Here is a 57,671-nt window from a genome sequence, read left to right on the forward strand (position 1 = left end):
GAGCTGCAATCGATCGGACCCGGCTGCGATGTCGTCGGAACAGGAAAGCCATTGACCGTACAGGTGGGTCATGAGCTGCTGGGAAAAGTGCTGGACGGATTGGGACAGCCGCTTGACGGTACGTTCCTTCCTTCCAGGATGACTCATTATTCGACGAACAACATCCCGAGCAATCCTTTGAAAAAGCCCCGCGTGCTGGAGCCCATCAGTGTCGGCGTACGCTGTATCGATGGTTTGCTGACGATAGGCAAAGGACAACGTGTCGGTATTTTCGCGGGATCGGGCGTCGGTAAAAGTACGCTGATGGGCATGATCGCCCGAAATACATCGGCCGATGTCAACGTCATTGCGCTTATCGGCGAACGCGGACGGGAGGTGCTCGACTTCATCGAGCGCGATCTCGGTCCGGAAGGGCTGGCCCGCTCCGTCGTCATTGTTGCGACATCGGATCAGCCGGCGCTGATTCGGATCAAGGGGGCCTTGATTGCAACGAGCATCGCGGAATATTTCCGCGACCGCGGATTGAATGTCATGATGATGATGGACTCCGTCACCCGTTTCGCGATGGCGCAGAGGGAAGTCGGATTGGCGGTAGGGGAGCCGCCGGCAACCCGGGGCTACACGCCGTCGGTATTCGCTACATTGCCCAAACTGCTGGAACGATCCGGCACGGGGCCGAAGGGCTCGATTACGGCCTTTTACACCGTGCTGGTGGACGGAGACGATATGAACGAACCGATCGCCGATGCGGTCCGCGGTATTTTGGACGGACATATTGTGCTGAATCGAAACATTGCCAGCCGGGGGCATTATCCTGCGATCGATGTGCTGGCGAGTGTAAGCCGCGTCATGAATGAGATCGTCCCCCGGGACCATCGGACGGCAGCCGAGCATTTGAAGCGGATGCTATCTATTTACAAGGATTCGGAGGATCTTATTAATATTGGGGCGTACCAAAAAGGCTCGAATGCAGAAATTGACCGTTCGATCGAAAATATTGAGTCCATATGGGATTACACCAGACAGAGAACGGACGAGAAGCTCACTTTTGGTGAAGCCCAGGATCGGCTGATTCGACAATTTTTATAAAGGGTGAGGCAGACGATGCGGTTCCGGTACGCTTTTCAAAAAATCGTGGATCTCAAAGCGAACGAGAAGACGCAGGCGGAATGGATATTAACGGAAGCTATCGGCAAAATGCGTGAGGAAGAATCTTCTTTGTCCGAGCTGTATTCGGCTAAGGATGAAATGATTGAACAGCTGCAAACGGCATCCGCGCGCACGGCGACCATTTCTCAATTGATGATGATGCAGCAGTACGTAGATCATATTGATCATCAAATCATTCGGAAAAATAAGGATCTGGAGCAGGCGCAGCAGGTGGTCGATATGAAGCAGCATGATTTGGCCGGGAAAATGATGCAAGAGCAGGTATGGAACAAGGCAAAGGAAAAAGCATTGCGTCAATTTACTGCTGCAATGCTCAAGAAAGAGCAGGAGCAGCTAGACGAAATGGCAACCAACCGATTCCGGAGATTGTCATAAAAGCCAGGATAGGGAGGCGAGCTTCATGTCAGAGGTGGATGTAGAAAATACCTCCTCGTACGGGGCGATGGAACGGTTTCTTATTTGGTTTCTCATCCCATTTGTATTTACAGCAGTGCTGCTTGGCGTCCTGCTGACGATTTTTGATTATGACGTCATGAACGGCGTTCTGCGTGCAGCCAACAAGGTTCCGATCATCAAGTCGATCGTTCCGGAGCCGAAGACGACGAAAGCGGCGGATCCCGCCAAAACGCCGGCGAAGACGGCGGCGCAGGGAGAGAATGCGCAAGAGCCTCAGGAAGAGACCGTGTCGAGCTTGACGGACAAGCTGAACCAGATGCAGCAGCAGCTCAAGACTTCAGAGAACGCCTTACAGCAGCGGGATGATACGATCAAGGAGCTTCAGCTTAAGAACAGTACGCTTGAAGAACAGATGAAGAGCAAAGCCCAATCCGACGAGGAATACGCGGCGCAGATTCAGCAGCTGGCTTCCATGTACGCCAAGATGTCGCCATCCAAATCGGCGCCTATCATGGAAAATTTGACCACGGCGGAAATGGTGCTGGTTTTAAATTCGATGAAAACGGACGACCGCGTGAAAATATTGGAGAAGATGGATCCCAAGAAGGCGGCGGACGCTTCGATCCTGCTGAAGGATCAAAAGACGGCCAAGGATCAGGAAATCGCGGCTCTGCAGGAACGTCTCAAGCAGGTAGCGACACCGGATCCGAAGTCAGGACAGAAGCTGAGCAAGGATGATCTCGGCAGTACCTTCGCCAATATGACGCCGAAGAGCGCAGCGACGGTTCTGATGGAAATGCAGAGCTCCAATCCGGACAAAGTGATCTCCATCCTAAGCTCGATGGACAGTGCGGGCAGATCGAGAATCCTTACGGCGATCTCGGAGCAGTCCAAGGAGACGGCAGCGCTGATCTCCGCCCGATTGGCACAATAACGACTGGAAAGGAGGTGAAATCAATCTTATGGATATTCAATCAGCAGTAAGTACAACAGCAGCAGCCTCTGCAGGCATAGGAGCTTCAGCAACCGCCGGGAAAGCAGGCGCACAGAACGGCACTGCCGCATCCTCCGGTAACGGCAGCGGCTTCTCGACCGCACTGACTCAGCTTATGAACGCTGCTCCTGCCGGGGAAACGGCAAACAATACAGCAGCTCCGCTGCCGGTCCCTGCCGGTGCTGGTGCAGCTATTGACAGAGCTTTCTTCGCAGGAAGAAGCATCCGGCATTCCCGCTTCGGAGGATATATCCAAGCAGCTGGATGCCCTGATCGAGAAGCTGGGCTCGGACGATGAAGGCGCTAAGAAGCTGCTGGACGATCCGGATGTGCAAGCTTGGCTGGCACAAATTCAATTGCTGCTAGCGGTGCAGCCTGCAGCCAATACTGCAGCCGCCGATGCCTCAGCCGAGACGGCGGCGAAAACCGATGATTCTGTGCAGTTGATCACAGCTCCGGCAGCGAATATCAGCGATAATCGGAGTCAGACGATAGCATTAGACCCTTTGTTATTCGTGCCGCTTGAGACGGCGGGCGGACAGGACGCCGCCGTGCAGCAGACGCAGGCCGTATCCTTAAAGCCGGTAACGAAGGAAGAAGCCGTTGAGCTGTTAGCCCAGTTCAAGAAAACGCTGGAGAAGGAGCCTTCCTCACCGGCGGTCCAATCGATTCAACGTTCGCTGGCATCATTGCTGGCTTCGCCGCAGCAGCCGGTTCAGCAGCAGGTATTGAACGCGGAAATCCCGCTGCCTGTGACAGCTGCAGTCCCTGCCGTGCCGCAAGCGCTGGAACTGCTGGCCGCCAAAGTTTTGTCTCCAAGGCTGGAGTCCAAAACGGAAGCTTCTGACGAGCCTCTTTTTGAGCCGTTGGCCGATGTTCAAGCGTCTGACCACGAGAATCCGACGATGCCGATTCAAGAGTACATAAAGCAGGCTTCCACCGCAGCACATACGGCTAAAACGCCGGTGCTGGTTGCGAATGCTCCGACATTTGCGGAGGACATGACTCAATTCGTAGTCAAATCCTTTTCAATGAATGTGCTGGCTGAGGGCGTGACAGAAGCGAAGCTTTCTTTATATCCCCAGCATTTGGGGCAAGTCGATGTGAAGCTGACAATGCACAACGGGCAGCTCATAGCGCAGTTTATGGCAGACAGCACAGCCGGTAAAGAGATGCTGGAAGGTCAGCTGACTCAGCTGCGTACCAACCTGCAAAGTCAAGGCATTCATGTAGAGAAGCTCGAGGTGTCACAAAACCAAGCGTTCCAGTCCGGTTTGTTCCAGGAGCAGCGTCAGCAGCAGCAATCGCAGCAATCCTCGAAGCAGTCTAAGGGAAATGGCGCTAACCAAGCGGTTTCTATGGAGGAAGAGCTGGCACAGGCTGCATCGGCATCCGCTCAAGCCCAGCAGGCTTCTAACAACGGGGTAAGAAGGACTTCTATCGACACGACTGCTTAACAAAAAAATGGATCTAGAGCCGGGAGGTGAACAGATGTCGGATTCAGTTACAGGCACCAAAAACGTGTGGCCTTATTACGCCAAGACCAACGTGGATAGCGCATCCAAGCAGGCGGCGGCGGATAAAAGCAGCTTGGGCAAAGACGATTTTCTTAAAATTTTGATCGCCCAGCTGAAAAATCAAGACCCGTCACAACCTCTGGAGGACAAGGAGTTTATCGCTCAAATGGCTCAGTTCTCCTCCGTTGAGCAGCTGTCCAGCATTAATAGCGAGATGAAGCTGCTGCGTCAATCCCTGGGCTTCGCCTCAGGCTTAATCGGCAAGGATATCACTTGGGACGGCTTGAACGACCAGGGCGAGGTTGTCGCCAAGACTGGCGCCGTAGAATCTATCGTAGTGAAGGATGGATCGCAATTTGCCGTCGTCAAGGGCGAGCAAATCGCCATGGATCGCATAACCCAAATTGCGGATCATGCGGAAGAGGCGGCCGCAGGTGAAGCGAAATGACCGAACGTATCTCTGTCGGACAGCTATACCCCGGTAGCCTAAGAACGCCTCCGTTAAAGCGGAGCGAGACTCCTGCGGCTCAGCAGGGGAGCAGCTTTCAATCCGTGCTGCAGAACGAGCTGGTCCGTTTCAGCCATCATGCGGAGCAGCGTTTGAAGCAGCGGGGCATTGAGTTTCAACCGGAGCACCTGGCCAAAATTCAAAATGCGATCGACCGCGCCGCCTCCAAAGGGGCGAAGGATGCGCTGATGCTCATTAACGATACGGCTTTAATTGTAAATATTAAGAACAGAACGGTTGTAACGGCAATGGACGGAGAGTCCATGAAGGACAACCTGTTCACCCAGATCGATAGTGCAGTGATTATTTCTTGATAACGGGCTGGACCTGATTGGAGGCCCTCGGCTGTGGAGCGACGGAAGCAGCCTTTCCATTAAACCAGTATAAAAGTCCTTAGAGGAGGCAATTGTTCATGTTAAGATCCTTATACTCCGGTGTATCCGGTATGCGCGGATTTCAGACGAAGCTTGATGTTATCGGCAATAACATTGCAAATGTAAATACAATTGGTTTTAAAGCCGGTCGCGTGATGTTTAAGGATATTTTAAGCCAGACGGTTTCCGGCGTAACGGCTCCGGTCGAAGGGGAGAAGGGCGGCGTGAACGCCAAGCAAATCGGTCTCGGCGTTGCCATTAGCTCGATTGATACCGTACATACGCCGGGCAGCGCGATGACGACGAACGTTCCGACCGATTTGCGGATCGACGGCGACGGATTTTTTGCCGTATCGCCTGACGGCACCTCAGATAGTATGTATCTCACCCGGGCAGGGAACTTTACGGTGGATGCCAGCCGGCAGCTGGTCAATTCCGACGGATTGTTTGTTCTCAGCACGGATGGAGCTCCTATTACTTTGGATGCGGAGGTTACTGCCTTCTCGATTTCCCAGAACGGGGAAGTGCTGACGACCTTGGCTGACGGTACGACCGGTACGGCTGGGACGGTAGCGGTAGTGAAGGTGCCGAATCCTGCCGGTTTGGAAAAAGTGGGCGGTAATCTATATCACGCTACGGCCAACTCGAATGTCGATGATCTGGAGCTAACCGCTCCTAACGATACAGCACTGGGAACGGGCGCGATCGTGGCAGGCCAATTGGAGATGTCGAACGTGGATCTGACCTCCGAGTTTACCGAGATGATTGTGGCGCAGCGCGGATTCCAGGCGAATTCCCGGATTATTACCACTTCAGACGAAGTGCTTCAAGAAGTTGTCAACCTGAAACATTAATAGCTTAAGCGTCGGAGGCGGCAGCCTCCCGCCATTATTCATTGGGAGGCTGTCATGATCCGACTGACCCGTTTAAATGCAAAACAGATAACTGTGAACGCTCTGATGATAGAAAGCATGGAAGAAACACCCGATACGATCATTACATTAATAACCGGAAAGAAGCTTACCGTTTTGGAGTCCGCTGAAGAGGTCACTCGTCTTGTAACGAGCTATATGCAATCCATCGGGCTGATCGCGGGGACGATAAAGAGTTTGGATTCGGAGGGGTTGTAGTTGTTAAAGAGTAGAATTTTTCTTATGGTTGTTGCTATTCTCATAGCTATAACCTTAATTTTGACGGCGGCTTTTGTATTGTGGAATTATATGGATAAATCCAATCAGGACCCTCAGGATTTAGCTCAATCTTCAGCTAGCCAGGTAAAGGCGGCGAAGAAATTATCCCCTGACGAGTCGAAAGCCAATACTGTGATTATGAAAGATATTTTGACAAATCTCGCTGCAAGCAACCGGTTTATTAAAGCGAGCTTTGCCGTTGAAATGGAAAATCAAAAGGCGAAGGATGAATTCGAAAAGCTTGATTTTAAAATGAAAGCAATCATTGTACAGACGCTTGCGGATATGACTCCCGAGCAGGTACAGGGCAGCAAAGGCTTCGATAATCTTACTTCGGTCCGTTATGAATAAAATGAATCCTTTATTATCTGCAGGCAAAATTAAGCAAATTTGGATTACGGACAGCGTGCTTCAATAAGCCGCAGCATTGCATAAGGGAGGTGACGCAAAAATGGTTGATGTTCTATCACAAAATGAGATTGACGCCTTATTGGCTGCGTTATCCTCGGGTGAAATGGATGCCGAAGAATTAAAAAAGGAAGAGACTCAGAAGAAGGTCAGAGCCTATGATTTTAAGCGGGCCGTTCGGTTTTCCAAGGGCAGATATCCGCAGCTTGACCCGGATTCATGAGAACTTTGCCCGTTATCTCACAACCTATTTTTCCGCTCAGCTGCGGACGTTTGTGCAGATTAACGTCGTTCAGGTCGAACAGCTGCCTTATGACGAGTTTATTCGCTCGATTCCGAAGATGACGATTCTGAACATTTTCGAAGCGGAGCCCCTGGAAGGCCGAATGGTGCTCGAAGTTCATCCGAACGTAGCCTTTGCGATGCTCGATCGCCTTCTGGGAGGCGCAGGGACGTCTCCTGCCAAGATCAATGCTCTGACGGAGATTGAGACCATTGTTATGGAAAGAATCTTCAGCCGGGCGTTTGAGAGCCTTCAGGAGGCGTGGAAGAGCGTAGTCGACCTGTCCCCGAGAATGGAAGCGTTGGAAACGAACCCGCAGTTCATGCAAATCGTATCTCCCAACGAAACGATTGCTTTAATCTCGCTAAGCACGAAGATCGGCGATACGACAGGGATGATCAATCTATGTATCCCGCATGTGGTTATCGAGCCGATCATGCCGAGGCTTTCCGTGCACCACTGGTTTGTTTCGCAGAAGAAGACCAGCGCTCCGGAAGAAGTGCTGGCTCTGCAGGCAAGGCTTCATAAGGCGAAGCTGCCCATTATCGCCGAGCTGGGGGACTCTTCCATTTCGGTAAGAGAATTTCTCAACCTGTCGGTGGGCGATGTCATCTCACTGAATAAGCCTGTGGATGAGATGCTCAAAATCCGGATTGGAGAGAAGCTGAAGTTTATCGGCACCCCAGGCACCGCGCGGGGAAAGCTGGCAGTGCAAATTAGTGAGATCGTCGAAGAAGGAGCTGAAGAAAATGACGAATAGCAAAGATTATTTGTCTCAAGAGGAGATAGATGCATTATTGAGACAGGCCAGCGAACCTTCGGAGGGGCCGGCTCAGGAGCTGCACATGGAAGATTTCCTATCCTCCTTGGAGCAGGACGCGCTCGGTGAGATTGGCAACATTACGTTCGGCAGCGCGGCAACGGCGCTCTCTACATTGCTCGGCAAAAAAGTCGATATTACGACACCGAAGGTGTCCGTGATCGCAAAAGAAGAGCTGGTCGAAGAATTTCCCAAGCCGCATGTTGCGGTACACGTGAATTATGTCGACGGCTTTCATGGCATTAACCTGCTGGTCATCAAGACCCGCGACGCACAGGTCATCGCTGACTTGATGATGGGGGGAGACGGTACATCTGTAGAAGGAGAATTGACGGAAATCCATATCAGCGCCGTGCAGGAAGCGATGAACCAGATGATGGGATCCTCCGCAACGTCCATGTCGACCATCTTCAACCGGTTTGTCAATATCTCTCCTCCAGGAATCGACATATTAAATTTGTCGGATACAGAAGGAACTTCGACACTTCCTCCCGAAGATGTATTTATAAAAATATCTTTTCGTCTAAGAATAGGAGATTTGATCGATTCCACGATCATGCAATTGCTTCCGGTTCGATTTGCAAAAGATATGGTCTCAATTTTGATGGGGGGGGGAGACACCTTAGAGGAAACCGCCGCAGCTTCCGCACCCGTTGCTCCAGCTGCACCGGCTCCGACGCCGACACCTGCGCCGCCTGAGCCGGCACCGCCACAAGTACATATGGCACCGCCTATGCAGGATCCATATGCGCAGCCGATGTATCAACAGCCTATGCACGCGCCGCAGCAGCCAATGTACCAACAGCCGATGTATCAGCAGCCCATGTATCCGCCTCAGCAGCCGGCCTATCAACAACCGCCTGCAGGCTATGGAACGGCTCCGCAGCGTGATGTGAATGTACAGCCTGCGCAATTTTCCAGCTTTGCGCCGCCTCAGCTGACACCGCCGGAAGATACGAATTTAAATCTTCTGCTGGATATTCCGTTGAAGGTGACGGTAGAGCTGGGAAGAACTCACAAAGTCATTAAAGATATTCTTGAATTGTCTCAGGGGTCGATTATTGAGCTGGACAAGCTCGCAGGTGAGCCCGTGGATATTCTGGTCAATAACAAACTGATTGCCAAAGGCGAGGTAGTCGTTATTGATGAGAACTTTGGGGTTCGAGTTACGGACATTGTAAATCAGTGGGACCGTATACAGAAATTACAATACTAAACATAATTCTAGGAGGACGATTCACCCATGGCAAACCGAATTTTAATTGTAGACGACGCAGCATTTATGAGAATGATGATCCGCGATATTTTATCTAAAAACGGTTATGAGGTTTGCGGCGAAGCGAATGATGGCGCTCAAGCGATTGAGAAATATAAAGAATTGAAGCCGGACTTGACAACGATGGATATTACAATGCCGGAAATGGACGGTATTGCAGCGCTGAAAGAAATCAAAAAGATCGATCCGAACGCGAAGGTCATTATGTGTTCCGCAATGGGACAGCAGGCTATGGTTATCGATGCCATTCAAGCGGGGGCCAAAGATTTTATCGTGAAGCCATTCCAGGCGGACCGTGTTATCGAGGCTATCAAGAAAACCATGGGTTAAGCGTTTCGGGGAGAGTCTACACCGGAAGGAATGTGAATGTTGAAAAGACTCGCAACCAGGTTGACTTCACTGCTTGTCATGGGCATGCTTCAAATCGCCGGTTTCTCGATAGTTTGCTACGGGGAACCCGGCTCTCCTTTGGAGGAGAGCACGAAGGAAACGGCCGATTTGCCGTATGCTAATGCGAGCTCGGGCGATACGTTCTGGATGATATTGAAGGTTATTTTCTTCCTCTTACTTATTATCGGATTATTTCTTCTCATAATTAAGGTTCTTGCGCAAAAAAACAAATGGAGCTCCGGACGTTCCTTGCGCTCGCTGGGTGGACTGCCTCTGGGTCAGAACAAATCGATTCAGGTAGTAGAAATCGGACGGTCTCTCTATATTGTGGGAGTAGGCGAGAACATCCAGCTGTTGGAGAAGATCGATAATGAGGAAGAAGTGGCCTATCTTGCGGAAATGCTCGCATCGAATCATTCGCTCAACGGGGCAGGATTCCAAACCGTCGGCGGATGGCTGAAGCAGCTGTTGAAGAAAAAAGATGATCCTGAAGAAACAGACATTACGGATTCGTTCCAGCAAGTATTCCAACATAAGATGCAGCAATTGTCCGACCGCAAAAAAATGATGGACGAACTCCGAATGGATGAGAATAACACAGATCGGTTGAATGATAAGCCATGAAATGGAAAGTATTTGCGTATTCGTTCCTGCTGTTGGGCGCAGCTGCGGCCCTGTGTTCCGCACAGGCTTATGCGGCTGACCCCATCCCTGGCATTAATATTGATATTGGCAGCTCCGGGAGTACCGCAGGGGCGTCCAATACCATCAATATTATACTGCTGTTGACAATTTTGAGTATTGCTCCGGCCATTCTCGTCCTGATGACCAGCTTTACCAGAATTATTATCGTACTTGGCTTTGTGCGGACTTCCTTGGGAACGCAGCAAATGCCGCCGAATCAGGTTTTGGTCGGGTTGGCCTTATTTTTAACCTTTTTCATTATGGCTCCTACGCTTGGGGACATAAATCAGAATGCGCTGCAGCCTTATCTTCAAGGCCAGATGACGCAAACCGCCGCTTTGGATAAAGCGTCCGTCACAATCAAGCAATTTATGTTTCAGCATACAAGACAAAAGGACTTAAAGCTGTTCCTGGATTATTCCAAGGCCGCCCCGCCAAGCGGAGTGGAGGATACACCGCTGACCGCGCTGGTTCCGGCTTATGCTATCAGCGAATTGAAGACGGCGTTTCAGATGGGATTTATGATTTTCATTCCGTTTTTGGTCATTGATATGGTTGTATCCAGTACCCTGATGGCCATGGGGATGATGATGCTGCCGCCCGTCATGATTTCGCTGCCATTCAAAATTTTATTGTTCATTCTGGTGGATGGCTGGTATTTAGTAGTCAGATCGCTGCTGCTAAGCTATAACACGTGAATCATACTAGAGACCATGCAGGAGGAGAAAAAACGTGGGTTCGGAGTTTGTCATTCGTTTGGCCGGAGAGGCTGTCTATACGGTTCTTAAGGCCAGTGCCCCGATGCTGATCCTTGCCTTGGTGGTAGGTTTAATTATAAGCATCTTTCAAGCGACAACGCAAATTCAAGAGCAGACCTTGGCCTTTGTGCCTAAAATTGTGGTGGTGCTGCTGGCCATTCTCATTTTCGGGCCATGGATTTTAACGACACTGGTTGATTTTACGTATAACTTGTTAAATAACCTGTATAAATTTATCGGCTAGGCTGTGAGTCAATGGATGTTTTAACCCAATTTCTTCCTGGTTTTATGCTTTACTTTTGTCGTATCGCCTCGTTTTTTGTCGTGGCTCCGGTCTTTTCGGCCAAGAACGTTCCGGCGCAGTTCAAGATCGGCATTGCTTTTTTTGTTACGCTGATGGCTTTTACGATCGTGGGCAATTCGGAGCCTATTCCGATGAATGCCTTGTATCTGCTGTCTGTCATTCGTGAAATATTGGTCGGCTTGGTCTTGGGCTTCATCGCCTATTTGTTTTTCACGGCTGTCCAAATTGCGGGAGCGTTCATTGATATTCAAATGGGGTTTGGAATTGCGAACGTGATCGACCCGATGACGGGGGCTTCAAGCCCGGTGCTGGGTAACTTTAAGTATGTTATCGCTACATTGCTGTTTCTTGCTTTTAACGGCCACCATTTGTTATTGAAGGCGATCATGGAAAGCTATGAATGGATTCCGCTTTCGAACGATTTATTTGCGAGATTGTACAGCGGCCAAATCGCCCAGTTTATGGTCAAAACGTTTTCCACGGTTTTTTCCTTGGGCTTTCAGCTATCGGCCCCTTTGATTGCAGCGTTTTTCTTGACGGATGTAGGCTTGGGCCTGCTAGCGAGAGTGGCGCCGCAATTTAATATTTTTGTGATCGGGATGCCGCTGAAAGTGCTGATCGGATTTATGCTGCTGATTCTGCTGTTTCCCGGCTATGAATTTATATTCAAGGATTTGTTCGGGACCATGCTGAACTCTATGCAGCAATTTATTGGTTTGTTTACAGGTTAACCGGGAGGACTCGATGTGGACCGTTTTCGCTTAAAGCTGGATTTGCAAATGTTTTCCGGAGAAAAGACGGAACCGGCCAGCCCGAAGAAGCGGCAGGAATCCAGGCAAAAAGGGCAAGTTGCCAAAAGCATGGAGCTGCCTGCAGCGTTCATTTTATTTTTCACCTTTTTATCCTTTATGATTTTCGGCGGTTATATGAAAGAGCACTTGATGCAGCTATTCCGCTCCGTATTTTACGATTACCTGCTGTGGGATTTGACGATTGAGAATGTTACCGTGCTGCTCAAAACTTTGTTCGTGCAAAGTATGCTGCTGATGATTCCGATTTTTCTCGTGACTATGGTTGTTGCAGTTTTCAGCAATTACTTGCAGATCGGTTTCTTGTTTACGGGCGACCCGTTAATGATGAAATTCAGTAAGTTGAATCCGATTGAAGGCGCCAAAAAAATCTTTTCCATGCGGACCTTGGTGGACTTCGGTAAATCGGTACTCAAGATGTCGATGATCGGCTATGTGGTCTATTCCTCCCTCTGGGGCGAGAAAAGCCATCTGCTGGACCTGGCCAGTCTGCCGCTCGAAAATGTGTTTTTGTTCACCGCATCCGTAACGCTGAAGCTCGGAATTAAGATCGGTCTCGTGCTGATTGTACTGGCCATCTTCGATTACATGTTTCAAAAGTATGAATTTGAGAAAAGCATCCGGATGTCCAAGCAGGACATCAAGGACGAGTACAAGAAAACGGAGGGCGATCCTCTGATTAAAGGAAAAATACGCGAGAAGCAGCGCAGAATGGCGCTTCAGCGTATGATGCAGGAAGTTCCGAAGGCGGACGTCATTATAACGAACCCGACGCACTTTGCCGTAGCGATCAAGTACGATGCGAAGAACATGCAGGCGCCGACCGTCATCGCTAAAGGAACGGATTACATGGCTCTGAAGATTAAGCAAATCGCGAAGGAGCACAGTATTATTACGATGGAAAATAAGCCTTTGGCCCGTGCGCTATATGCCGAGGTGGAGATTGGCGACGCCATTCCCGCCGAAATGTTTCAAGCGGTAGCCGAAGTTTTGGCATATGTTTACAAAATGAAGGGTAAAGCCAATTAAGAAAGGAGGACATCGGCAATGAGAGTAAAAGATTTGGTTGTGCTGATAGGGATCATCGGCATTATCTTGATGATGGTGGTACCTGTTCCGATATGGTTGTTGGATGTCCTGTTAATAATTAACATTTCCATCGCTTTGATGATCATTCTGGTCGGGATGAATACGCAGGACGCTTTGCAGTTTTCGATCTTCCCTTCCTTATTATTGATTACGACCTTATTTCGTCTGGCTTTGAACGTATCCACTACCCGGAATATTCTTGCCAATGCGGAAGCCGGCAATGTGGTCAAAACCTTTGGTTCCTTCGTTGCCCAGGGGAACATTGTCGTGGGTTTCGTCGTATTTATCATCTTGGTTCTGGTGCAGTTTATCGTCATTACCAAAGGTTCTGAGCGCGTTGCCGAGGTAGCGGCCCGTTTTACATTGGATGCGATGCCTGGTAAGCAAATGAGTATCGATGCGGATTTAAACGCAGGTCTTATCAATGAGCATCAGGCGAAAGAGCGCCGTGAGAAAATTTCCAAAGAGGCCGATTTTTACGGGGCGATGGACGGTGCCAGTAAATTCGTCAAAGGGGATGCGATTGCAGGGATTATTATCCTCATCATTAACATTCTCGGCGGGTTAATCATCGGTATGACGATGAAAGGCATGTCCGTCTCCGAAGCGGGACAGATTTACTCGATCCTGACGATCGGCGACGGCTTGGTCAGCCAAATCCCGGCGCTGCTCATTTCGACGGCCGCTGGCTTAATTGTAACGAGAGCTTCCTCCGAAGGGAACTTGGCTCATGATTTGACCAGTCAAATCCTATCCTATCCGAAGCTGCTCTACATCGTGGCGGGAACCATTACGGTGCTCGGTATTTTTACGCCGATTCATTTGATGACGACGCTGCCGATTGCGGCTTTGCTAGCTTATGCGGCGATGAAGATGCAGCAAAATCTCGTCCGCAAGCAGGAGCAGGAGGATCAGCTGGAGGAGGAGCAGCAAATAGAAGAAGTGCGCAGTCCGGAAAGTGTCATCAGTTTGCTGCAGGTGGATCCTATCGAATTCGAATTCGGCTACGGACTGATTCCGCTGGCCGATACGCAGCAGGGCGGCGATTTGCTTGACCGCATCATTCTGATCCGCAGACAATGCGCATTGGAGCTGGGGCTGGTCGTGCCCGTCATTCGGATTCGCGATAACATCCAGCTGAAGCCGAATGAATATGTGATCAAAATCAAAGGCAACATGGTTGCCCGCGGTGATCTGCTGTTAAACCATTACTTGGCGATGAGTCCTGGCATCGAGGATGATTCCATTACCGGGATCGATACGCTGGAACCGGCCTTCGGGCTGCCGGCGCTGTGGATTGACGAGGCGATGAAGGAGCGCGCAGAGCTGTCGGGTTATACGGTGGTCGATCCGCCGTCCGTTGTGGCGACTCATTTGACCGAAGTCATCAAGCGCCATGCGCATGAGCTGCTGGGCCGTCAGGAAACGCGCGCGCTCGTCGAAAATGTCAAGGAAAGCTATCCGGCTCTTGTGGACGAGCTCATTCCGAGCGTACTGTCCATCGGAGATGTACAGAAGGTGCTGGTGAAGCTGCTGCGGGAGAAAATTTCGATCCGCGACCTGGTGACCATCATGGAAACGCTGGCTGATTACGGAACCTATACGAAAGATCCGGAAATATTAACGGAATATGTAAGACAAGCGTTATCCCGTCAAATTACACAGCAGTTCGCCTCCACGGGAGACTCGCTGAAGGTAATCACCGTCGGGCCGACGCTGGAGAAGAAGATTGCGGAGTCGGTGCAGCAGTCCGATCAGGGCAGCTATCTGGCGCTGGACAGCTTCTTCTACGCAAATGATCTATCAGCGGTTGTCCGACCAAGTGACGAAGCTGCTGCAATCCGGCCTGCAGCCGGTTGTGCTGACCTCGCCGACGATACGTATGTATCTGCGCCAGCTGCTGGAGCGTACGATGCAGGATATCCCTGTACTATCCTACAGCGAGCTTGAGCCTAACGTTGAAATTCAAAGCATGGGGGTCGTTAATCTATGAGGGTAAAACGCTACGTGGTAGATACCATGCCCGACGCCTTGCAAAAAATCCGCTCCGATCTGGGAAAAGACGCGGTCATTTTAAATACGAAAGAAATTCGATCCGGCGGTTTTCTCGGCATGTTCTCCAAGAAGCGGATCGAAGTAATAGCTGCGACGGATGCTTCAGCGCCTCCGCCGCCGAAGCCGTCCGCGTCGGCTGGCGCTCAGCCCGCACCAAGGCCTGGTGCGGGAACGGTACAGCCCGCTTCGCAGCAGCTGTTCAGCGCGTACACGAGGCCGCACCCGCCGTCCGAAGGACGGACAGAGCCTAAGGCTGCGGAGCAGCTTTCCTTCCCTGAGGTGCCCGATGTGCTTCCGGCGCCGCAGGCACCGAAGCCGCAGCCGGCACCCAAAGCGGCGGAAGCGGCGCCCGCTTCCCAACCGCCCGCCGAGCCGATGCGGGAGGATGCCGTTCTGGCGGAGCTGAAGCAGATGAAAACGTATATGCAGAAGCTGTCCGCTCATTCGCTTCAGCCGGCGATGCCGGACCCGGTTATCGAGCGCTTGAAGGAGCGGCTTGCCGGACAGGAGCTGAATGCTCAGCTGATCGAGGAGCTGTGCGCGAAGCTGACGGAGGAAGCGGACGGCGAGGCTTTGACGGAGGAGCAGGCACGGGGTTTGGCCAAAGACCATTTACTGGACTATTTCCCAATAAGAAGCGGTAAAGCTATTGCGGGGAACACCAAGGTCGTTCACTTCGTCGTGCTCCGACCGGCGTAGGGAAGACAACGACGATTGCGAAGCTGGCGGCGGAGCAGGTGCTGAAATATCACCGCAAGGTAGGCTTTATTACTTCGGATACCTACCGGATCGCGGCTGTTGAGCAGCTGAGAACTTATGCTACGATTCTCAACGTTCCGCTGGAGGTCGTGTTCTCTCCCCAGGACTTGCCGAAGGCCTTCGAGCAGCTGAAGGACCGGGACATTATTTTCATGGATACGGCGGGACGCAATTTCCGTAACGAGATGTACGTGTCCGAATTAAATTCCCTTCTGCATGCAGGCGGGAAGAGCGAGACCTTCCTTGTATTGAGTCTGACCACGAAATATAAGGATATGAAGGCGATTGCGGACAATTTTTCCAAGTTCAAGCTGGATAAAGTCTTGTTTACCAAAATGGACGAGACGGATTCCTACGGTGCCGTAGTCAATCTCGTACACGATTTTCAGCTGCAGCTGTCCTATGTGACGAATGGCCAAAGCGTACCCGATGATATTTCCGAGTTGTCCGAGCAGCACATCGTGGATCTCTTGTTGGGGGGATAGCGGCAATGAACGATCAGGCGCAAGGGCTGAGGAATTTAATCCTCAATCGAAAACAGAATGCCGGCCAAGAGCCGATATCGTCGGTGCCGCAGACAAGAACCACCCAAATTTTAACGGTTACGAGCGGTAAGGGTGGAGTTGGCAAATCCAACTTCACATTGAATTTTGCGTTAGCTTTGCAAAAACGGGGGTATAAGGTGCTGGTATTCGATGCCGATATCGGATTAGCGAATATCGACGTCTTAATGGGGATTACAGCCAAATACAATTTGTATCATTTGTTAAAGAAAGAAAAAAGCATTTGGGATATTATCCAGAAAGGTCCGCATGATCTGCAATTTATTGCCGGCGGCAGCGGGTTTCATGATTTAATCCGGCTGACGGACGGCCAACTGGACGATTTTGCCCATCAGGTCAAGCTGTTGAACGGTACGGTGGATTATATCATTTTTGATACCGGTGCCGGTTTGTCCAAAGAAACGTTAAAGTTCATTCTGGCGGCCGAGGAAACGATCGTAGTCACGACGCCGGAGCCGACATCGATTACCGATGCTTACGCTATTATCAAAATGATTCATGCCATGAGCGCCGACGTAAAGTTCAAGCTGGTGGTGAACCGGGTGACCGACAGCAAGGAAGGCAAACAAACTGCAGACAAAATCAGCATGGTGGCCCAGAAATTTCTCCAGCTGGATATTCCGGTACTCGGTTATGTGGCGGACGACAGCAGTGTTTCGAGGGCTGTGAAGAAGCAAGTGCCGTTTACGGTGGAATTTCCTAACAGTGCGGCATCGAAATCGATCGCGGGCCTTGCGGATCACTTTCTTGCACGGCATAGTCCGAATCCAAGGTCGGAATCGGCTGTGGAAGGGTTTATGAGCCGTATGATACGCTTACTGAAATCGTAAGCATCCTCGTACCAACAAACCTAGACAGCCTGGAGGAGAATATGATGAAATCTTACGACGTGTTGGTTGTCGACGATTCGATATTTATGCGGAAAATTATTTCTGATTTTATATCGGAAGATGCGTCATTCCGCGTTGTGGCTACAGCCAAAAACGGCAGGGAAGCGATTGAGCTTGTCAAGAAGCTGAAGCCTCATGTGGTGACGATGGATATTGAAATGCCTGAAATGAATGGTCTGGATGCTTTGAAGATCATCATGAAGGAACAGCCTACCCCGGTCATTATGCTCAGCAGCCTGACGCAGGACGGGGCAAGAGAAACGATCACAGCTTTAGAGAGAGGGGCCGTCGATTTCGTAGGGAAGCCGTCGGGCTCCATCTCGCTGGATTTACATAAAGTGAAGGCGATGCTTCTGGAGAAGCTGCATATGGCGGTAAAAACCAATATAGCCAAATTTGCGGCACGTCCTTCCGGCACGCTCTCCCCAATGAAGAACTCTCCGGCGGCAGGTTTGCCAAGCAGCGGGCTGCAGCAGCGGCGGCAGGAGGCTCCACCGTCTCCGGTCTTTCCCGCAACCGATCCGCAAACGTCCGGGAAGGTTACCCAATTGGTTGCGATAGGAACCTCAACGGGGGGCCCGCGGGCGCTGCATCAGGTGATGTCGAACATGCCGCCGAATTTTCCGGCTCCGGTCGTGATCGTGCAGCATATGCCGCCGAATTTCACCAAATCGCTCGCCCAGCGGCTGAATTCCGTATCTCCCTTGACGGTGGTCGAGGCGGAGGACGGGATGGTGCTGAAGAACGGGACGGCGTACATCGCTCCAGGCGGGTACCATATGATGGTAGCCCGCAATGGCCCCGGGGCGTATCGTATATACATAAACAAGGACGAGCCGAGAGGGGGCCATCGGCCGTCGGTGGATGTTTTGTTCGAATCGCTGCTTCCTTTAAAGGAATTGAAGCGTCATATTGTGATTATGACAGGGATGGGGGCTGATGGCGCCAAAGGCATGCGGGCGTTGAGACAAGCAGGGGCCGTTACGACGATAGCGGAATCGGAAGAAACCTGCATTGTGTACGGTATGCCGAGAGCGGCTGTAGAGCTTGATGGTGTGATGCATGTAGTGCCGCAGCAGGACATTGCCGCGAAGTTGGCGCAGGCCGTAGTCACTTAGCCTGGCTAAAGCAAGAAGAGGGATGGATTACATTGACGGAGGTGCATAGTTGTGGAACTAAATCAATATCTATCGATGTTTATTGATGAATCCAGAGAACATCTGCAGGCTATGAACGACAACTTGTTAAGCTTGGAAAGCAGCCCGGAGGACGTAAGTATCGTACATAATATTTTCCGTTCGGCACATACGCTCAAAGGGATGTCGGCTACGATGGGCTTTGAAGATCTGGCTTCCTTGACGCATGAGATGGAAAATGTGCTGGACTTGGTCCGGAATCATAAGTTGAAGATGGATTCCTTTATTTTTGACTGGATCTTCAAGAGTCTGGATGCCCTGGAAGCCATGGTGGAGGACATTATTCAGGGCGGAACCGGTAAGCTGGATGTAACGGCCATCGTTGCGGCACTGAAATCGATTGTCAGCGGCGATTATTTGAAGGGCGGGGCGGCTGCGGCCGAATCAGGATCGGCGTCCGCTAAGCAGGGGGCTGCCAAGGAACCGCTGCTGGATGAGTTTCAGCTCTCCATTATTCAACAATCGATTGAAGCGGGCATGATGGTATGTCTGATCGAGGTTTCGGTCCGGGAGGACTGTGTGTTGAAGGCCGCAAGGGCTTATATGGTATTTAATGCGCTTGAGCAGCACGGCGAGGTCATTAAATCAACGCCTTCCGTAGAGGATATCGAGCAGGAGCGGTTTGACCGTTCGTTCTCCGTATTTTTCGTTTCGGGTACGGATAAGGAAACTTTGGAGAAGCAAGTCTCCAGCGTTTCGGAGATCGAAAAAGCGACGGTTACTTTGGTCGATCAAGCCAAGCTGGACGAGCTCATGAACCCGCCGGCCGCTCCGGCGCAGCAGGAAGTAGCCGCCGCCTCGGCAGTGGCGGAAGCGCCGCCGGAACCGGCGAAGCCGGCTTCTCAAGCCGAAGCGAAAAAGCCTGCGGCAGGCAATGCGCCCGTATCCAACCGGACAATCCGCGTAGATATCGAGCGTTTGGATACGCTGATGAACCTGTTCAGCGAGCTGCTGATCGACAGGGTTCGGCTGGAACAGCTGGCAAGCGAAGTGAAGCGCAGCGACTTGACGGAAACGGTCGAGCATATGACGCGCGTAAGCAGCGACCTGCAGAACATCGTGCTCAAGCTTCGGATGGTTCCGATCGATACGGTATTCAACCGCTTCCCGCGGATGATCCGCGACGTCGCCAAGACGTTGGATAAAAAGGTAGATCTCGTCATCACCGGGGCGGACACGGAATTGGACCGTACGGTTATCGATGAAATCGGGGATCCGCTGGTTCATCTGCTTCGCAACTCGGTCGACCACGGAGTTGAGCCGAGAGCCGACAGGATCGAAGCCGGCAAGTCGGAGACCGGAACGATCAATCTACGGGCCTACCACAGCGGGAACCATGTTTTTATTGAGATTGAGGATGACGGCCGCGGGATCAACCGCGACAAGGTATTGAGTATCGCAATGAAAAACGGCATCGTCACGCAGGATCAAGCGTCGAAAATGTCAGACGAAGAAGTATATCTGCTCTTATTCGCCTCCGGCTTTAGCACGGCGGATAAAATTTCGGATATTTCCGGGCGCGGTGTGGGCCTGGACGTTGTCAAAACCAAGATCGAGAGCCTTGGCGGCGTGGTAGAGGTGAGCTCGAAATGGGGAAAAGGCTCGAAATTTTCCGTACAGCTGCCCTTGACGCTGTCCATTATATCGGCGATGCTGATTCGCTTGAGTCAGGAGAAATATGCGATTCCTTTGTCTTCTATTGTAGAGACGTCCGCAATCAAAACCGATCAAGTCCGCGTCGTGCACGGAAATCCGATGATTCATTACCGGAATTCGGTGATCCCGTTAGTTTCCTTAGGAAAACTGTTTGATGTGCCGAATACGGAAGATGCAACGGAAGGCGAAATTCAAATCGTCGTCATCCGTAAAGGCGAGAAGCTTGCAGCTCTCATCGTAGACGAATTTATCGGGCAGCAGGAAATTGTCTTAAAATCGCTCGGGAAGTACTTGACGAACCTATTTGCGGTTTCCGGCGCTACCATACTGGGAGACGGTCAGGTCGCTTTAATTATCGATACCAACGCTCTGATTAAGTAAATACATGGATTAAGAGGAGGCACGTACCTATGGGAGAAGAAGTGAAAGTTATCGTATTTGCTTTGGCACATGAGGAGTATGGCGTCGAGGTGGAAAAGGTTCGCACGATTGAACGGATGCAGCCGATGACCCGCGTACCGAAAACACCGGAGTTTGTGAAAGGAGTCATTAACCTTCGCGGCGTCGTTACGCCGGTGATCGATCTCCGCGGCCGGTTCGGTTTTCCGGAGAGCGAATATACCGACAACACGCGCATCATTATCGTTGCCGTGAAAGATATCGAGGTCGGCCTAATCGTTGACTCGGCTAATGACGTCATTGATGTCGATACGGATTGCATCGACGATCCGCCGGAAATCGTAGGGGGGATCAAGGCGAAATATTTGCGGGGCATCGCCAAGATCACAGACGAGCGGCTGCTCATTTTGTTAAATCTCGAAGAGGTCTTGAATAAAAGCGAAATTATTCAACTAGAAAGCTTAGAGGAGTAGACCCTGTGGAATTATTTCATCGATTCGCCGATTTTCAAATGGATGTACTGAAAGAAGTAGGAAATATCGGTGCGGGTCATGCGGCTACCGCATTATCCAAGCTGCTGGATAAACCGGTTGATATGCTTGTTCCGAAGGTGCGGATGGTCGAATTCGAGGAAATTGCCGATAGTGTCGGAGGCGCCGAACAGGTCGTTATTGCGATTTTTCTTAGGGTGGAAGGCGAAACGCCGGGCAATTTATTTTTCATTCTGACGCTGGATTCCGCAAAGAAATTGCTGCGTAATCTGGTTGGAATCGAGGTTGTCGACGACGAGCACTACTCGGAAATGGAAATTTCCGCTTTGAACGAGATCGGCAATATTTTGGCGGGCTCCTACTTGTCTTCTCTGGCCGACTTTACCCAGCTGTATATGTCCCCGACAGTCCCGTCGCTGGCCATGGATATGGCTGGGGCAATCTTGAGCTATGGTCTTCTCCAATTCGGTCAAATGGGAGACCATGCTCTTCTTATCGATACGAAATTTTTGGACGGAAACGAAGAGGTGGAGGGTCACTTTTTCCTTATTCCCGATCCGGAATCGTTCGATAAGATTTTTGCCGCTCTTGGTGTGGGGGACGCATGATCCAAGACCAATATATAAAGGTAGGCATGGCGGATCTGAATGTGGCGCACTTGACCGGCGTACTTAAGACAACCGGATTAGGCTCATGCGTAGGACTGACTTTATATGATTCGAAAGCGAAAGTGGCCGGCATGGCGCACGTGATGCTTCCTAATTCCGAAATTGCCCGTGAAGGCAGTCTCAATATAGCCAAATATGCCGATACCGCTATCCCTGAGCTGGTCCGCAGGATGGAATCGCTCGGCGCTTTCGTGAGGCGGATGGAAGCCAAAATGGCCGGAGGCGCACAAATGTTCGCCTTTGCCGGCAATTCGGATACGATGCGGATCGGTCCGAGAAATGTGGAGTCATGCAAGGATATGCTGGAGCGGTACGGCATTCCGCTGCGGGCGGAGGATACCGGCGGCAGCTATGGAAGAACGGTTGAATTCGATTGCGATAACGGCATTCTCCTTATTCGAAGCGTTCAGCAGGGAGTGAAGGAACTGTAGCTTATGATGGGTACAATCAGATGGAATCTTATAATCGGACTGTTATCCTTTGTCATTACCTTTATCGGGTCGATTAGTCATAACATTTGGACGACGACATTGCTGCGAAGCTTTTATAGTTTTATCATTTTGTTTTTGCTTGTCTATTTGTTCCGCTGGATACTTGGAACGATGGCAGGGTTCAACAAATTAGCCGTAACCGACGCACAGCAGGATTCAGCAGAAGAGAACAAGGGAACGGCGCTGGATGTATCTACACCTGATGAAGAAGCGGTCTTGCATCAAATGCTTAAGGATTCGCTTGATCCGAATGCAGCTGCTGCGAGACCCGGCTTTTCCCCATTGAATCCCCCTAAGTTATCGACGAGGGGCAATGCCGCGGATCCGGGAGAATTGGCTCAAGCTGTACGTCGTATGACGGAAGAATAAGGGTGGTGACAACCGGTCATGATTCAACAAAAGTCGCATTTATCCAATATGGACGTTTGGAAGCAGTGGAAGGAAGACGGGTTGATTTCAGCCAAGCAGTCCTTGATCGAGACATATTTGCCTCTGGTAGACTATGTCTCGAACCGGCTTTCTATCGGCTTGCCCAAGAATGTGGCCAAAGAGGATTTGAATAGCTTCGGCATTATGGGTCTTATTGACGCGATTGAGAAATTTGATTATCAGCGTGGCTTGCAATTTGAAACGTATGCTTCCTGGCGTATCCGGGGAGCTATCATTGACGGTTTGCGTCAAGGGGACTGGGTGCCCCGTTCCATTAGGGAGAAATCGAAAAAAATTGAAGATGCCTACCAGAAGCTGGAACAGCAGTATTTGAGATCCGTCACCGATACGGAAATCAGCGCTTATCTTCAGGTAAGCGAGGCGGAGTTTCAACAAATGGTGCAGGAACTTGCTGTCACAACTGTGTGTTCTATTGACGATCCAATTCGAGAAGAAGATGCTGAGACGCGGCTTTCCTTATTGATTGACGAAAAAGCCAAGAATCCTGAATATAAAGTAAACGAGTTCTATTTGAAAGAAACATTAGCCAAAGCCATCGAAAGATTGACGGAAAAAGAACGGACGGTCGTTTCGCTGTTTTATTTCGAAGAATTGTCCTTAAGTGAAATTGCGGAAGTGATGGCTCTCTCGCCCTCCCGCATTTCACAGCTGCACTCCAAAGCGATTCTGCGTCTTCGCGGGGCATTAACCCGGCACAAAGCGCAGCTGTTCGAAGAATTTTAATCTTAGAAAGTGGGGGGCATAATGAGCAATCAGACAATGCCTTTGAGTTACTACGTAGAAATCGTTCTATCGGATGACAAGCTTAGCGCGTTCTTGCAGTTCAAGAACAGTGAAGACGGATTAACGTTTACCTTGTCTCAGCTGGAAGAAGTTCTCGCGTCCTATCAAATTGTGCATGGGGTCGACCGCAGTAAATTGGAAGACATCATTAAAACGCCTCATGCGTATTTTTTCGGTCAAACGCTCATTGCTCTTGGAACCCCGCCGGTTCCGGGACAGGACGGCCAAATAAAACTCATGCATGATCTTAACACGGATACCAAAAAGCCCTCCGAGCTCGAAGACGGAACGGTCGATTTCCGCCAAGTTACTTCTATTAATAATGTCCGCAAAGGTCAGATTATTGCAAGGAGGCTCCCACCTACACCGGGAATTCCGGGCAGAGCGGTTACTGGAGAGGCGCTTGCCGCCAAGGATGGCAAAGAGGTGCGGCTGAAGATCGGTAAAAATGTCGTTGCCGATCCGGAGCAGACCGGGCTGTATGCCGCAATAGACGGCATGGTTACCAAGACGGAACGCGACAAGCTGAATGTGTTCCCGGTTTTTGAGGTCAATGGAGATGTGGACTACAGCGTAGGGAACATTGATTTTGTCGGAACGGTCGTTATTCGCGGCAACGTCCTTACAGGGTTTAAAATCAAATGCTCCGGCGATATCCGGGTGACAGGCAGCGTCGAGGGGGCGGATCTGGATGCGGAAGGCTCCATTGAAATTAGCGCCGGGGTACTGGGTCATAATAAAGGCGTAATCAAAGCGGGGAAGCGTGTCAAAAGCTCTTTTATCCAGGATGCGACGGTCATCGCAGAGGAGGTGCTTGTGTCGCAAAGCATTATGCACTCCAATGTGCGCGCTGTCAAAAGCATCACGTGTAAAGGCACGAAAGGATTGATTGTAGGCGGAATCATTCAAGCCGGAGATACTGTAACGGCACGAACCGTCGGCAATTCGATGTCTACCGCTACGGTGATCGAAGTTGGTGTCGTTCCCGAGCTTCGAAATGAGCTGAACCAGCTTCGACTTCAGCTGAGAGCTATGAGAGAAGGGATGGACAAAACCGAGAAAGCGTTAGCCATTCTGGATCAGCTGGCGGCGGCAGGCAGCCTGACACCCGACAAGATGGAGATGCGCGTGAAGCTGAACCGGACCAAGAAGCAATCGATTGAAGAGCAGAGCGCCATGAGGGAGCGCGTGCTGGAAATCGAGAAGTCATTGGAAGATTCGGAGAAAGCGAAGGTCGAGGTCGTTTCGACGATATACAGCGGCGTCAAAATTGTCATCGGCCGCTATACGAAATTTATTAAAGATCCGATTTCCCACGTGAGGTTCCAATTGGCTGACGGGGATGTCGCCATGTTTCCGCTCCAGTAACTCTATAGAGAGGGAGGATGTTCATGAGCTTGAAACCGGTAGAGCTGCAGTTCGCCTTGCATAAAAACGAGGAAGCGGGCTTGAAGCAAAATCAGTTGAATCATAAACCGGTAGAGGATCAGGCCCATTTGGCGGATGCCTCCATGAAGCAGGCGGAACGGCAGAGACAGTCATTGGCCAAGCCCGATCCCTCCAATCAGGCTGGCATCCGCGATCACAACAAGGAATCCGCTTCCAAACGGGACGGAAGGAAAGGAAGAACGTCAGCTTCTTCGTCAGCGTCCGATCAACCCGGGCTCGCGGATCGGCGGGATCACCCTTTTAAAGGAAAGCATATCGATCTGACGATGTAACAGGAACGCCTTCGCAAAGAACAATATTTGAGAAACTGGGTGAATCGTTTTGGATCAACCTTGGGTATACATTGTTTTATTCGGGCTGGTATTCATCGTGTATGCCAAAATCATGCCTAAGTCGGCTGCAGAGAAAGATCGGCAGGCGGCGCCTTCTATTCATGAAATAGAAGAAACGATGGAGCATTTTGCCGCAGAGCTCGAAGATCAGAATCGTGTGCTTCTGGAGCAGCTCGCCGGTACGAAGAAGGAATACGAGCAGCAAATTGCACAGCTGGGAGCACAGGTAAGCAAGCTGGAGGCCGAACAGGGCCCTATCCATCAGGAGCTGGCGAAGCTGTATACTATAACGGAGGAGCTTCAAAAGCAATCGCTTCTTCATCAGACGGAGATGACAACCGCTCCATCCGCCCATTCTACTTCGAAAATAACGGCCGGGGCCGTTGAACATACGCAAGAGGAAGCCGTTCCCCCACCGGCGGAAGCTATGAATATGAAGTCCAGGTATGCAGAGCTGTTCCAGCTGTACGATCAAGGCAAATCAACCGATGTGATAGCCAAAAAGCTAAACATGACCAAGGGCGAGGTCAGTCTCATCGTCCAGCTGGCCAAGCAGGAGGACAAGCTGCATGCTCAATAAAAAATCGTTGCTGTACGGCCTGGGCAGCGGCCTCATTGCCGGTGCGGTGCTGCTGCAGCTGATGAACGTCGCCAAGCCCGCTCCGCTGCCTTCGTCTCCGCCAGGCTCCGTTTCGGTGGATGAGATGAATGCCCAGCAGCTGAAGCAGGCGGCTTCCATTTACTATCAGGTATATGAGAAGGATCAAAAGCTGTACACCCAGGCACAGGTGGATACGCTCGTACAGCAGAAGGTGAAGGAAGAACGGGATAAGCAGCCTGCGGCTCCCGCACAGCCTGCGCAGGAACCCGCAAAGGAAACGTATATTTTGATTACCAAAGGGATGACAGCGGGCAATGTGGCGGATCTGCTGCTGCAAAGCGGCGTGATTGCCGACCGTCAGGCATTTGAGGACGCGATGGCCGCACAAGGCTTGAATGATAAGATTGTGGCGGGCGTCCATGTTTTTAAAGGGGCTCAGGATGTCAATCAGGTGCTTGGGAACTTGACAAGCCAATAAGAAAAGTCGGACTATTGCAAGAAAAGTCCGGCTTTTGTTCTTTCGTGGGAAAATGTTGCATACACTATTGAGTTGTGGTATATTAATTGACGGTGTTAAAACGCACGCTAATCAATTCGCATAATGGTGCTTCGAAATTGGGAGTTTTATGTCGAAGATGCGACTAGCGGAGGAGACCCACAAAAAACCAATTTAGAGGAGGTGTGTGAAGATGGCAGTAATCTCCATGAAGCAGCTTTTGGAAGCTGGGGTACACTTCGGTCATCAAACCCGTCGTTGGAATCCGAAAATGGATCGTTACATCTTCACTGAAAGAAACGGAATTTATATTATCGACCTGCAAAAAACGGTCAAAAAGGTAGAAGAGGCTTACAACTTTGTGAAGTCCGTTGCTGAAGAAAACGGCACACTTTTGTTCGTAGGTACTAAGAAGCAAGCTCAAGATTCCGTTGCGGAAGAAGCAGAGCGTTGCGGCATGTACTACATCAACCAACGCTGGTTGGGTGGTACGCTGACGAACTTCCAAACGATTCAAAAACGTATCGATCGTTTGAAAACTTTGGAAAGATGGGAAGAGGACGGCACGTTCGAAGTTCTTCCTAAGAAAGAAGTCATTATTCTCCGCAAGGAAAAAGATCGTCTTGAGAAATTCCTTGGCGGGATTAAAAATATGAAGGGTCTTCCGAGCGCATTGTTCGTAATCGATCCTCGTAAAGAGCGTATTGCTGTTGCAGAAGCTCGCAAATTGGGTATCCCAATCGTTGGTATTGTAGATACTAACTGTGACCCGGATGAAATCGACTACGTTATCCCTGGTAACGACGATGCAATCCGTGCCGTGAAATTGCTGACAGCTAAAATTGCTGACGCAGTTATCGAAGCACACCAAGGTGAACAAACAACAGCTTAATTGCTGAATAGGAAAGGGTGGTTCAAAGGTGCAAAATCCTTTCACCGCCCTTTTTTTAGGGCTACATATTCCAAAATATAAGGAGGCCAACACAGATGGCGGTTAATGCAGCATCGGTTAAAGAATTGCGTGAAAGAACAGGAGCAGGTATGCTCGATTGCAAAAAAGCGTTGGAAGAAGCGAACGGCGATCTGACCAAAGCGGCTGACATCCTTCGTGAGAAAGGTTTGTCTGCAGCGGCTAACAAAGCAGGACGTATCGCTACGGAAGGCGTTGTAGAATCCTACATTCATGCCGGCGGCCGTATCGGCGTACTGGTTGAAGTAAACTGCGAAACGGATTTCGTTGGTAAAACGGATCAGTTCCGTGAATTCGTAAGAGACGTAGCTATGCAAATCGCGGCTGCAAGCCCGCTGTATGTTCGTCGTGAAGAAGTGCCTCAAGACGCTCTTGATAAAGAACGCGAAATTTTGACGGCTCAAGCTTTGAATGAAGGCAAACCGGCTAACATCGTTCAAAAAATGGTAGAAGGCCGCTTGGGCAAATACTACGAAGAGTACTGCTTGATGGAGCAGCCTTTCGTTAAAGATCCGGACAAAACCATCAGCCAATTGGTCAATGAAAAAGTGGCTACGATCGGTGAGAACATCACGATCCGCCGTTTTGCTCGCTTCGAGCTTGGCGAAGGTCTTGAGAAGAAACAAGAAAACTTCGCAGAAGAAGTTATGGCGCAAGTTAAAAAGTAATTCCATCCCACCGTTCGATGCGGGATGCTCCAATTATTGCACAACAAATGGGGGAGGCAAGCCGTTCGCGGCTGTTCTCGCCCTCTAAATACGGAAATAAAAACGTGGGAACACTTAGTGTTCCTTCTTTTTTAAGTCGAATAGATCGTACCATGAACATAACATAGCTGCTTTTGAACGGGGGTATTCAGTTTGGAACGTCCTATCTTTAAACGGGTCATATTGAAATTGAGCGGAGAAGCGTTAGCTGGACAGCAAGGATATGGCATTGATTCGGAAATGATCTCCTCCATTGCTCAACAGGTGAAGGAAGTTGTCGACTTGAACGTAGAAGTTGCGGTTGTCGTCGGCGGCGGTAACATCTGGAGAGGGATTGCGGGAAGTGCCAAAGGCATCGATCGCGCTACGGCGGATTACATGGGCATGCTGGCTACCGTCATGAATTCCTTGGCCCTGCAGGATGCGCTTGAAAGCATTGACGTGCCTACACGGGTTCAAACGTCGATTACTATGCAGCAGGTGGCAGAGCCGTACATTCGCCGCAGAGCGATCCGTCATTTGGAGAAGGGGCGCGTCGTTATTTTTGCGGCAGGCACAGGCAACCCTTACTTCTCCACGGATACAACCGCAGCGTTGAGAGCAGCCGAAATCGAAGCCGAAGTTATCCTGATGGCGAAAAATAAAGTGGACGGCGTGTACTCCGCAGATCCATTCAAGGATGCTTCCGCTGAAAAATTCGAAACACTGACTTACATGGAAGTGCTTAGCAAGAACCTGGGCGTTATGGACTCCACGGCATCGTCCCTATGTATGGACAACAATATTCCGCTAATCGTGTTCTCTATTACGGAGAGCGGCAATATTAAGCGTGTGGTGCTCGGGGAAAAAATCGGTACGATTGTAAAAGGGAGTGTATAATCATGCCACAAGCAATTAAGAAGAACGCAGAAGAACGTATGGAAAAAGCAATCGGTGCGCTCAAAAGAGAATTAGCAAGCCTGCGAGCCGGCAGAGCGGCACCTTCGCTGCTGGACCGGATTCAAGTCGAATATTACGGAGCCATGACGCCGATCAATCAATTGGCGAACATTAATACTCCGGATTCGCGCACCCTTATGATTCAGCCATGGGACAAAAGCTCGGTTTCCGCTATCGAGAAAGCGATCATGAAGTCGGATCTGGGGCTTACGCCATCCAACGACGGTTCCATGATTCGTATCGTGATTCCTGCCTTGACGGAAGAGCGCAGAGCCGAATTGGTCAAAATGACCAAAAAGTTCGGTGAAGAAGCGAAAGTAGCGATCCGCAATGTGCGCCGCGATGCGAACGACGAGATTAAGAAGCTTGAGAAAAACGGCATCTCCGAGGATGAATCCCGCGGTCATCAAGATGACATCCAGAAATACACCGACAAATATATTAGTGAAGTAGATAAGGTACTCGTGGCTAAAGAGAAAGAAATTATGGAAGTATAACCATAGAAGACCCCCTCTAGAAGGGGGCTTTTAGTCTTTCCTTACTGGAGGCAAAAGAAATGATACCTTTCAAGAAATGGTTTGGTGGCGGCAAGCCGCAACATGAGGAGCTTATTGCCGGTCTTGCTGCAGATAACATTCCGAACCATGTAGCGGTCATCATGGACGGCAACGGCCGGTGGGCCCAGAAGCGGGGACTGCCTCGAATCGCGGGGCATCACTCCGGTATGAAAAACGTAAAAAAGATCACCATGGCTGCGGATGCTATCGGAGTCAAGGTGCTTACGCTGTATGCTTTCTCTACGGAGAACTGGAAGCGTCCGAAAGAAGAAGTCGAGTATTTGATGAAGCTTCCGATGGAGTTTTTCCCCAAAGAGATTGAAGAGCTGATCGCCAACAATGTGCAGATCCGCATGACAGGCTGGCAGGAAGGGCTGCCGGACTATACGCTCAAAGCGATCCAGGACGCCATTGATCAAACTTCGCATAACACGGGTCTTATTCTCAATTTTGCGTTGAATTATGGAAGCCGCAGAGAAATGCTGTCGGGGGTCAAGAAGCTTGCGGAAGACCTTAAATCCGGAAAAGTAGACGAAAGTCAATTGGACGAAACATTATTCTCATCTTACCTGCTTACACACCCCTTGCCTGACCCGGACTTATTGATTCGTACCAGCGGCGAGCTGAGGATCAGCAACTTTTTGATGTGGCAGCTGGCCTATTCCGAACTCTGGTTCACAGAACTATGCTGGCCGGAATTTACAGAGCAGCATTTTTACGAGGCCATTCAGGAATATCAACGTCGAGCCCGGAGATATGGCGGTTTATAGAGGCAGCGGCACGGGAGGAATTCATTTTGAAGCAGCGAATTATTACGGGAGTTATCGCGGGGGCGGCCTTTTTTGTTTTATTGTATTTGGGCACGTATTGGTTTACCGCTTTAATTCTCCTTCTTTCCTTAATTGGAATGGATGAATTTTTACGCATGAACGGATTGAAGAAATTTAAGGCAACCTCTTTGATTGCTTATTTGGGTGTTGCAGGGCTCACCGTTCCATGGCGGGTCTCAAGTACATATTCCATCTTGACGATAGACCATTTGGCGTGGCTGTGCTTGTTTTTGTTGCTGTGCGTCACGGTCATTTCGAAAAATAAAGTAACCATTGATGAAGTGGCACTCGTGTTTATCGGTGTTGTTTATGTGGGAGTCGGGTTCCATTATATGATTGAAACCCGCATGATTGAAAATGGGGGGCTGTTTTGGACGGTGCTCGTCTTTTTTTGCATTTGGGCAACCGACTCCGGAGCCTACTTTACGGGTTCGGCTTTTGGCAAGCACCCGCTGTGGCCGACGATCAGTCCTAAGAAATCCATTGAAGGCGCTTTGGGCGGCGTAGTCATTTCCATTATTGTGGCTTGCTTGTTCTCCTTCTTTCGCCCGGACTTGCTGTCATGGAATCAGGCGGTTCTTCTTGGCCTATTAATAGCCGTAGTCGGACAAATGGGGGATTTAATGCAGTCGGCTTATAAACGGGTGAAAGGAATCAAGGATACGGGAACGATTCTTCCCGGACACGGGGGCGTATTGGATCGGGTAGACAGCTGGCTGATCGTGTTTCCGATGGTACATTTGTTATCCTTAATTCCCCATGCATAAAATCAGTTGAGGTGAAGCATGAAACGCATTGCCATATTAGGCTCGACAGGATCGATTGGTACGCAGACGCTGGATGTGATCGCTCATAATACGGAGCAGTACCAGGTAGAAGCGCTTGCTGGCGGATACAACATTTCACTGCTTGCGGAGCAAGCCCGCATATTCCGGCCCAAGGTAGTCTCGGTTGCGACGAAAGCGCTGGCCGAGGAGCTCTCTCAGGCGGTTCCAGAGGGAACGAAGGTATATCACGGGGAAGGGGGCTTGTTGGAGGCCGCTGCGGGTACGGAGGCGGACTTCGTGGTGACAGCTTTAGTCGGCAGCCAGGGCCTGCGCCCGACTCTCGCCGCTATTGAGGCAGGGAAAGACATCGGATTGGCAAATAAGGAAACGCTTGTCACGGCAGGTCACCTTGTAACCGAGCAGATAAAACGCCGCGGCGTTCGTGTGCTGCCTATCGACAGCGAGCATTCGGCTATTTTTCAATGCTTAAACGGCGAACAGATGAAAGACGTGCGCAAAATTACTTTGACCGCCTCCGGAGGCTCCTTCCGGGACCGGACGCGCAAGGAATTGGAGCATGTGACCGTTCAGGAAGCGCTGCAGCATCCGAACTGGTCCATGGGCGCCAAAATTACTATCGATTCGGCTACCATGGTCAACAAAGGGCTTGAAGTGATTGAGGCGTATTGGCTGTTCGGTAAGCCTTACTCCCAGATTGAAGTGCTTATTCATCCGGAGAGCATTATTCATTCCTTCGTTGAGTTTGCCGATTACAGCATCATTGCTCAGCTCGGCAACCCGGATATGCGGGTTCCGATTCAGTATGCGCTTACGTATCCCGATCGTCTGCCGACCCCGAGCCAGCCGTTGAACCTTGCGCAGATCGGGAAATTGCATTTTAGGGAAATGGATTACGAGCGGTTTCCCTGCCTGAAGATGGCCTTTGAGAGCGGACAGGCCGGAGGTACGGCTACGACGGTGTTCAATGCTGCGAATGAAGCGGCCGTGGATTTGTTCCTGAAAGGTCAAATTCGCTTCTTACAGATTGAAGACATCATTGCCGATGCATTGGATAAGCATGAGACGATAGCAGCACCGTCTTTGGAGCAAATTCTGGAAGCCGACCAGTGGGCGAGAAAGATGGCCTGCGCCCGTTTTTAAAATTTCTTGTTTTTCCTTAGCATGATTTGAAGGACAAGGTAATATGTTCATATCATGGCTCAGCTTGTATTCGCATCGTAATTAATGTTAATCTTATTACCAAGAAAGCAGGAGCCGTAACCTGGAACTTGTCTAGAGGAATCGATTGCTTAAGGGAGGACGTTGCGAATTGGCTACATTGCAGAATGCATTTCAAATTATACTCTTGTTCTTTGTCCTGGTGACAATACATGAATGGGGTCACTTTTATTTTGCCAAGCGCGCCGGCATTCTCGTCCGTGAATTTGCCATCGGCTTTGGGCCGAAGCTGCTCTCATTTAAAAAAGGGGAAACACGCTATACGCTTCGGCTGCTGCCGATCGGCGGTTTTGTCCGCATGGCCGGGGAAGATCCGGAAATCGTACAAATCAACCCGGGACAGCGTATCGCTTTAGCGTTGAATAATAATGAAGTAACCCATATTTATTTAAATGAATTCGATCAGCGTTCGAATGCGGTTGAAGGTGTTGTGGAAGATATCGATCTGGAAAGACGTCTGTTTATCAAGCTCGATGTTGACGGTGAAATGAAGCAATACCCGGTCCGATCCTCAAGCTATGATGGTCAGCAAGGATAAGGAAACGCAAATCGCGCCATGGGACCGCCAATTCGGCAGTAAAACCGTGGGACAGCGCGCGCTTTCTATTTTTGCCGGACCGATGATGAACTTTATTTTGGCGTTTGTGCTTTTTGTTTCCGTCGTCTTTATGGCGGGCGTGCCGGATAAAGTGAAGATTCAAAGCACCGTACCCGGTTCTCCGGCGGAGAAGGCGGGACTGATGGCTAACGATATCATTGTTAATGTGAACAATGAGCCGATAGGTGCCGACCGCAATAAATTAACGACATTAATTAAACAGTCGGTCAACAAACCGATGGTTTGGGTTATCGAACGGAATAAAGAGCAGCTGCGCAAGGAAGTGACGCCTGAGGATAAAGGCGGCGGACTTGTCGGAGTTACGCTGATGGCAGAGACAAGAAAAGCTTCGGTAGGCGACGCCTTCAGCAACGGCTGGAGCAGTATGACCTCTGCCACGATGTCGATTCTGGACAGCTTCGGCAAGCTGGTTACGCTGCAGTTCAAAATGGACGATTTGGGCGGTCTAGGTCCGGATCGTGGAGTTTACGAGCGAACAGGCAAGCGCAGGGCTTGCTCAATATACATTCTGGGCAGGGCTGATGAGCTTGTACCTGGGCTTGTTCAATCTGCTGCCGTTCCCGGCTTTGGACGGAAGCCGTCTTGTATTTCTCGGTTTTGAGGCGCTGCGCGGCAAGCCGGTCGATCCGAACCGCGAGAGCATCGTCCATTTCGTCGGCTTTGCCATGCTGATGCTGCTTATGATTGCCGTCACGTATAACGATATTTTACGATTAATCAAAGGTTAACGCTCGGCGCCCTATAAGGTGCAAGTTGTTAGTTTAGGGGGATTACACGGATCATGTCCAATGAAAAGCAATTTGTGAAGGAGATTACTCCTCAGGGCGAGGATTTCTCCAGATGGTATATTGACGTTATCAAGAAAGCGGATTTGATGAGCTACTCGCCTGTCCGGGGATGTATCGTTTTTAAACCGGACAGCTATGAGATCTGGGAAAATATTCAGCGTGAGCTGGATGCAAGATTCAAAGCGACGGGCCACCGCAATGCGTATTTCCCGATTTTTATTCCGGAGAGCTTCTTCAATAAAGAGAAGGAGCACGTGGAGGGCTTCAATCCCGAGCTGCCGTGGGTAACGGAAGCGGGCGGAGAGAAGCTGGAGGAAAGACTGGCCATTCGTCCGACATCGGAAACGATGATTGGCCATATGTACTCGGAATGGATTAATTCGTACCGTGATTTGCCGCTTCTGATCAACCAATGGGCGAATGTGGTGCGCTGGGAGAAGCGTACGCAGCCGTTCCTGCGGACAAGCGAATTTTTGTGGCAGGAAGGCCACACCGCCCATGAAGATGAGGCTGACGCGCGTCGCGAAACGATGCAGATGCTGGAAACGTACCGCGATTTTGCCGAAAACTTCCTTGCGATTCCTGTTATTGTCGGTCAGAAGACCCCTTCGGAGAAATTTGCCGGTGCTGTGGACACTTACTCCATTGAGGCGATGATGAAGGACGGCAAAGCTGTTCAAGCCGGAACTTCTCACTATTTGGGCACCAACTTTGCGGTTGCCTTCGATATCAAATATTTGGACCGCGAGAACCAGCACCAATTCTGCCATACGACTTCTTGGGGCGTAAGTACCCGCCTGATCGGCGCGCTCATTATGGTCCATGGAGATGACAGAGGCTTGGCTATGCCGCCGAAGGTGGCTCCGACTCAGGTCATTATGATTCCTATCGGGCCACCGAAGACGCGGGAGCAGGTCGTTGGCCGCGTCAATGAGCTGTTTGCCGAGCTGAAGCAGGCAGGGGTACGCGTCAAGGTCGATGACCGTCCGGATCAAAGCCCGGGCTGGAAATTCAATGAGTACGAAATGCGCGGCGTACCGGTTCGCGTTGAGCTGGGTCCGCGTGATATGGAGAACGGACAAGTCGTGCTCGTTTCCCGGATTTCCGGCGAGAAGCGGATTGTGAAGCAAGAAAATTTTGTCGAAGAAGTGCAAAACATGCTGGCGGAAATTCATCAACAAATGTATGATAGAGCTAAGCAGTTCCGTGATGAGAATTTCACCTCGGTAGACACTTTGGATGAATTCAAAGCATTCCTGGAGCACAAGCGCGGCTTTGCGCTGGCAGGCTGGTGCGGCTCCGATGCTTGCGAGGCCCAAGTGAAAGAGGAAACCGGCGCAACAAGCCGGAACATTCCTTTCGAACCGGCAGAGCACAAGAGCACATGTTTGGTATGCGGCGAGGGTGCCAAGCATACCGTCGTTTTCGGCAGAGCTTATTAATTGAGGTTTGGAACATAAGGGCAAATCGGACATCTTCATCTCCTGTTTGCCCTTTGTATTTTTTCAAGGATCAGCAGGCTGCGTTATCGGATCTTCCGGCTCCTGGTGAGGGCATGCAGGACGGATGCCGTAATGCCATGGGTAAGCATCGGAAGGCTGCAGCATGGGCAGGAAGGCGATAACAGGCCGCTGATTCCTGGTTTATTTGGGGGAGGACGTTCATGAGCAGTACAGCACTGAAGAGAGAGCGTTTTGAGATGCTAATGCAGCAGGCGCATGTTCCGGCGGACATCATCCAAGCCTTTTTTCAGGACGGCTATATTGATCGGGTGGAAACAAGCCGCAAGAATAGGGAATGGACGTTTTTTATTGCTAAAACTACGATCGTACCACAGGATATTTACCGCTCCTTTTGTAAAATGATCCGGGACAAGTTCGCTCATATTGCGGCGATCCGGTTTATGCTGCGGTACAGCGAGGATGTGAACCCGTCCGAGGTCGCCCATGAATATTGGGGCATGTTCGTGGAATGGGTGCAGCGGGAGGCGACATCGGTCAACGGCTGGATGTCCCGCGCCAAGATTGAGGTGCAGGGAACGCAGCTGACCTTGATTTTATTGGATTCGATCGGCTTGGAGCTGGCCAAGAAGAAGAACATCGGCCAGTGGGTTCAAACGTATTTTCATGATTTTTTCGGTATCGACCTGCAGGTTCGCTATGCGATGAACGAAGCGCGTGAGGAAGAGTACGAGAAGTTCGCTCAACAGATCGTTGAGGAAGGCAAGGTTGTAACGCAGGAGATTATGACGTCCATCGAAGCGGAGGCGGAAGCGGAAGGCGACGGCTTGTCCGATGCGGAGATCAAGCTTATGGTGGGCTATGATATCAAGGATGCGCCGATTCCGATTCAGATGGTGCAGGATGAAGAAAAGAAAATTACGGTACAGGGCTCCGTATTCGGCATTGATTCCAAGGAGCTGCGCAACGGCAGTACCCTGTTTACGTTCAATATAACGGATTTTACGGATTCCCTGCAGATCAAGGCGTTCGCGAAAACAAAGGAAGATGTCAAAATTTACAGCCTCATCCAGAACGGCACCTGGCTGAAGCTGCGAGGTAAAGTAGAGTATGACCGGTTTATGCAGGTTCCGGAGCTCGTTATGATTCCTAATGACATCAACGAAGTGATGGCCCCGCCGGACCGTAAGGATGACGCGCCGGAGAAGCGGGTAGAGTTCCACCTGCACACGACGATGAGTACGATGGACGGCATTACGCCGGTGGATCAATATATTAAGACGGCCGCCAAATGGGGACATAAGGCGATAGCCATCACGGACCACAGCGGAATCCAATGCTATCCGGATGCGCACAAGGCCGCGAAGAAGCATGGAATTAAAGTAATTTACGGACTTGAAGCGAATGTTGTGGATGACGGGGTACTCGTAACGGTTAATCCAAGGGGACAGGACCTGAAGGAAGCCGAGTATGTCATATTCGATATCGAGACGACCGGTTTATCGATTGTCAATAATAAGATTATCGAGCTGGCCGGCGTGAAAATGAAAGACGGTAAGGAAATAGACCGTTTTGCGACCTTTATCAATCCGCATGAGAAAATTCCTTATAATATTCAGCAATTAACCAATATTACCGATGAAATGGTGCACGATGCGCCTGAACTGGAGGAAATGCTCCCGAAGTTTATCGAATTCGTCGGCGACAGCATTCTTGTTGCGCATAACGCGCGATTCGATATGGGCTTTATTCATGCCAACTGCAAGGCCCTCGGACTGCCGGAGGTGCGTAACTCTTCGCTTGATACGCTGGAGCTTGCGAGGCTGTTATTTCCTACGATGAAGAATCACCGGTTGAACACGCTGGCCGACAAATTCAAGATCGGTCTGGATAACCATCACCGCGCGATTGACGACTCGGTAGCGCTTGGTCATATTTTGTTCCAGCTGATTAAAGAAGCGGTCGACAACGGATATAAGACATTGGATCAGCTTAACGATAACGTAGGGAAGAACCTGAGAAACACAAGGCCGTTCCACTGCTGTATTTACGCGAAGGACCAGGTGGGCAAGAAAAATCTGTTCACACTTGTTTCCTTGTCGCATACGGAATATTTTCACCGGGTTGCCTGCATTCCGAAGAGCGTGCTGACGACTATGCGGGAAGGCTTGATTATTACTTCTGGCTGCGAAAAAGGCGAGTTTTACGAGGCTGTGCTCAATAAAACGGTGGAAGAGGCGGAGCAGGTTGCCGAGTTCTACGACGTTCTTGAGATTCAGCCGCTGACGGTCAATATGCATTTGGTCGACAAAGGCCTGGTCGGCAGCAAAGAGCAGCTGGAGGACGCGAACCGCCGCGTGCTGCAGATCGGACGCAAGCTGAATAAACCGGTCATTGCGACGGGGAACGTACATTACTTGCAGCCGCGCGATAAAATATGCCGTGACATTACGATCCACGGTATTACAGGCTTTAGCCCGTTGAAAGATATCCGCAAGCCGGACGTTCATTTTCGGACAACGAAGGAAATGCTGGCTGAGTTCCAATATTTGGGCGAGGAAGCCGCCTACGATGTCGTCATCAAAAATACGAACGAGCTTGCGGATCAGTTTGAGTCGCTTGAGCTCTTCCCCGATAAGCTGTTCACGCCGATTATCGAGGGGGCCGATGATGAGATCCGGACCAAATGCTACGATACGGCCAAACGTATTTACGGCGACCCGATTCCGGAAGTCGTCACCGCGCGTCTGGAGAAGGAGCTTGTGCCGATTATTAAATACGGCTTCTCTGCGAACTATTTGATTTCCGAGCGGCTTGTAAAAAAGTCCAACGAGGACGGGTATCTGGTCGGTTCCCGGGGCTCGGTAGGGTCGTCCATTGTTGCCACGTTCCTCGGCATTTCCGAGGTTAATCCGCTGCCGCCGCATTATGTATGCTACAGCTGCAACCACAGCGAATGGATTTTGGACGGCAGCATCCCGAGCGGCTTCGACCTGCCGGATAAGGATTGCCCGAACTGCCATACCAAGATGAAAGGCGACGGGCAGGATATCCCGTTCGAGACGTTCCTTGGATTTAAAGGGGACAAGGTTCCTGATATCGACTTGAACTTCTCCGGGGAATACCAGCCGGTTGCGCATAACTACACGAAAGTGCTGTTCGGACCGAAAAACGTGTTCCGTGCCGGAACGATAGGTACGATCGCCGAGAAAACGGCGTTCGGTTACGTCAAGAAGTTCGAGGAAGATCAAGGGAAGAAATGGCGCGGAGCGGAGATTAGCCGTCTTGCCTCCGGTTGTACCGGCGTCAAGCGAAGCACGGGTCAGCATCCCGGCGGTATCGTCGTCGTGCCGGATTACATTGATGTCAATGACATTACGCCGGTGCAGTACCCGGCCGACGATACCAGCGCGGAATGGCAGACGACGCACTTCGACTATCACGCCTTCGATGCGAATCTGCTCAAGCTCGATATCCTCGGTCATGATGATCCGACCATGATGCGGATGCTGCAGGACTTGACGGGTGTCGATCCGACCACCATTCCGATGAACGATCCCAAGGTCATGAGCATGTTTAACTCGACGAAAGCGCTCGGCGTGCCGCCGGAGAAAATCCGCACGCCTGTCGCGACCTATGGCGTACCGGAGATGGGGACCAAGTTCGTTCGTCAGATGCTTGAGGAAACGCAGCCGACCTCCTTTGCCGACTTGCTGCAAATTTCCGGTCTTTCGCACGGAACGGGCGTATGGCTTGGAAATGCGCAGGAGTTGATCAAGAAAGGCACCTGCACGATCAAGACCGTTATCGGTTGTCGTGACGAGATCATGCTGTATTTGATCTATAAAGCGGGGATGGATGCCAGTCTCGCCTTTAAAATAACGGAAAGCGTTCGTAAAGGGAAGGGGCTTACCCCTGAATGGAAGGAAGACATGAAGAAGCACAAGGTGCCTGCATGGTACATTGAATCGTGTGAACGCATCGAATACATGTTCCCGAAAGCCCATGCCGCGGCTTACGTTATTTCGGCCGTGCGTACGGCATTTTTCAAGCTGTATTATCCTATCGCTTACTACGCAACTTATTTCACCGTACGTGCCGAGGATTTCGAACTGGATCTTCTATGCCAGGGCTACGACGCGATTCTGCGCAGGCTGATCGAGATTGAGGAGAAGGGCTTCCAGGCGCTGCCGAAGGAAAAAGCGATGATTTCCATTCTGGAAATGGCTTTGGAAATGACGGCTCGGGGCTTCTCCTTCAAAAATGTCGACCTGTACCGGTCCGATGCGACGAAGTTTCTGGTAGACGGCGATTCGTTAATTCCGCCATTTTCGGCGGTTGGGGGAATCGGGGAGAACGCGGCGAAAAATATCGCGGCGGCCAAGGATGCGGGCCCTTTTCTGTCGATCGAGGATTTCCAGGTCCGAAGCAAAGCCTCCAAGACGATCGTCGAGCTTCTGGGGGCGCTGGGCTGCTTCCGCGGCCTGCCGGAGTCGAACCAGCTATCGCTATTCTAAATCAACACAGCACTCATCATATTGCATACCTATAAGCCTTATGGTATAATCTTCTTTGGTAACAATGTTATATGTTCCGATCTTAGAGAGTGGGGAAACCCACTCTTTACATTTTGTTACAGACAAGAAAGCATAAGGCTTTCTTTAATCGATAGGAGGATGCTGGTTGATTTCGCAAATCAAACCCGTAGTTGAAACACTGCTTCAACCTTTTATGGAAGAAAACGGATTCGAATTGGTCGATGTAGAGTACGTCAAGGAAGGCAGCAACTGGTTTTTACGCGTCTATGCGGATAAAGAAGGCGGCATCGATATTGATGATTGCGGCCGGATCAGCGAATATTTAAGCGATCGTTTGGATGAGAAAGATCCGATTCCTACCGCTTATTTCTTGGAAGTCTCTTCTCCCGGAGCGGAGCGTCCTCTGAAAAAAGTGCAGGATTACCATAAAGCCGTTGGCGAGCATGTTTTCGTTACGACTTACGAGCCTTTTGAAGGACTGAAGGAATTTGAGGGACTGCTGCAGTCGTTCGACGAAGAGACCGTTGCGGTTGAAGTAGGAAAGAAGACCTACCGCATTCCATTCAACAAAGTTGCCAGCGCCCGGCTGGCCATTGTGTTTTAATTATCGCGCCGATTTTATGAGAGGGGGAACTCCAGTCAAATGAATATGGATTTTATTGAAGCACTGTCGGAGATTGAGAGAGAAAAAGGAATTGCTAAGGATATTTTGATTGACGCTATTGAAGCGGCGCTGATCTCCAGTTACAAACGGAATTTTAACACAGCACAAAACGTTCGCGTTGATATTAACCGTCATACGGGACTTATTAAAGTATACGCTAGGAAAACCGTTGTGGATGACGTACTGGATCCGCGGCTGGAAATCTCTTTGTATGCAGCACGTGAACTGAACCAAAACTATCAGCTAGGCGACATCGTTGAGATTGAAGTGACGCCGCGGGATTTCGGACGCATTGCCGCTCAAACGGCTAAGCAGGTTGTTACTCAGCGTATTCGCGAGGCGGAGCGGGGTTTGATTTACAACGCTTTCGTCGATAAGGAAGAGGATATCGTAACCGGTATCGTACAACGCCAGGATTTGCGCAATATCTACATTGATTTGGGCAAAATCGAAGCGGCGCTTCCTTTGACAGAGCTGATGCCTACCGATAAGTTCAAACAGGGAGACCGTGTCAAAGCCTACATTACGAAGGTGGAGAACACGACAAAAGGTCCCCAGATCATTTTGTCACGTACCCATCCGGGGTTGTTGAAACGGTTATTCGAGCTTGAGGTACCGGAAATTTTCGACGGCGTTGTTGAAATTCGTTCCGTAGCCAGAGAAGCAGGTTTCCGTTCCAAGATCGCGGTTTATTCGCGTAATGCCGAAGTCGATCCGGTTGGTTCCTGTGTCGGCCCTAAAGGCATGCGCGTGCAGACGATTGTTAATGAGCTGAAGGGCGAGAAAATTGACATCGTTCGCTGGGTCGAACAGGTTGATGAGTACGTCGCGAATGCGCTCAGCCCTTCTAAGGTGCTTGAGGTAAACGTATTCGAAGCGGAAAAAATGGCCCGCGTCATCGTACCGGACTATCAATTGTCCTTGGCGATCGGTATCAAGGGACAGAACGCCCGCCTGGCGGCCAAGCTGACCGGCTGGAAAATAGACATCAAGAGCGAAACTCAGGCTGAACAAGAATATGGACGGCCGAAAACATTTACCGAAGAAATGCACCAGGATTCCGTCAGTATCGATTGAGCTTCTGGTAATCGGACTAGTAGAGGGTGATCACGGATGAAGCAAAGGAAAATTCCTCTTCGCAAATGTGTGGCGTGTCAGCAGATGATGCCGAAGAAAGAATTGATCCGCGTTGTCAAAACGCCTGCGGACGAGATGCTTATTGATTTGACGGGCAAAAAAGCGGGACGCGGCGCCTACTTGTGCGGCAAGCTTTCCTGCTTTAAACTGGCGAAAAAGAGCAGGGCGCTGGATCGGGCTCTCAAGCACGCGGTCAGCCCTGAAATCTACGATGCTTTAGAGCAAGATTTCATCAAGGTGGAAGATGAATTCATTGCCGGCAAGGAAGCGGCGGTGGACGATGAAGAATAACTTTTTCAATAATTTAGGAATGGCCATGCGGGCGGGGAAAATCATTACCGGGGAAGAATCCGTTATTGATGCCGTCCGCAAAGGCGAAGCCAAGCTCGTGATCGTAGCGGAGGATGCTTCTCCGAATACGAGCAAGAAGATTCAGGATAAATGTAACACTTATAGGGTTCCCCTACATCAGTACGGCAGTCGTGAGCAGTTAGGAGCCAGCATCGGGAAGGAAACACGGGTGGTAGTCGCCGTGTCTGATGCGGGGTTTGCGAAAATGCTGAGAAAAAGTCTGGAAAATCGTACGGAGGTGGACAGTATTGACTAAACAAGACAATAATAAAGACAAACTAAGAGTGTACGAATATGCCAAGTCTCTGAACATGAGCAGCAAAGAAATTATCACTATTTTAAAAAGACTGGGCATCCCGGTTAACAATCATATGAGCGTAATGGAGAACGATACTGTGGACAGTGTAGAAAAATTTTTTAAAGACGTGAAAGCAAACGCAGCAGCCAAACGCGATGGCGCTAGCGCATCGGTAAGTACAGCGAGTGCAGCAAGCACCGCAGCCTCTAAAGAATCGAGCCAGCCTGCAGCAGCGTCTGCACCACAGGCACAGGCCAAGCCAGCATCAAATTCACAGCCCTCTGGCAATGCTCCTAGATCCAACGGAGCACCTCAAGGCCAAGGCAATGGATCCTCCAACAGAGGAGAGGGCCAACAGCGCTCGGGATACCAAGGTCAAGGCGGAGGCAACCGCGGACAGCAAGACCGCAGGCCTCAAGGTCAAGGCGGCGGTTATCAGCAGCGCAGCGGTCAGCAAGGCGGAGGCGGCTATAGCCAACAGCGCTCCGGTCAACAAGGCGGCGGCTACAATCAAAACCGCGGCGGCCAGCAAGGGGGCACAAGCGGCTCTCAAGGCGGGCAAAACCGTCCTAACGGCGGCGGTGGCCAGCAAGGTAACCGCGGCGGCGGCTATAACAGCAACGGCGGAAACAACCGTCCTGGCGACCAACGCTCGGGTTCAGGCAACCGCCCTCAAGGTCAAGGTCAAGGTCAAGGTCAAGGCGGCTATTCCGATCAACGGAAACCGTTTGAACAGCGCAACGGCGGTGGCAACCAAGGCCAATTTAACCGTTCGATCGGCGTAACTCCTCCTAAAACGAATGGAGCGGTTGATGTCGAACAGGATGACGCATCGAGAGGGAAGACAACCAAGAAGACGAAGCCGAACCAAAAGCGTTTTGACGACAACAAGGTAAGCACCTCGAGAGGTCGCTCAGAACAATAGAGGCGGCAACAATCGCAACCAAAGAGGCGGCAGATATCAGCAGGAGCCTGTTAAGAAAGAGAAAATCGACAACACGCCTAAGAAAATTATCGTTCGCGGAACGATGACGGTGGGCGAATTGGCGAAAGCTTTGCACAAGGATGCTTCCGAAGTCATCAAGAAGCTGCTGTTCCTTGGCGTCATGGCGACAATTAACCAAGAGCTTGACCTGGATGCCATCCAGCTGCTGGCGACTGATTACGGCGTTGAAGTAGAACTGAAAATTCCGGTAGAGGAAGACAAGTTCGAACAATTCGAGGAAAAAGACGATGAAGCGGACTTGATCGAGCGTCCGCCAGTAGTAACCATTATGGGTCACGTTGACCATGGTAAAACGACATTGCTCGACGCGATCCGCAAAACAAGCGTTACCGAAGGCGAAGCCGGCGGGATCACGCAGCATATCGGTGCTTACCAGGTTGAAGTTCACAATAAGAAAATTACGTTCCTGGATACGCCGGGTCACGAAGCATTTACATCCATGCGTGCCCGCGGTGCGCAGGTTACGGATATTACGATCATTGTTGTTGCAGCTGACGACGGTGTTATGCCGCAAACGGTGGAAGCGATCAGCCATGCGAAAGCAGCTAAAGTGCCGATCATCGTTGCTGTGAACAAGATCGATAAAGAAGGCGCAGATCCGGATCGGATCAAGCAGGCTCTGACTGAGTATGAGCTGGTACCGGAAGAATGGGGCGGCGACACGATTTTCGTCAGCATTTCCGCCAAACAGCGCATCGGTCTCGAAAACCTGCTGGATATGATCCTGCTGGTTGCCGAGGTGCAAGAACTGAAAGCAAACCCTGACAAGCGTGCCAGAGGTACGGTCATTGAGGCGGAGCTGGACAAAGGTAAAGGTCCGGTGGCTCGTGTCTTGATCCAGCATGGTACCCTTAAAGTCGGCGACAGCTTTGTTGCCGGTGTTCATTTCGGCCGCGTCCGCGCCATGGTGAACGACCGCGGCAAGAAGCTGAAAGAAGCGGGACCGTCGACTCCGGTGGAAATTACGGGCTTGACCGAGGTGCCTCAGGCAGGCGATCCGTTCATTTGCTTCGAGGACGAGCGTAAGGCCAGAGCGATTGCCGAGAAACGCGCCGTGACCTTGAGACAATCCGAAATGGGTGCGAATGTACGTGTTACATTGGACGATCTCTATAAGCATATTAAAGACGGCGAGATCAAGGATCTTAACGTTATCATCAAAGGCGACGTACAAGGCTCCGTCGAAGCACTGCGCGGTTCGCTTGAAAAAATCGACATCGAAGGCGTACGCGTCAAAATTTTGCATCACGGTGTAGGGGCTATTACGGAGTCCGATGTTATTTTGGCTTCCGCATCCAACGCGATTATTATCGGTTTCAATGTGCGTCCGGAGCCGCAGGCTAAAAATACGGCGGAACAGGAAAAGGTGGACATCCGCCTGCACAGCATTATTTACAAAGTAATGGAAGAAATCGAGCACGCGATGAAAGGGATGCTGGATCCGATCTTCAAGGAAGTCGTGATCGGTCAAGCCGAAGTGCGTAATATTTTCAAAGTTTCCAAAATCGGGGTTATTGCCGGATGCATGGTTACTTCCGGGAAAATCGCACGTAACGCCCAAATGCGCTTAATCCGCAGCGGTATTGTTGTCTTTGAAGGAAATATCGATTCCCTTAAACGATTTAAGGACGATGCCAAGGAAGTATCCCAAGGCTACGAGTGCGGTATATCTCTTGATAAATTCAACGATATTAAAGAGGGCGACGTCATTGAAGCCTTCGTGATGGAAACTGTTGAGAGGTGATTGGGCATGGCGCGTGTTCGCGTAGGTAGAGTCGGAGAACAAATCAAGAAAGAACTTAGCCAAATCATTCAGTCGGAGTTAAAAGATCCGCGCATCGGCTTCATTACGGTAACCGGTGTGGACGTGACGAACGACCTGTCCCAGGCCAAAATTTTTCTGAGCGTCCTGGGTACGGATGAGCAGAAGGCAGAAACGTTGAAGGCGCTGGGCCGCGGCAGCGGGTTTATCCGTTCCGAGCTCGGCAAAAGAATCCGTCTGCGCAAAATTCCGGACCTTATTTTCCGCTTTGACGCTTCGATTGATTATGGCAGTCATATCGAGAAGCTGCTCGGTCAAATCAACGGGGAGAACGTCCAGCCATGACAGAGGCCGGCGTTCCTCTCGAGGCTTATTCGAAACAACTGCAGGAAGCGGCCCGCTTTATTCAAGAAAAGGATGATTTTCTTGTGGTATCCCACATCCAGCCGGATGGGGATGCCGCGGGCTCCACTTATGCTGTAGCCTGGATGCTGAGCGCCTTAGGTAAACGGTTTACTCTGATGAACGAGGGGCCGATCCCGGGCAAGTTCCTTTATATGGCGGCAGGCAAGCATGAAGTGTTAAGCTATGAAGCTCTGCCGATTGCCGAGCTGTTTAACCATGTAATTGCGGTGGATTGCGCCGATTTTTCCCGGATCGGGAAGGTTCATCAAGTTTTCGCCGAGGGTGCTTCTCTATTAAATGTAGATCATCATGCAACCAACGATCGCTTCGGGGCCTGCAATGTCATCCGGTCGGATGCCGCGGCAACCGTCGAGATCTTATATGATCTCTCGCTTGAACTGGGGATATCGCTGTTTCACGAGCTGAACGTTTGTATCTATTCCGGTCTTCTGACGGATACCGGAGGGTTTCGTTACGCTAATACGACTCCGAAAGTGATGCAAATTGCAGCAGATTTGCTGCAGCGGGGCGTGCAAGGCCACGAACTCGCCGAACGGCTGCTGGAAAAGCTGACCTATCCGCAAGTAACGCTTCTTCAAAGAACCTTGAATTCGTTGAGCTTCGCGCATAACAATCAGGTAGGCTGGCTTGCGGTAACATTGGACGACTTGGCTGTAACCGGCGCTTCCGGCGAGGATCTGGACGGGCTGGTCAATTATCCGCGGAATGTGGAGGGCGTCGAGGTCGGACTTCTTTTTAAGGAGAGGGACGGCATCGTAAAGGTGAGTCTGCGCTCCGCAGGAAAGGTAGACGTGGCTCAGGTGGCCCAAAGCTTTGGCGGCGGCGGACATGTCCGTGCGGCAGGCTGTGCCGTGCAGGGAACGTTAGAAGAAGCGATTGAGCGGGTCGTAAAGGAAGTAGGGCTGGCATTAGCATGACCATGGATGGATTGGAAGGCGTATTACCGGTGTGGAAGCCTGCGGGCTTCACTTCGCATGATGTTGTAGCCAAGCTGAGGCGGATCCTCCGAATGAAGCGGATCGGTCATACCGGAACCCTGGATCCTCAGGTAACCGGCGTTTTGCCGCTCTGTTTAGGGAGAGCCACACGGCTTGTAGAATATATTCAAGAGCTTCCCAAGGAGTACGAGGCTGCGCTCAAAATCGGTTATGCCACGGACACTGAAGATGCGGGCGGTCAAGTTATTGCACGAGCGGATCAAGAGGTACGCTTAACCGAAGAGCAGGTACGGACGGCAATTTTTTCGTTCATAGGTGACATCCAACAGGTGCCGCCTATGTATTCCGCTGTTAAGGTGGACGGGAAGCGGCTGTATGAGCTGGCACGTCAAGGCATGGAAGTAGAGCGAAAGTCCCGAACGGTCACCATACACGATATCCAGATCCTGCAGATGGATTTGACGCAGGCGTATCCGGAGGTGCGGTTTCGCGTGCAGTGCTCCAAAGGAACTTATATCCGGACGCTGTGCGTAGATATCGGTAAGGCATTGGGTTATCCGGCCGTGATGTCCGAGCTTGTGCGCACGTCTACGGGCAACATCCGGCAGGAGCAGTGCCTGACGCTGGAGCAGATCGAGCAGCTGCAGCAGCAGGGGACGCTGGCGGACAAGCTCATTCCGGCGGAAGCGGCCCTTGCTCATATGCCTTCCGTGCATTTGAACGAAGTGCAGACGAAAAAGGCACTGCTTGGCCAAAAGCTGGTCGTGCCTCCGCCAAGTAAGCAGATGACGGACGAAGAGTCCGGCGATCTTTATGCCGCCTATGCCGCGGATACGCGGTTTATCGGGATTTTCAAATGGAATCTCAGCAGCGGAGAGCTTCACCCGGTGAAAGTATTTTCTTGAGCTGTTAAGCCCTTACGAAAGCTTCGTTTCAATAGAATTGTAGGTGACGACGGAAACTATGCAATCTATAAAGTTATCATATCCTATCAGCGCGTCCGACTCGCAGGCGGTTAAGCAGCCTCAGGTACTGGCGATCGGGGATTTCGACGGCGTGCATCTAGGTCATCAGGAAGTGATCAAACGTGCGCTGGAGGACGGGAAGCGTCTTGGCATCCCGACGTCTATCATGACGTTTCATCCGCATCCCCGCGAGGTGCTCGGCCAGCAAAAGTACACCACCCTGCTGACGCCAGTCAGCCAAAAGCAGCGGCAGCTGGAGCAGCTGGGCGTGGATTACCTGTATATCGTTTCGTTCGACGCGGATTTGATGAAGGTGACTCCCGAGCAATTCGTGGAGCATATGCTGATCCCGATGCAGGTGAATACGGTTATCGTCGGCTTTGACTTTACCTTCGGCTATTTGGGCGCAGGGACGCCGGATACATTGTGCGAGCTTGCACACGGCCGTTTTGCGGTGGAGATTATCCGCCCGTTTCAGCGCAACGGCAGCAAGGTCAGCAGCACGCTCGTTCGCGAGCATTTGCTGGCGGGACAGGTCGAGGAGGCCAATGCCTTGCTCGGCCGGCCTTATGCGGTCAGAGGAACCATTGTCACGGGAGACGGCAGAGGCAGAACCATCGGTTTTCCTACCGCCAATGTTGAATTACACGAGCCGTTCGTCACGCCCGCATTAGGGGTTTACGCAGTTCGGGCCGTGCTGGACGGCACAGCCTATAACGGTGTGATGAATCTCGGGAAGAAGCCGACCTTTGTGGATAATTTGGAGAAGCCGACCTTGGAGGTCCGATTTGTTCGATTTTTCCGAATCCGTCTATGGGAAGGAACTGACTATTGAATTCATCTCTTACCTGAGACCGGAACGCAAATTCAGTGCAATTGACGAATTAATCAGCCAGATTCACCGGGATGCGGATCAGGCAAAGACCTTATTAACCAGCGGCCGGGGATAATTCGGGCATTTATTTTACTTTTATGCTCTACCTGTGCTATACTAAAACTCGTTGTGGATCGATAGATCCGTCAGCATGAACCTTGGCGTGGAGAAACGAGTACTCCGCCGCTCTCTGGGCCAATGGGGATATACAATTAACGGAGGTAGATTGAACATGGCATTGACACAAGAACGTAAGCAAGAACTGATCCAAACTCACAAAACTCACGAGTCCGACACAGGGTCTCCTGAAGTACAAGTTGCGATTCTTACTGAGAACATCGTTAACTTGACTAACCACTTGAAAACGCACAAGAAGGATCACCATTCCCGTCGCGGTCTTTTGAAAATGGTAGGTCAACGCCGTAAGCTGTTGACGTATTTGAAAAACAAAGACGTTAAACGTTACAGCGCATTGATCGAGAAGCTGGGTCTTCGCCGCTAATACGATGAATTACGTGAGCAACCATCGTTGTTTTCTGTTCATGTCCAGTTTGGGCTTGGACAGGAGCGCGCGGTTGCTTTTTCGTATGTTTTAAGGCCGAAGAGAGATTTATTTCGAAAAAGAAGGAAATACTAGGCAGTATGCAGAAGTGATATGTGGATGTAACTAGCCAGACAACAGCAATGTTGCTTAGGAGGATTTTATGGAGAAAAGAGTTCAAATGGATTTGGGCGGGCGTCCGTTCATTCTTGAAACGGGCCGTTTGGCCAAGCAAGCCAATGCAGCGGTGACAGCAAGATACGGGGATACGGTGGTGCTTTGTACGGTAACAGCGTCTTCGGAACCGAAGGATCTGGATTTCTTCCCGTTAACCGTTAACTATGAGGAACGTTTATATTCCGTCGGGAAAATTCCCGGAGGCTTTATCAAGCGGGAAGGACGTCCGAGCGAGAAAGCGATTCTGGCCAGCCGGTTGACTGACCGTCCGATTCGTCCGTTGTTTCCGGAAGGTTTCCGTAACGATGTTCAGATCGTAGCCATCGTCATGAGCGTGGATCAGGAATGTACGCCGGAAATCGCGGCAATGATCGGCGTTTCGGCAGCGCTCAGCATCTCGGATGTGCCATTCAACGGTCCGGTAGGCGGAGTTATTGTAGGACGCGTAGACGGACAGTTCGTTATTAACCCGACGCTGGAGCAAGCCGATAAGAGCGACCTGCACCTCGTCGTGGCAGGCACGAAGGATGCCATTATGATGGTTGAAGCGGGCGCGGACGAAGTGCCTGAAGAAGTGATGCTTGAGGCCATCATGTTCGGTCATGATGAAATCCGTAAGATCGTAGCTATCCAAGAGCAATTGGTTCAAGAAGCGGGCAAGCCGAAGATGGAAGTGAAATTACATACGGTTGACGCGTCTGTGAACAGCGACGTTAGAGCATTCGCTCAGGCAAGACTGGTCGAAGCGGTCAAAATTGCGGAGAAGCATGCAAGACAGGAAGCGATCGACGCGATCAATGCGGAGAGCGTGGAGCATTTTACCGAGCAGTATGCCGATGCACCCGAAAAGCTGGCTGATGTGAAAGAAACGCTGTATGATATCGTCAAAGAAGAAGTACGTCGTCTCATTACGCATGACAAAGTGAGACCGGACGGACGTCAGCTGGACGAAATTCGTCCGATCGAATGCGACATCAACCTGCTTCCGCGGACGCATGGCTCCGGCTTGTTTACACGCGGACAAACTCAGGCTTTGAGCATTTGTACGCTTGGCGCATTGGGCGACGTTCAAATTTTGGACGGGTTGGATTTGGAAGAAACCAAGCGTTTCATGCACCATTATAACTTCCCTCCGTTCAGCGTAGGGGAAGCAAGACCGCTTCGTCCTCCGGGCCGCCGCGAGATCGGTCACGGCGCATTGGGCGAACGCGCGTTGGAGCCGGTTATTCCTTCGGAAACCGACTTCCCGTATACGATTCGTCTTGTATCCGAAGTGTTGGAATCGAACGGTTCGACCTCCCAAGCCAGCATTTGCGCAAGTACCTTGGCGATGATGGATGCAGGCGTTCCGATTAAAGCGCCGGTTGCAGGGGTAGCCATGGGCTTGATCAAGGATGGAGATCACTTCTCGATCTTGACGGACATTCAAGGGATGGAAGACCATTTGGGCGACATGGACTTTAAAGTAGCAGGTACGGCGGCAGGCGTAACGGCGCTGCAAATGGATATCAAGATCGACGGAATTAACCGCGACATCTTGACCCAAGCGCTGGAGCAGGCGAAAAAAGGCCGGATGCACATCCTCGGCAAAATGCTGGAGCGCATTCAAGAGCCTAAATCGCAGCTTTCCGAATATGCGCCTAAAATTATTACAATGCACATCAATCCGGATAAAATCCGTGATGTCATTGGCGCAGGCGGTAAGATCATCAACAAGATCATTGAAGAAACCGGCGTGAAAATCGACATTGAACAGGATGGACGCGTCTTTATCGCATCGTCTAACCAGCAAATGAACGAGAAAGCCCGCCAAATCATCGAAGGTATTGTGAAAGAGGTTGTCGTAGGCGAAACTTACCTGGGTAAAGTAAAACGTGTCGAGAAGTTCGGCGCATTCGTAGAAATTTTACCGGGCAAGGAAGGCTTGGTGCACATTTCTCAGCTCTCTACCGAGCGTGTAGCTAAGACAGAGGATGTGGTAGCTGTCGGTGATTCCATCACGGTCAAAGTGACGGAAATCGATCAGCAGGGCCGCGTCAATCTTTCCCGCAAAGCGGTGCTGACAGCGCAAGTTCCAGCACAATCTTAAACCAATCTCATAAGCAAGAACGATAAAGAGCCAGATCCATCTGTCTCTTTTTGTTTTGTTCTAATCTTGTCCGCGCCCGCATATGATGGGACAAACAATCTAACGACAGGAGCAACGGTATGAAACGTGTTCAGGTGTTAGTGCTGTCCGGTCTATTTGTCAGTATGCTTGTCGGACTCCAGCAATCCCAAAGTATGCAGGCCTTTGTTCAGCATGCAAGACAGCAATCGAACTTGTCCTCGGCAAGCTCGCCTTATTCTTTGTCTGCCTTATCCTCCAGACTGGGAATGCGCCAGGATCAGACGGGGCTGCTGGAGAAAATTCAGGCGGAAGCGGTCAAAAGGAGAATCGCCCCCGTCAATGCTCAAGTAGATCGGGTATGGAAAGCCATTCCTGGCTATAACGGGCTGGAGGTGGACGTAGAGAAGTCTCTCGCTTTGACGCAAGAGCTCCCTCTAAGCGATAACTTAAAGCTTGTCATGAGGGAAGTGCCGCCAGCCGTGGGGTTGGACCAGCTGGGAGCCGTCCCCATCTATAAAGGAAATCCGAAGAAACCGATGGTTTCCCTGATGATCAATGTGGCGTGGGGGAACGAATTTTTGCCGAAAATGCTGGAGGTTCTCGAAAAGGAGCAGGTGCATGCAACTTTCTTCTTTGACGGAAGCTGGCTGAAAAACAATATCCCGACGGCCCGTTTAATTAAAGAAAAGGGACATGAGCTGTCCAATCATGCCTATTCGCATAAAAATATGAGCCAGCTGTCCAGATCGCAAACCATCTCGGAAATCAGTAAAACCCAGCAGCTGCTGGAAAAGGAATTGGGCGTGCAGAACACCCTGTTCGCGCCGCCTTCGGGCGATTTTAATCAAGCGACCGTCGACATTGCCCACGAGCTGAAGCTTCGCACCATTCTATGGACGTTGGACACGGTGGATTGGACCAAGCCCCAGCCGGCCTCCATCGTTCGCAAAATTTCTACGCGTGTCGAGCCGGGCTCGCTTATTCTTATGCATCCTACCGCTTCCTCAAGCATAGCCTTAGAAGAGATGATTCGTGTCATTAAGAGCAAGGGGCTTCGCCTCGGTACGGTGAGCGAGCTTATTTCACCTAACCGTATCCCCGAGGTTGAGTCTGCCGTCCAATAATGGTAAGATCAGAAACGTACATACAGAGATTTACAAGGAGGCTCCATTCATTGAATAAATACAGATTGAGCAATGGACTGCGGGTCATTGTTGAACCCATCCCGACATGCAGGTCGGTATCCTTCGGGATTTGGGTCAAAACCGGATCACGCAATGAAACGATACATAATAACGGTATTTCCCATTTTATCGAACATATGCTTTTTAAAGGCACGGAGAAATATTCGGCCAAAGATATTGCAGAGCAATTCGACGGGATCGGGGGCAATGTGAATGCCTTCACATCCAAGGAGTACACATGCTACTATGCCAAGGTACTGGATGAGCATCTGCCTATCGCCGTAGAAACGCTGTCCGACATGTTCTTTCGCTCGGCATTCGATCCTGCGGAGCTGGAGAAAGAAAAGAACGTCATATTCGAAGAAATTTCGATGTATGAGGATACGCCGGATGATATGGTTCATGACCTGATTGCGAAGGCAGCCTTCGAGGAGCACTCTCTAGGGTATACTATTATTGGCACGGAACAGAATCTGACCGCCATGAATTCCGATACGCTGCGCAATTACATGAAAGAGCATTATACGATTGACCGTACGGTTATCGCTATTGCAGGAAATGTGGACGATAGTGTCGTCCAACTCATTGAGCAGCATTTCGGCGAATTTCAAAATCAGGGCAGCGAACAGCCGCTGACTGCTCCTGGCTTCGCGGGTAATTTGAAATACCATGAGAAGAAAACTGAGCAGAATCATATTTGTATCTCGCTCCCCGGCTTGGCGGCAAACGACGATCAATTGTATGCGATGATTCTGTTGAATAATGCCGTGGGCGGCGGAATGAGCTCCCGCTTGTTCCAGGAGATCCGGGAAAAACGCGGAATGGCTTACTCGGTCTATTCCTATCATACGTCTTATCAGGACGGCGGCATGTTTACTATTTACACCGGAACGGCGCCTAAGCAGACAGCAGATGTGCTGAAGGTAACGATGGAAATGATGAGTGAAATTAAACAAAAGGGACTGACCGCATCCGAGCTGAGAAAAGGCAAGGAGCAGATGAAGGGCAGCCTGATCTTGAGTCTGGAGAGCACCAGCAGCCGGATGAACCGGATCGGTAAAAATGAGCTGATGCTCGGCAAGCATTACAGCATGGATGAAATTATCGAGCGGATTGAAAGCGTGGAGCTCGAGCATATTCATAAGCTGGTACAAAGCATGCTCTCCAAGCCGTTCGCCCTGTCCATGGTCGGACAAAAGCACGATGTGATCGATGGCTTCAGGAGGGATCAGCTTGTATAACGTTCAAATCAAACGGCTGCCGGGCAGCGAGGATGTCCGTCCCCCGCAAAAAATGTCCGCGCTGGCCAGCGGCTATGATATTCACGCAGCCGTATCGAAACCGGTCATTCTGCAGCCGGGAGAACGCGCTTTGATTCCGACCGGATTTTCGCTGGCTATGCCGCCGGAGCTTGAAGCCCAGATTCGCCCGAGAAGCGGGCTGGCGCTCAAGCATGGCATTACGACATTGAATTCTCCTGGGACGATCGATGCCGATTACCGCGGAGAGGTCAAGGTTCTGCTGATCAATCACGGGGCGGAGCCTTTTAAGATAGAACGCAATGAGCGTATTGCTCAGATGGTTTTTCAAATCGTTCCGCAGATCGAATTGCTGCATGTGGAAGAGCTGAGCGACACCGAGCGGGGCTCAGGCGGCTTCGGACATACGGGAACCAAATAAACTTTAATGCGAACACCTTCCTAATAGAAGGTGTTTTTTTGTTGCACGCGATCTGTGTCCCGTGCCTTTCTTTCTAAGGCAAGTAACCCATTCATGGGCGACGGCATAAGATGAGTTATCGAAAGCGACTTAGAAAGAGGTGAGAATGAATGCTTACAGGAATTCAAGTGGCCCTGATCGGTGGTGATGCTCGCCAGCTTGAAGTCATTCATAAATGTGCTGAACTGGATGCTTCTATCGTTCTGATCGGATTTGATAATTTGCAAAATCAATTTTCCGGCATTACGAAAGCGGAGCTGAGCCCTGAAACCCTTGAGGCGACGGACGCAATCATTTTACCTGCTGTAGGTACAGATGATCACGGTCATGTAGAAAGTATTTTTTCATCGAAAGAGCTAATTTTGAAGGAAGAACACATCCAAGCTTTGCCGAAGCACGCCAAAGTCTTCACGGGTATGGCAAAGCCTTACTTAAGGAAGCTGTGCGCTCAAGCGTCCATAACGCTGATTGAATTGTTCGATAGGGATGATGTGGCCATACTTAACTCCATCCCGACAGCGGAAGGTGCGCTGATGATGGCTGTGCAAAATACGGATTTTACGATACACGGTTCACAATCGATGGTGCTCGGTTTCGGAAGAACGGGAATTACGGTTGCAAGATCGCTTCAAGGGCTGGGGGCCAAAGTGAAGGTGGGCGTCAATAAGCCGGAGTATTTTGCGCGAGCTTGGGAAATGGGGTTCAGCCCGTTTTATACAAAGGATCTGCATGCTGAGGTGGCGAATATTGACTTGCTTTTTAACACAATTCCGTCTATGATAGTCACAGCGCAAATTATTGCCAATATTCCACATCGCGCAGTGATCATTGACTTGGCCTCCAAGCCGGGCGGGACGGATTTTCGTTTTGCCGAGAAGCGGGGGATCAAGGCATTGCTTGCACCGGGACTTCCCGGGATCGTCGCGCCGAAGACAGCAGGTCGCATTATTGCCGACACCTTAAGCCGTATTATTCTTGAGGATGCAAGTCAGAGGAGGAATGTGGAATGAATTGGCAGGGGAAAACCGTAGGTTTTGCGCTAACAGGTTCTCATTGTACGTTTGAAGAGGTAATGCCTCAAATTCAACGCTTTGTCGATGCGGGAGCAAGAGTGATTCCGATTGTTTCCAATACTATTTTAACGACGGATACACGCTTTGGCACCTCGGAAAATTGGCAGAAGCAGTTGAAAGAGATTACCGGGAATGATATTATTGCTTCAATTGTAGATGCCGAGCCGCTCGGCCCGTCGAAGCTGCTGGATGTGCTTGTGATTGCACCCTGCACGGGGAACACAACGAGCAAGCTGGCTAATGCGATGACGGAAAGCCCGGTGCTGATGGCCGCTAAAGCGCAAATGCGCAATCACCGGCCGCTGGTTTTGGCCATTTCGACCAACGACGGTCTTGGTTTGAACGCTATGAATATCGGTAAACTGCTTATTACCAAAAACATATACTTTGTTCCGTTCGGACAGGACGCGCCAACTGCGAAGCCGAATTCCCTAGTTGCCCGTATGGATTTGATTATGGAGGCTTGTGAATCGGCTCTGGAAGGGAAACAGCTCCAGCCCATGGTAATTGAACGGTTCAATTATTAATATTCACTCAGCACAGGGGAGAGACAAACTGATGTCCAGTCAAAAGTTATTCAATGTGGCAGTAGTTGGAGCAACAGGTGCCGTAGGCGAGCAAATCATCCGTTTGCTGGAGTCGCGCAATTTCCCCATTCATGAGCTTACCCTGTTATCTTCCGAGCGTTCAGCCGGAACGAAGTTGACGTTTAAAGGAAATGAAGTCACCGTCAAGGCGGCGACTCCAGATAGCTTTGAAGGCATTGATATTGCACTGTTCAGTGCAGGAGGCAGCGTCAGCCAGGAGTTGATTCCTCATGCGGTGCGGCATGGCGCGGTATGTATCGATAACACGAGCGCATTCCGCATGGACCCTGAGACTCCGCTGGTTGTGCCGGAAGTGAATATTGACAAGATCAACGAGCACAAGGGAGTCATTGCAAATCCCAACTGTTCTACGATTCAGATGGTAGCTGCTTTAAAGCCATTGTATGACCGTTATGGGATTTCGCGCATTATCGTCTCGACTTACCAGGCGGTATCGGGAGCCGGAGCGCGTGCAATCGATGAAATGCTTCGCCAATCCAAGGAAATTTTGGCGGGTAACACAGTGGAACCGCAAATTTTGCCTGTCGGCGCACTTCCGGTCAAGCATCAAATCGCGTTTAACGCGATTCCGCAGATTGATAAATTTACGGACAATGGCTTTACCTATGAAGAAATGAAAATGATTAACGAGACGAAGAAAATCATGGATGACGACTCGCTGGAAGTCACGGCAACCTGTGTGCGCATCCCGGTCGTTTACGGCCATTCCGAGTCGGTTTATGTAGAATTGAAGCAGGATTTCGATGTCGAAGAAGTGAAGCAGCTTCTTGCGGACGCTCCGGGCATTGTATTGCTGGATAATCCTGCCGAGCAGCAATATCCGCTCGCGACCGACGCCGCCGGCAAGCTGGATACGTTCGTCGGACGCGTACGACGCGATTTGAGCAATCCTCGCGGCCTGAACATGTGGATTGTCTCCGACAATCTGCTGAAAGGCGCAGCTTGGAATGCGGTTCAAATTGCGGAATATATCGCTATTGAACAGGAATAAGAGGCTGGCTTCCGCTATGGAAGCCTAGCTTTTGTTTCGTCATCGTGACGGAGGGCTTTATCAAGAAAGGTTCTTTTTTGCTGAAGCTCGACTTATGATGTTACAAGGGGCTTCTCTTTGGAGAATCCCGATTTACGCTTACGAAGTATGCTTCTCTTCGTGGAAGCTTTTTAGGGGGATCCTCATGAAGATTCTAGTGCAGAAATTCGGAGGCACGTCCCTTTCTACTGTCGAAGCCAGAGCTCAAGTCATACAACACATTCAAGATGCATTATCGCTAGAGTACAAACTAGTTATCGTCGTATCGGCAATGGGGAGGAAAGGCGAGCCCTATGCAACGGACACTTTGCTGGATTGGATAAGCAGCAACGGCAACCAGCTGCCGGCCCGTGAGAAAGATATGCTTATGTGCTGCGGGGAACTTATTTCTGCAGCGACACTGTGCAGCTTGCTGCATGCTAGCGGAATTTCGTCGTCCGTTCTTTCGGGAGCGCAGGCAGGGATTATCACGAATGAAGATTTCGGCAATGCGCAGATTGTGTCGATTCATCCCGAACGGATTCTTAAGCTTCTGGAGAAGGACAAAGTCGTCATTGTTACGGGGTTTCAAGGAGAAAGCAAGCTTCATGATTGGACGACGCTGGGACGGGGCGGCAGTGATACGACCGCTACGGCGTTAGGCGCAGCATTGAAAGCGGAAATGGTCGATATTTTTACCGATGTAGAAGGAATATTGACCGCCGATCCTCGAATTGTAAAGGAAGCGAGAAGAATTCCTGTCGTTTCCTATATGGAAATTTGCAACATGGCGCATCATGGCGCCAAAGTAATTCATCCGCGGGCGGTAGAAGTGGCCATGCATGCTGGCATCCCGATTCGCGTACGTTCAACGTTTAGCAAGGATACAGGAACGCTGGTAACTCATTCCGATGCTATTGTTAACAAAGAGGACATGATACAAGACCGTTTTGTTACGGGCATTGCCAATTTTTCCGACATTACTCAGATCCATGTAGCAGCGGGAGACGGAGTATATGATTTACAGCTGAAAGTGTTTAAATCGATGGCGCAGCATCATATCAGCGTGGATTTTATTAACGTGAATCCTTCTGGTGTTGTGTACACGGTGTTCGATTATGAAGCCGAACGGGCTTTATCCATTTTAACTGAATTGGGATATAAAC

Annotated in this window: 57 protein-coding genes and 4 pseudogenes (2 of these 61 cut by a window edge); all 61 read left to right on the forward strand. The window is 50.6% G+C overall.

Translation table 11 applies throughout. From position 1 onward, the window contains the following. Positions 1-1,089, forward strand: the 3' portion of a protein-coding gene (fliI, locus tag ACHHV8_RS11365) for a flagellar protein export ATPase FliI (RefSeq protein WP_395158368.1). It extends 228 nt beyond the left edge of the window; only the last 1,089 of its 1,317 coding nucleotides appear in the window; its start codon lies beyond the left edge, outside the window; the stop codon is at positions 1,087-1,089. Between the two features lie 15 nt (positions 1,090-1,104). Then, positions 1,105-1,545, forward strand: a complete 441-nt coding sequence (gene fliJ / locus ACHHV8_RS11370) for a flagellar export protein FliJ (RefSeq protein ID WP_395158369.1) — start codon at positions 1,105-1,107, stop codon at positions 1,543-1,545. A gap of 25 nt (positions 1,546-1,570) precedes the next feature. Then, entirely contained in the window at positions 1,571-2,500 is a 930-nt protein-coding gene (locus ACHHV8_RS11375; RefSeq protein ID WP_395158370.1) for a MotE family protein, read from the forward strand. Between the two features lie 239 nt (positions 2,501-2,739). After that, positions 2,740-4,017, forward strand: a complete 1,278-nt coding sequence (locus ACHHV8_RS11380) for a flagellar hook-length control protein FliK (protein ID WP_395158371.1) — start codon at positions 2,740-2,742, stop codon at positions 4,015-4,017. Positions 4,018-4,051: 34 nt separating this feature from the next. Next, the gene (locus ACHHV8_RS11385) at positions 4,052-4,525 is read left to right on the forward strand and encodes a flagellar hook capping FlgD N-terminal domain-containing protein (protein ID WP_395158372.1); all 474 of its coding nucleotides are present in this window, start codon (positions 4,052-4,054) and stop codon (positions 4,523-4,525) included. Continuing rightward, positions 4,522-4,899, forward strand: coding sequence for a TIGR02530 family flagellar biosynthesis protein (locus ACHHV8_RS11390; RefSeq protein WP_395158373.1), 378 nt, complete (start codon positions 4,522-4,524; stop codon positions 4,897-4,899). The genes ACHHV8_RS11385 and ACHHV8_RS11390 overlap by 4 nt, the downstream gene beginning before the upstream one ends. A gap of 98 nt (positions 4,900-4,997) precedes the next feature. Beyond that, entirely contained in the window at positions 4,998-5,813 is an 816-nt protein-coding gene (gene flgG, locus ACHHV8_RS11395; protein WP_395158374.1) for a flagellar basal body rod protein FlgG, read from the forward strand. A 54-nt stretch (positions 5,814-5,867) separates the two neighbouring features. Continuing rightward, complete coding sequence (locus ACHHV8_RS11400) at positions 5,868-6,089, forward strand: flagellar FlbD family protein (protein WP_395158375.1); 222 nt, start codon at positions 5,868-5,870, stop codon at positions 6,087-6,089. Next, positions 6,090-6,500: a flagellar basal body-associated FliL family protein gene (locus tag ACHHV8_RS11405; protein ID WP_395158376.1), complete on the forward strand. Its 411-nt coding sequence runs from the start codon at positions 6,090-6,092 to the stop codon at positions 6,498-6,500. It abuts the gene before it with no gap. A 100-nt stretch (positions 6,501-6,600) separates the two neighbouring features. Then, a pseudogene (gene fliM, locus ACHHV8_RS11410) lies at positions 6,601-7,600 on the forward strand (flagellar motor switch protein FliM). Continuing rightward, positions 7,590-8,876: a flagellar motor switch phosphatase FliY gene (gene fliY / locus ACHHV8_RS11415; RefSeq protein ID WP_395158377.1), complete on the forward strand. Its 1,287-nt coding sequence runs from the start codon at positions 7,590-7,592 to the stop codon at positions 8,874-8,876. Before fliM ends, fliY begins: the two are co-directional and overlap by 11 nt. A gap of 27 nt (positions 8,877-8,903) precedes the next feature. Further along, the gene (locus ACHHV8_RS11420; protein WP_395158378.1) at positions 8,904-9,266 is read left to right on the forward strand and encodes a response regulator; all 363 of its coding nucleotides are present in this window, start codon (positions 8,904-8,906) and stop codon (positions 9,264-9,266) included. A gap of 36 nt (positions 9,267-9,302) precedes the next feature. Further along, positions 9,303-9,950 (forward strand): flagellar biosynthetic protein FliO, encoded by a 648-nt coding sequence (locus ACHHV8_RS11425; protein WP_395158379.1) that lies wholly within the window; start codon positions 9,303-9,305, stop codon positions 9,948-9,950. Next, positions 9,947-10,708, forward strand: coding sequence for a flagellar type III secretion system pore protein FliP (gene fliP / locus ACHHV8_RS11430; RefSeq protein ID WP_395158380.1), 762 nt, complete (start codon positions 9,947-9,949; stop codon positions 10,706-10,708). The genes ACHHV8_RS11425 and fliP overlap by 4 nt, the downstream gene beginning before the upstream one ends. A 34-nt stretch (positions 10,709-10,742) precedes the next feature. Beyond that, a complete protein-coding gene (gene fliQ / locus ACHHV8_RS11435) occupies positions 10,743-11,012 on the forward strand; it encodes a flagellar biosynthesis protein FliQ (RefSeq protein ID WP_395158381.1) in 270 nt (89 codons plus the stop codon). Positions 11,013-11,023: 11 nt separating this feature from the next. Next, the gene (gene fliR, locus ACHHV8_RS11440) at positions 11,024-11,803 is read left to right on the forward strand and encodes a flagellar biosynthetic protein FliR (RefSeq protein ID WP_395158382.1); all 780 of its coding nucleotides are present in this window, start codon (positions 11,024-11,026) and stop codon (positions 11,801-11,803) included. Positions 11,804-11,851: 48 nt separating this feature from the next. After that, complete coding sequence (gene flhB, locus ACHHV8_RS11445; RefSeq protein WP_395163475.1) at positions 11,852-12,910, forward strand: flagellar biosynthesis protein FlhB; 1,059 nt, start codon at positions 11,852-11,854, stop codon at positions 12,908-12,910. An 18-nt stretch (positions 12,911-12,928) separates the two neighbouring features. Then, positions 12,929-14,963, forward strand: a pseudogene (gene flhA, locus ACHHV8_RS11450) (flagellar biosynthesis protein FlhA). Then, on the forward strand, positions 14,960-15,724 hold the full coding sequence (locus ACHHV8_RS11455) for a flagellar biosynthesis protein FlhF (protein WP_395158383.1): 765 nt from the start codon (positions 14,960-14,962) through the stop codon (positions 15,722-15,724). The pseudogene flhA and the gene ACHHV8_RS11455 overlap by 4 nt, the downstream one beginning before the upstream one ends. A 38-nt stretch (positions 15,725-15,762) precedes the next feature. Then, positions 15,763-16,269: a flagellar biosynthesis protein FlhF gene (locus tag ACHHV8_RS11460; RefSeq protein ID WP_395158384.1), complete on the forward strand. Its 507-nt coding sequence runs from the start codon at positions 15,763-15,765 to the stop codon at positions 16,267-16,269. Between the two features lie 5 nt (positions 16,270-16,274). Continuing rightward, positions 16,275-17,177 (forward strand): MinD/ParA family protein, encoded by a 903-nt coding sequence (locus ACHHV8_RS11465; RefSeq protein WP_395158385.1) that lies wholly within the window; start codon positions 16,275-16,277, stop codon positions 17,175-17,177. Between the two features lie 44 nt (positions 17,178-17,221). After that, on the forward strand, positions 17,222-18,355 hold the full coding sequence (locus ACHHV8_RS11470) for a protein-glutamate methylesterase/protein-glutamine glutaminase (protein WP_395163476.1): 1,134 nt from the start codon (positions 17,222-17,224) through the stop codon (positions 18,353-18,355). Positions 18,356-18,406: 51 nt separating this feature from the next. Continuing rightward, positions 18,407-20,470, forward strand: coding sequence for a chemotaxis protein CheW (locus ACHHV8_RS11475; protein WP_395158386.1), 2,064 nt, complete (start codon positions 18,407-18,409; stop codon positions 20,468-20,470). Between the two features lie 29 nt (positions 20,471-20,499). Then, on the forward strand, positions 20,500-20,961 hold the full coding sequence (locus ACHHV8_RS11480) for a chemotaxis protein CheW (RefSeq protein ID WP_395158387.1): 462 nt from the start codon (positions 20,500-20,502) through the stop codon (positions 20,959-20,961). Positions 20,962-20,999: 38 nt separating this feature from the next. Then, a complete protein-coding gene (locus tag ACHHV8_RS11485; RefSeq protein WP_395163477.1) occupies positions 21,000-21,587 on the forward strand; it encodes a chemotaxis protein CheC in 588 nt (195 codons plus the stop codon). Continuing rightward, positions 21,584-22,078, forward strand: a complete 495-nt coding sequence (locus ACHHV8_RS11490; RefSeq protein ID WP_395158388.1) for a chemotaxis protein CheD — start codon at positions 21,584-21,586, stop codon at positions 22,076-22,078. The genes ACHHV8_RS11485 and ACHHV8_RS11490 overlap by 4 nt, the downstream gene beginning before the upstream one ends. 3 nt (positions 22,079-22,081) lie before the next feature. Then, on the forward strand, positions 22,082-22,507 hold the full coding sequence (locus ACHHV8_RS11495; protein ID WP_395158389.1) for a hypothetical protein: 426 nt from the start codon (positions 22,082-22,084) through the stop codon (positions 22,505-22,507). 18 nt (positions 22,508-22,525) lie between these two features. After that, the gene (locus tag ACHHV8_RS11500; protein ID WP_395158390.1) at positions 22,526-23,311 is read left to right on the forward strand and encodes a FliA/WhiG family RNA polymerase sigma factor; all 786 of its coding nucleotides are present in this window, start codon (positions 22,526-22,528) and stop codon (positions 23,309-23,311) included. A gap of 21 nt (positions 23,312-23,332) precedes the next feature. Then, positions 23,333-24,739, forward strand: a complete 1,407-nt coding sequence (locus ACHHV8_RS11505) for a flagellar assembly protein A (RefSeq protein WP_395158391.1) — start codon at positions 23,333-23,335, stop codon at positions 24,737-24,739. Positions 24,740-24,762: 23 nt separating this feature from the next. Further along, positions 24,763-25,092, forward strand: a complete 330-nt coding sequence (locus ACHHV8_RS11510) for a hypothetical protein (RefSeq protein WP_395158392.1) — start codon at positions 24,763-24,765, stop codon at positions 25,090-25,092. Positions 25,093-25,141: 49 nt separating this feature from the next. After that, entirely contained in the window at positions 25,142-25,732 is a 591-nt protein-coding gene (locus ACHHV8_RS11515) for a DUF6115 domain-containing protein (protein WP_395158393.1), read from the forward strand. Continuing rightward, a complete protein-coding gene (locus ACHHV8_RS11520) occupies positions 25,722-26,231 on the forward strand; it encodes a hypothetical protein (RefSeq protein ID WP_395158394.1) in 510 nt (169 codons plus the stop codon). The genes ACHHV8_RS11515 and ACHHV8_RS11520 overlap by 11 nt, the downstream gene beginning before the upstream one ends. 211 nt (positions 26,232-26,442) lie before the next feature. Beyond that, complete coding sequence (gene rpsB / locus ACHHV8_RS11525; protein ID WP_395158395.1) at positions 26,443-27,141, forward strand: 30S ribosomal protein S2; 699 nt, start codon at positions 26,443-26,445, stop codon at positions 27,139-27,141. A gap of 95 nt (positions 27,142-27,236) precedes the next feature. Beyond that, positions 27,237-27,887, forward strand: coding sequence for a translation elongation factor Ts (gene tsf, locus ACHHV8_RS11530; RefSeq protein WP_395158396.1), 651 nt, complete (start codon positions 27,237-27,239; stop codon positions 27,885-27,887). A gap of 192 nt (positions 27,888-28,079) precedes the next feature. Beyond that, positions 28,080-28,805: a UMP kinase gene (gene pyrH, locus ACHHV8_RS11535; RefSeq protein WP_395158397.1), complete on the forward strand. Its 726-nt coding sequence runs from the start codon at positions 28,080-28,082 to the stop codon at positions 28,803-28,805. A gap of 2 nt (positions 28,806-28,807) precedes the next feature. Continuing rightward, positions 28,808-29,362, forward strand: coding sequence for a ribosome recycling factor (frr, locus tag ACHHV8_RS11540; RefSeq protein WP_395158398.1), 555 nt, complete (start codon positions 28,808-28,810; stop codon positions 29,360-29,362). A gap of 59 nt (positions 29,363-29,421) precedes the next feature. Continuing rightward, positions 29,422-30,192 carry an undecaprenyl pyrophosphate synthase gene (locus ACHHV8_RS11545; RefSeq protein ID WP_395158399.1) on the forward strand — a complete coding sequence of 257 codons (771 nt, stop codon included), beginning with the start codon at positions 29,422-29,424 and terminating at the stop codon, positions 30,190-30,192. A gap of 26 nt (positions 30,193-30,218) precedes the next feature. Continuing rightward, entirely contained in the window at positions 30,219-31,019 is an 801-nt protein-coding gene (locus ACHHV8_RS11550) for a phosphatidate cytidylyltransferase (RefSeq protein WP_395158400.1), read from the forward strand. An 18-nt stretch (positions 31,020-31,037) separates the two neighbouring features. Beyond that, entirely contained in the window at positions 31,038-32,180 is a 1,143-nt protein-coding gene (locus ACHHV8_RS11555) for a 1-deoxy-D-xylulose-5-phosphate reductoisomerase (protein WP_395158401.1), read from the forward strand. A gap of 169 nt (positions 32,181-32,349) precedes the next feature. Then, positions 32,350-33,605: pseudogene (rseP, locus tag ACHHV8_RS11560) on the forward strand (RIP metalloprotease RseP). 53 nt (positions 33,606-33,658) lie between these two features. Continuing rightward, on the forward strand, positions 33,659-35,107 hold the full coding sequence (proS, locus tag ACHHV8_RS11565) for a proline--tRNA ligase (protein ID WP_395158402.1): 1,449 nt from the start codon (positions 33,659-33,661) through the stop codon (positions 35,105-35,107). Positions 35,108-35,328: 221 nt separating this feature from the next. Then, complete coding sequence (locus ACHHV8_RS11570) at positions 35,329-39,642, forward strand: PolC-type DNA polymerase III (protein WP_395158403.1); 4,314 nt, start codon at positions 35,329-35,331, stop codon at positions 39,640-39,642. A gap of 166 nt (positions 39,643-39,808) precedes the next feature. Continuing rightward, positions 39,809-40,267: a ribosome maturation factor RimP gene (rimP, locus tag ACHHV8_RS11575; protein ID WP_395158404.1), complete on the forward strand. Its 459-nt coding sequence runs from the start codon at positions 39,809-39,811 to the stop codon at positions 40,265-40,267. A 39-nt stretch (positions 40,268-40,306) separates the two neighbouring features. Further along, entirely contained in the window at positions 40,307-41,404 is a 1,098-nt protein-coding gene (gene nusA, locus ACHHV8_RS11580; protein ID WP_395158405.1) for a transcription termination factor NusA, read from the forward strand. 36 nt (positions 41,405-41,440) lie between these two features. After that, on the forward strand, positions 41,441-41,755 hold the full coding sequence (rnpM, locus tag ACHHV8_RS11585) for an RNase P modulator RnpM (RefSeq protein ID WP_395158406.1): 315 nt from the start codon (positions 41,441-41,443) through the stop codon (positions 41,753-41,755). After that, positions 41,745-42,071: a YlxQ family RNA-binding protein gene (locus ACHHV8_RS11590; RefSeq protein ID WP_395158407.1), complete on the forward strand. Its 327-nt coding sequence runs from the start codon at positions 41,745-41,747 to the stop codon at positions 42,069-42,071. The genes rnpM and ACHHV8_RS11590 overlap by 11 nt, the downstream gene beginning before the upstream one ends. Further along, a pseudogene (infB, locus tag ACHHV8_RS11595) lies at positions 42,064-44,863 on the forward strand (translation initiation factor IF-2). The gene ACHHV8_RS11590 and the pseudogene infB overlap by 8 nt, the downstream one beginning before the upstream one ends. A gap of 6 nt (positions 44,864-44,869) precedes the next feature. Continuing rightward, positions 44,870-45,226, forward strand: coding sequence for a 30S ribosome-binding factor RbfA (rbfA, locus tag ACHHV8_RS11600; RefSeq protein ID WP_395158408.1), 357 nt, complete (start codon positions 44,870-44,872; stop codon positions 45,224-45,226). Continuing rightward, positions 45,223-46,224, forward strand: a complete 1,002-nt coding sequence (locus ACHHV8_RS11605; RefSeq protein WP_395158409.1) for a DHH family phosphoesterase — start codon at positions 45,223-45,225, stop codon at positions 46,222-46,224. The genes rbfA and ACHHV8_RS11605 overlap by 4 nt, the downstream gene beginning before the upstream one ends. After that, positions 46,221-47,150, forward strand: coding sequence for a tRNA pseudouridine(55) synthase TruB (truB, locus tag ACHHV8_RS11610; RefSeq protein WP_483874878.1), 930 nt, complete (start codon positions 46,221-46,223; stop codon positions 47,148-47,150). The genes ACHHV8_RS11605 and truB overlap by 4 nt, the downstream gene beginning before the upstream one ends. A gap of 58 nt (positions 47,151-47,208) precedes the next feature. Then, on the forward strand, positions 47,209-48,045 hold the full coding sequence (ribF, locus tag ACHHV8_RS11615; RefSeq protein WP_395158410.1) for a riboflavin biosynthesis protein RibF: 837 nt from the start codon (positions 47,209-47,211) through the stop codon (positions 48,043-48,045). Then, complete coding sequence (locus ACHHV8_RS11620; protein WP_395158411.1) at positions 47,999-48,160, forward strand: riboflavin kinase; 162 nt, start codon at positions 47,999-48,001, stop codon at positions 48,158-48,160. Before ribF ends, ACHHV8_RS11620 begins: the two co-directional genes overlap by 47 nt. Before the next feature lie 156 nt (positions 48,161-48,316). Next, positions 48,317-48,586, forward strand: coding sequence for a 30S ribosomal protein S15 (rpsO, locus tag ACHHV8_RS11625; RefSeq protein WP_025850707.1), 270 nt, complete (start codon positions 48,317-48,319; stop codon positions 48,584-48,586). 202 nt (positions 48,587-48,788) lie between these two features. Continuing rightward, a complete protein-coding gene (pnp, locus tag ACHHV8_RS11630; protein ID WP_395158412.1) occupies positions 48,789-50,891 on the forward strand; it encodes a polyribonucleotide nucleotidyltransferase in 2,103 nt (700 codons plus the stop codon). A 119-nt stretch (positions 50,892-51,010) separates the two neighbouring features. After that, positions 51,011-52,036 (forward strand): polysaccharide deacetylase family protein, encoded by a 1,026-nt coding sequence (locus ACHHV8_RS11635; protein WP_395158413.1) that lies wholly within the window; start codon positions 51,011-51,013, stop codon positions 52,034-52,036. A gap of 50 nt (positions 52,037-52,086) precedes the next feature. Then, positions 52,087-53,337 (forward strand): M16 family metallopeptidase, encoded by a 1,251-nt coding sequence (locus ACHHV8_RS11640; RefSeq protein ID WP_395158414.1) that lies wholly within the window; start codon positions 52,087-52,089, stop codon positions 53,335-53,337. Continuing rightward, positions 53,309-53,776 (forward strand): dUTP diphosphatase, encoded by a 468-nt coding sequence (gene dut / locus ACHHV8_RS11645; protein ID WP_395158415.1) that lies wholly within the window; start codon positions 53,309-53,311, stop codon positions 53,774-53,776. Before ACHHV8_RS11640 ends, dut begins: the two co-directional genes overlap by 29 nt. 149 nt (positions 53,777-53,925) lie before the next feature. Then, the gene (gene dpsA, locus ACHHV8_RS11650) at positions 53,926-54,825 is read left to right on the forward strand and encodes a dipicolinate synthase subunit DpsA (protein ID WP_395158416.1); all 900 of its coding nucleotides are present in this window, start codon (positions 53,926-53,928) and stop codon (positions 54,823-54,825) included. Further along, positions 54,822-55,415: a dipicolinate synthase subunit B gene (locus ACHHV8_RS11655; protein WP_395158417.1), complete on the forward strand. Its 594-nt coding sequence runs from the start codon at positions 54,822-54,824 to the stop codon at positions 55,413-55,415. Before dpsA ends, ACHHV8_RS11655 begins: the two co-directional genes overlap by 4 nt. A gap of 31 nt (positions 55,416-55,446) precedes the next feature. Then, positions 55,447-56,487 carry an aspartate-semialdehyde dehydrogenase gene (locus tag ACHHV8_RS11660; RefSeq protein WP_395158418.1) on the forward strand — a complete coding sequence of 347 codons (1,041 nt, stop codon included), beginning with the start codon at positions 55,447-55,449 and terminating at the stop codon, positions 56,485-56,487. 184 nt (positions 56,488-56,671) lie between these two features. Then, positions 56,672-57,671 carry the 5' portion of an aspartate kinase gene (gene dapG, locus ACHHV8_RS11665; RefSeq protein ID WP_395158419.1) on the forward strand. The gene runs 218 nt beyond the window's last position, so 1,000 of the gene's 1,218 nt are visible here — the first part of the coding sequence; it begins with the start codon at positions 56,672-56,674; its stop codon lies beyond the right edge, outside the window.

It is taken from the genome of Paenibacillus sp. TAB_01, assembly GCF_043945595.1.
In the GTDB taxonomy this organism is placed as follows: domain Bacteria; phylum Bacillota; class Bacilli; order Paenibacillales; family NBRC-103111; genus Paenibacillus_S.

Coding starts and splice junctions, on each gene's coding strand:
- fliJ (WP_395158369.1), top strand. CDS start 1,105: ATGCGGTTCCGGTACGCTTTTCAAAAAATCGTGGATCTCAAAGCGAAC.
- ACHHV8_RS11375 (WP_395158370.1), top strand. CDS start 1,571: ATGTCAGAGGTGGATGTAGAAAATACCTCCTCGTACGGGGCGATGGAA.
- ACHHV8_RS11385 (WP_395158372.1), top strand. CDS start 4,052: ATGTCGGATTCAGTTACAGGCACCAAAAACGTGTGGCCTTATTACGCC.
- ACHHV8_RS11390 (WP_395158373.1), top strand. CDS start 4,522: ATGACCGAACGTATCTCTGTCGGACAGCTATACCCCGGTAGCCTAAGA.
- flgG (WP_395158374.1), top strand. CDS start 4,998: ATGTTAAGATCCTTATACTCCGGTGTATCCGGTATGCGCGGATTTCAG.
- ACHHV8_RS11400 (WP_395158375.1), top strand. CDS start 5,868: ATGATCCGACTGACCCGTTTAAATGCAAAACAGATAACTGTGAACGCT.
- fliY (WP_395158377.1), top strand. CDS start 7,590: ATGACGAATAGCAAAGATTATTTGTCTCAAGAGGAGATAGATGCATTA.
- ACHHV8_RS11420 (WP_395158378.1), top strand. CDS start 8,904: ATGGCAAACCGAATTTTAATTGTAGACGACGCAGCATTTATGAGAATG.
- ACHHV8_RS11425 (WP_395158379.1), top strand. CDS start 9,303: ATGTTGAAAAGACTCGCAACCAGGTTGACTTCACTGCTTGTCATGGGC.
- fliP (WP_395158380.1), top strand. CDS start 9,947: ATGAAATGGAAAGTATTTGCGTATTCGTTCCTGCTGTTGGGCGCAGCT.
- fliR (WP_395158382.1), top strand. CDS start 11,024: ATGGATGTTTTAACCCAATTTCTTCCTGGTTTTATGCTTTACTTTTGT.
- flhB (WP_395163475.1), top strand. CDS start 11,852: ATGTTTTCCGGAGAAAAGACGGAACCGGCCAGCCCGAAGAAGCGGCAG.
- ACHHV8_RS11455 (WP_395158383.1), top strand. CDS start 14,960: ATGAGGGTAAAACGCTACGTGGTAGATACCATGCCCGACGCCTTGCAA.
- ACHHV8_RS11465 (WP_395158385.1), top strand. CDS start 16,275: ATGAACGATCAGGCGCAAGGGCTGAGGAATTTAATCCTCAATCGAAAA.
- ACHHV8_RS11470 (WP_395163476.1), top strand. CDS start 17,222: ATGAAATCTTACGACGTGTTGGTTGTCGACGATTCGATATTTATGCGG.
- ACHHV8_RS11480 (WP_395158387.1), top strand. CDS start 20,500: ATGGGAGAAGAAGTGAAAGTTATCGTATTTGCTTTGGCACATGAGGAG.
- ACHHV8_RS11485 (WP_395163477.1), top strand. CDS start 21,000: ATGGATGTACTGAAAGAAGTAGGAAATATCGGTGCGGGTCATGCGGCT.
- ACHHV8_RS11490 (WP_395158388.1), top strand. CDS start 21,584: ATGATCCAAGACCAATATATAAAGGTAGGCATGGCGGATCTGAATGTG.
- ACHHV8_RS11495 (WP_395158389.1), top strand. CDS start 22,082: ATGATGGGTACAATCAGATGGAATCTTATAATCGGACTGTTATCCTTT.
- ACHHV8_RS11500 (WP_395158390.1), top strand. CDS start 22,526: ATGATTCAACAAAAGTCGCATTTATCCAATATGGACGTTTGGAAGCAG.
- ACHHV8_RS11505 (WP_395158391.1), top strand. CDS start 23,333: ATGAGCAATCAGACAATGCCTTTGAGTTACTACGTAGAAATCGTTCTA.
- ACHHV8_RS11510 (WP_395158392.1), top strand. CDS start 24,763: ATGAGCTTGAAACCGGTAGAGCTGCAGTTCGCCTTGCATAAAAACGAG.
- ACHHV8_RS11520 (WP_395158394.1), top strand. CDS start 25,722: ATGCTCAATAAAAAATCGTTGCTGTACGGCCTGGGCAGCGGCCTCATT.
- rpsB (WP_395158395.1), top strand. CDS start 26,443: ATGGCAGTAATCTCCATGAAGCAGCTTTTGGAAGCTGGGGTACACTTC.
- tsf (WP_395158396.1), top strand. CDS start 27,237: ATGGCGGTTAATGCAGCATCGGTTAAAGAATTGCGTGAAAGAACAGGA.
- frr (WP_395158398.1), top strand. CDS start 28,808: ATGCCACAAGCAATTAAGAAGAACGCAGAAGAACGTATGGAAAAAGCA.
- ACHHV8_RS11545 (WP_395158399.1), top strand. CDS start 29,422: ATGATACCTTTCAAGAAATGGTTTGGTGGCGGCAAGCCGCAACATGAG.
- ACHHV8_RS11555 (WP_395158401.1), top strand. CDS start 31,038: ATGAAACGCATTGCCATATTAGGCTCGACAGGATCGATTGGTACGCAG.
- proS (WP_395158402.1), top strand. CDS start 33,659: ATGTCCAATGAAAAGCAATTTGTGAAGGAGATTACTCCTCAGGGCGAG.
- ACHHV8_RS11570 (WP_395158403.1), top strand. CDS start 35,329: ATGAGCAGTACAGCACTGAAGAGAGAGCGTTTTGAGATGCTAATGCAG.
- nusA (WP_395158405.1), top strand. CDS start 40,307: ATGAATATGGATTTTATTGAAGCACTGTCGGAGATTGAGAGAGAAAAA.
- rnpM (WP_395158406.1), top strand. CDS start 41,441: ATGAAGCAAAGGAAAATTCCTCTTCGCAAATGTGTGGCGTGTCAGCAG.
- ACHHV8_RS11590 (WP_395158407.1), top strand. CDS start 41,745: ATGAAGAATAACTTTTTCAATAATTTAGGAATGGCCATGCGGGCGGGG.
- rbfA (WP_395158408.1), top strand. CDS start 44,870: ATGGCGCGTGTTCGCGTAGGTAGAGTCGGAGAACAAATCAAGAAAGAA.
- ACHHV8_RS11605 (WP_395158409.1), top strand. CDS start 45,223: ATGACAGAGGCCGGCGTTCCTCTCGAGGCTTATTCGAAACAACTGCAG.
- truB (WP_483874878.1), top strand. CDS start 46,221: ATGACCATGGATGGATTGGAAGGCGTATTACCGGTGTGGAAGCCTGCG.
- ribF (WP_395158410.1), top strand. CDS start 47,209: ATGCAATCTATAAAGTTATCATATCCTATCAGCGCGTCCGACTCGCAG.
- rpsO (WP_025850707.1), top strand. CDS start 48,317: ATGGCATTGACACAAGAACGTAAGCAAGAACTGATCCAAACTCACAAA.
- pnp (WP_395158412.1), top strand. CDS start 48,789: ATGGAGAAAAGAGTTCAAATGGATTTGGGCGGGCGTCCGTTCATTCTT.
- ACHHV8_RS11635 (WP_395158413.1), top strand. CDS start 51,011: ATGAAACGTGTTCAGGTGTTAGTGCTGTCCGGTCTATTTGTCAGTATG.
- dut (WP_395158415.1), top strand. CDS start 53,309: ATGGCTTCAGGAGGGATCAGCTTGTATAACGTTCAAATCAAACGGCTG.
- dpsA (WP_395158416.1), top strand. CDS start 53,926: ATGCTTACAGGAATTCAAGTGGCCCTGATCGGTGGTGATGCTCGCCAG.
- ACHHV8_RS11655 (WP_395158417.1), top strand. CDS start 54,822: ATGAATTGGCAGGGGAAAACCGTAGGTTTTGCGCTAACAGGTTCTCAT.
- ACHHV8_RS11660 (WP_395158418.1), top strand. CDS start 55,447: ATGTCCAGTCAAAAGTTATTCAATGTGGCAGTAGTTGGAGCAACAGGT.